This window comes from Pseudomonas sp. SK (genome assembly GCF_012975065.1).
GTDB lineage: Bacteria > Pseudomonadota > Gammaproteobacteria > Pseudomonadales > Pseudomonadaceae > Aquipseudomonas > Aquipseudomonas anuradhapurensis.
This window is the reverse complement of sequence record NZ_CP051857.1, coordinates 859,051-914,593: the sequence shown is the minus strand read 5'-3', so window position 1 is coordinate 914,593 and position 55,543 is coordinate 859,051. Positions and strand designations below refer to the sequence as shown.

The 55,543-nt window shown below is 63.6% G+C and carries 55 protein-coding genes, 1 tRNA gene and 1 riboswitch (2 of these 57 running past the window's edge); of the genes, 25 read left to right on the top strand and 31 right to left on the bottom strand.

Annotated features, from left to right (window positions below):
• The 5 genes from HG549_RS04180 to HG549_RS04160 all read right to left on the bottom strand — a co-directional run.
• Positions 1-1,203: the 5' portion of a response regulator gene (locus tag HG549_RS04180; RefSeq protein WP_170028285.1), read on the bottom strand. The gene continues 405 nt to the left of window position 1, outside the view; only the first 1,203 of its 1,608 coding nucleotides appear in the window; the start codon lies at positions 1,201-1,203; its stop codon lies beyond the left edge, outside the window.
• Between the two features lie 158 nt (positions 1,204-1,361).
• Entirely contained in the window at positions 1,362-4,073 is a 2,712-nt protein-coding gene (locus HG549_RS04175; RefSeq protein WP_170028284.1) for a LuxR C-terminal-related transcriptional regulator, read from the bottom strand.
• A gap of 319 nt (positions 4,074-4,392) precedes the next feature.
• Positions 4,393-5,757, bottom strand: coding sequence for a DUF1329 domain-containing protein (locus HG549_RS04170; RefSeq protein ID WP_170028283.1), 1,365 nt, complete (start codon positions 5,755-5,757; stop codon positions 4,393-4,395).
• 25 nt (positions 5,758-5,782) lie between these two features.
• A complete protein-coding gene (locus tag HG549_RS04165) occupies positions 5,783-7,654 on the bottom strand; it encodes a DUF1302 domain-containing protein (RefSeq protein ID WP_170028282.1) in 1,872 nt (623 codons plus the stop codon).
• 331 nt (positions 7,655-7,985) lie between these two features.
• Entirely contained in the window at positions 7,986-9,668 is a 1,683-nt protein-coding gene (locus tag HG549_RS04160) for a fatty acid--CoA ligase (RefSeq protein WP_170028281.1), read from the bottom strand.
• Positions 9,669-9,975: 307 nt separating this feature from the next.
• On the opposite strand from HG549_RS04160, the gene HG549_RS04155 reads away from it, so the two are divergent.
• The 3 genes from HG549_RS04155 (at position 9,976) to HG549_RS04145 (ending at position 12,843) form a co-directional block, all read left to right on the top strand.
• A complete protein-coding gene (locus tag HG549_RS04155) occupies positions 9,976-10,941 on the top strand; it encodes a 2-hydroxyacid dehydrogenase (protein WP_170028280.1) in 966 nt (321 codons plus the stop codon).
• 52 nt (positions 10,942-10,993) lie between these two features.
• Positions 10,994-11,992, top strand: a complete 999-nt coding sequence (locus tag HG549_RS04150) for a class I SAM-dependent methyltransferase (protein ID WP_170028279.1) — start codon at positions 10,994-10,996, stop codon at positions 11,990-11,992.
• 39 nt (positions 11,993-12,031) lie between these two features.
• Positions 12,032-12,170, top strand: a riboswitch (yybP-ykoY riboswitch).
• A gap of 91 nt (positions 12,171-12,261) precedes the next feature.
• Positions 12,262-12,843: a TMEM165/GDT1 family protein gene (locus HG549_RS04145; RefSeq protein ID WP_170034036.1), complete on the top strand. Its 582-nt coding sequence runs from the start codon at positions 12,262-12,264 to the stop codon at positions 12,841-12,843.
• A 124-nt stretch (positions 12,844-12,967) separates the two neighbouring features.
• Here the strand turns inward: HG549_RS04145 and HG549_RS04140 are convergent, their stop codons facing one another.
• From HG549_RS04140 to HG549_RS04125, 4 genes are all read right to left on the bottom strand, one after another.
• The gene (locus tag HG549_RS04140) at positions 12,968-13,783 is read right to left on the bottom strand and encodes a M48 family metallopeptidase (protein ID WP_170028278.1); all 816 of its coding nucleotides are present in this window, start codon (positions 13,781-13,783) and stop codon (positions 12,968-12,970) included.
• A gap of 115 nt (positions 13,784-13,898) precedes the next feature.
• The gene (locus HG549_RS04135) at positions 13,899-14,519 is read right to left on the bottom strand and encodes an SOS response-associated peptidase (protein ID WP_170028277.1); all 621 of its coding nucleotides are present in this window, start codon (positions 14,517-14,519) and stop codon (positions 13,899-13,901) included.
• A 15-nt stretch (positions 14,520-14,534) separates the two neighbouring features.
• Complete coding sequence (locus HG549_RS04130; protein WP_170028276.1) at positions 14,535-14,795, bottom strand: putative signal transducing protein; 261 nt, start codon at positions 14,793-14,795, stop codon at positions 14,535-14,537.
• The gene (locus HG549_RS04125) at positions 14,795-14,980 is read right to left on the bottom strand and encodes a CPXCG motif-containing cysteine-rich protein (RefSeq protein WP_170028275.1); all 186 of its coding nucleotides are present in this window, start codon (positions 14,978-14,980) and stop codon (positions 14,795-14,797) included. Before HG549_RS04125 ends, HG549_RS04130 begins: the two co-directional genes overlap by 1 nt.
• 122 nt (positions 14,981-15,102) lie before the next feature.
• Between HG549_RS04125 and HG549_RS04120 the strand changes: the two genes are divergently transcribed.
• Positions 15,103-16,272, top strand: coding sequence for a 1-acyl-sn-glycerol-3-phosphate acyltransferase (locus HG549_RS04120; protein WP_170028274.1), 1,170 nt, complete (start codon positions 15,103-15,105; stop codon positions 16,270-16,272).
• Positions 16,273-16,365: 93 nt separating this feature from the next.
• On the opposite strand, the gene HG549_RS04115 is transcribed toward HG549_RS04120, so the two are convergent.
• Positions 16,366-16,626 (bottom strand): hypothetical protein, encoded by a 261-nt coding sequence (locus HG549_RS04115; RefSeq protein WP_170028273.1) that lies wholly within the window; start codon positions 16,624-16,626, stop codon positions 16,366-16,368.
• A gap of 160 nt (positions 16,627-16,786) precedes the next feature.
• On the opposite strand from HG549_RS04115, the gene HG549_RS04110 reads away from it, so the two are divergent.
• Positions 16,787-16,993 carry a hypothetical protein gene (locus HG549_RS04110; RefSeq protein ID WP_170028272.1) on the top strand — a complete coding sequence of 69 codons (207 nt, stop codon included), beginning with the start codon at positions 16,787-16,789 and terminating at the stop codon, positions 16,991-16,993.
• Positions 16,994-17,095: 102 nt separating this feature from the next.
• On the opposite strand, the gene HG549_RS04105 is transcribed toward HG549_RS04110, so the two are convergent.
• The gene (locus tag HG549_RS04105; RefSeq protein WP_170028271.1) at positions 17,096-17,680 is read right to left on the bottom strand and encodes a YajG family lipoprotein; all 585 of its coding nucleotides are present in this window, start codon (positions 17,678-17,680) and stop codon (positions 17,096-17,098) included.
• Between the two features lie 145 nt (positions 17,681-17,825).
• Between HG549_RS04105 and HG549_RS04100 the strand changes: the two genes are divergently transcribed.
• Positions 17,826-18,059 (top strand): hypothetical protein, encoded by a 234-nt coding sequence (locus HG549_RS04100; RefSeq protein WP_170028270.1) that lies wholly within the window; start codon positions 17,826-17,828, stop codon positions 18,057-18,059.
• A gap of 597 nt (positions 18,060-18,656) precedes the next feature.
• Complete coding sequence (gene mqo, locus HG549_RS04095; RefSeq protein ID WP_170028269.1) at positions 18,657-20,165, top strand: malate dehydrogenase (quinone); 1,509 nt, start codon at positions 18,657-18,659, stop codon at positions 20,163-20,165.
• 177 nt (positions 20,166-20,342) lie between these two features.
• On the opposite strand, the gene HG549_RS04090 is transcribed toward mqo, so the two are convergent.
• From HG549_RS04090 to HG549_RS04075, 4 genes are all read right to left on the bottom strand, one after another.
• On the bottom strand, positions 20,343-20,633 hold the full coding sequence (locus HG549_RS04090) for a PA4642 family protein (RefSeq protein ID WP_170028268.1): 291 nt from the start codon (positions 20,631-20,633) through the stop codon (positions 20,343-20,345).
• A gap of 68 nt (positions 20,634-20,701) precedes the next feature.
• Complete coding sequence (locus tag HG549_RS04085) at positions 20,702-21,172, bottom strand: hypothetical protein (RefSeq protein ID WP_170028267.1); 471 nt, start codon at positions 21,170-21,172, stop codon at positions 20,702-20,704.
• 187 nt (positions 21,173-21,359) lie between these two features.
• On the bottom strand, positions 21,360-21,833 hold the full coding sequence (locus HG549_RS04080) for a WbuC family cupin fold metalloprotein (protein ID WP_170028266.1): 474 nt from the start codon (positions 21,831-21,833) through the stop codon (positions 21,360-21,362).
• A 2-nt stretch (positions 21,834-21,835) separates the two neighbouring features.
• Positions 21,836-22,393 (bottom strand): hypoxanthine-guanine phosphoribosyltransferase, encoded by a 558-nt coding sequence (locus HG549_RS04075; protein ID WP_170028265.1) that lies wholly within the window; start codon positions 22,391-22,393, stop codon positions 21,836-21,838.
• A gap of 159 nt (positions 22,394-22,552) precedes the next feature.
• On the opposite strand from HG549_RS04075, the gene upp reads away from it, so the two are divergent.
• Together upp and HG549_RS04065 are read left to right on the top strand one after the other, a co-directional pair.
• Positions 22,553-23,191: a uracil phosphoribosyltransferase gene (upp, locus tag HG549_RS04070; RefSeq protein ID WP_011532223.1), complete on the top strand. Its 639-nt coding sequence runs from the start codon at positions 22,553-22,555 to the stop codon at positions 23,189-23,191.
• Between the two features lie 2 nt (positions 23,192-23,193).
• Entirely contained in the window at positions 23,194-24,468 is a 1,275-nt protein-coding gene (locus HG549_RS04065; protein WP_170028264.1) for a uracil-xanthine permease family protein, read from the top strand.
• 31 nt (positions 24,469-24,499) lie between these two features.
• On the opposite strand, the gene hemH is transcribed toward HG549_RS04065, so the two are convergent.
• A complete protein-coding gene (gene hemH, locus HG549_RS04060; protein WP_170028263.1) occupies positions 24,500-25,516 on the bottom strand; it encodes a ferrochelatase in 1,017 nt (338 codons plus the stop codon).
• Between the two features lie 13 nt (positions 25,517-25,529).
• A complete protein-coding gene (locus tag HG549_RS04055) occupies positions 25,530-26,435 on the bottom strand; it encodes a TIGR01777 family oxidoreductase (protein ID WP_170028262.1) in 906 nt (301 codons plus the stop codon).
• Between the two features lie 187 nt (positions 26,436-26,622).
• Here HG549_RS04055 and HG549_RS04050 point away from each other — a divergent pair, with 187 nt between their 5' ends.
• From HG549_RS04050 to HG549_RS04030, 5 genes are all read left to right on the top strand, one after another.
• Complete coding sequence (locus HG549_RS04050) at positions 26,623-27,609, top strand: NAD(P)/FAD-dependent oxidoreductase (protein ID WP_170028261.1); 987 nt, start codon at positions 26,623-26,625, stop codon at positions 27,607-27,609.
• A gap of 97 nt (positions 27,610-27,706) precedes the next feature.
• The gene (locus tag HG549_RS04045; protein ID WP_170028260.1) at positions 27,707-28,675 is read left to right on the top strand and encodes a DUF523 and DUF1722 domain-containing protein; all 969 of its coding nucleotides are present in this window, start codon (positions 27,707-27,709) and stop codon (positions 28,673-28,675) included.
• The gene (locus HG549_RS04040) at positions 28,665-29,564 is read left to right on the top strand and encodes a MerR family transcriptional regulator (RefSeq protein WP_170028259.1); all 900 of its coding nucleotides are present in this window, start codon (positions 28,665-28,667) and stop codon (positions 29,562-29,564) included. The genes HG549_RS04045 and HG549_RS04040 overlap by 11 nt, the downstream gene beginning before the upstream one ends.
• Positions 29,555-30,997, top strand: coding sequence for a deoxyribodipyrimidine photo-lyase (gene phrB, locus HG549_RS04035; protein WP_170028258.1), 1,443 nt, complete (start codon positions 29,555-29,557; stop codon positions 30,995-30,997). The genes HG549_RS04040 and phrB overlap by 10 nt, the downstream gene beginning before the upstream one ends.
• On the top strand, positions 30,994-31,689 hold the full coding sequence (locus HG549_RS04030; RefSeq protein WP_372241539.1) for an SDR family NAD(P)-dependent oxidoreductase: 696 nt from the start codon (positions 30,994-30,996) through the stop codon (positions 31,687-31,689). Before phrB ends, HG549_RS04030 begins: the two co-directional genes overlap by 4 nt.
• 38 nt (positions 31,690-31,727) lie before the next feature.
• Here the strand turns inward: HG549_RS04030 and HG549_RS04025 are convergent, their stop codons facing one another.
• From HG549_RS04025 to hemA, 6 genes are all read right to left on the bottom strand, one after another.
• Positions 31,728-32,246 (bottom strand): acyloxyacyl hydrolase, encoded by a 519-nt coding sequence (locus HG549_RS04025; RefSeq protein WP_170028257.1) that lies wholly within the window; start codon positions 32,244-32,246, stop codon positions 31,728-31,730.
• Between the two features lie 105 nt (positions 32,247-32,351).
• A complete protein-coding gene (gene murI, locus HG549_RS04020; RefSeq protein WP_170028256.1) occupies positions 32,352-33,149 on the bottom strand; it encodes a glutamate racemase in 798 nt (265 codons plus the stop codon).
• On the bottom strand, positions 33,142-33,897 hold the full coding sequence (locus tag HG549_RS04015; protein ID WP_170028255.1) for a molybdopterin-synthase adenylyltransferase MoeB: 756 nt from the start codon (positions 33,895-33,897) through the stop codon (positions 33,142-33,144). Before HG549_RS04015 ends, murI begins: the two co-directional genes overlap by 8 nt.
• Positions 33,891-34,721 (bottom strand): peptide chain release factor N(5)-glutamine methyltransferase, encoded by an 831-nt coding sequence (gene prmC / locus HG549_RS04010; RefSeq protein WP_170028254.1) that lies wholly within the window; start codon positions 34,719-34,721, stop codon positions 33,891-33,893. Before prmC ends, HG549_RS04015 begins: the two co-directional genes overlap by 7 nt.
• On the bottom strand, positions 34,721-35,803 hold the full coding sequence (gene prfA / locus HG549_RS04005; protein ID WP_170028253.1) for a peptide chain release factor 1: 1,083 nt from the start codon (positions 35,801-35,803) through the stop codon (positions 34,721-34,723). The genes prmC and prfA overlap by 1 nt, the downstream gene beginning before the upstream one ends.
• A complete protein-coding gene (gene hemA, locus HG549_RS04000; RefSeq protein ID WP_170028252.1) occupies positions 35,800-37,077 on the bottom strand; it encodes a glutamyl-tRNA reductase in 1,278 nt (425 codons plus the stop codon). Before hemA ends, prfA begins: the two co-directional genes overlap by 4 nt.
• 1,085 nt (positions 37,078-38,162) lie before the next feature.
• Here hemA and HG549_RS03995 point away from each other — a divergent pair.
• The 8 genes from HG549_RS03995 (at position 38,163) to ychF (ending at position 44,958) form a co-directional block, all read left to right on the top strand.
• The gene (locus tag HG549_RS03995) at positions 38,163-39,884 is read left to right on the top strand and encodes a tetratricopeptide repeat protein (RefSeq protein WP_170028251.1); all 1,722 of its coding nucleotides are present in this window, start codon (positions 38,163-38,165) and stop codon (positions 39,882-39,884) included.
• Between the two features lie 4 nt (positions 39,885-39,888).
• The gene (gene lolB / locus HG549_RS03990) at positions 39,889-40,506 is read left to right on the top strand and encodes a lipoprotein insertase outer membrane protein LolB (RefSeq protein ID WP_170028250.1); all 618 of its coding nucleotides are present in this window, start codon (positions 39,889-39,891) and stop codon (positions 40,504-40,506) included.
• Between the two features lie 3 nt (positions 40,507-40,509).
• Positions 40,510-41,370, top strand: a complete 861-nt coding sequence (ispE, locus tag HG549_RS03985; protein ID WP_170028249.1) for a 4-(cytidine 5'-diphospho)-2-C-methyl-D-erythritol kinase — start codon at positions 40,510-40,512, stop codon at positions 41,368-41,370.
• Positions 41,371-41,390: 20 nt separating this feature from the next.
• Positions 41,391-41,465 (top strand) — tRNA-Gln (locus HG549_RS03980).
• 47 nt (positions 41,466-41,512) lie between these two features.
• On the top strand, positions 41,513-42,454 hold the full coding sequence (locus HG549_RS03975) for a ribose-phosphate pyrophosphokinase (protein WP_016391678.1): 942 nt from the start codon (positions 41,513-41,515) through the stop codon (positions 42,452-42,454).
• A 121-nt stretch (positions 42,455-42,575) separates the two neighbouring features.
• Positions 42,576-43,169 (top strand): 50S ribosomal protein L25/general stress protein Ctc, encoded by a 594-nt coding sequence (locus HG549_RS03970; protein WP_170028248.1) that lies wholly within the window; start codon positions 42,576-42,578, stop codon positions 43,167-43,169.
• Positions 43,170-43,248: 79 nt separating this feature from the next.
• Complete coding sequence (gene pth / locus HG549_RS03965; protein WP_051095896.1) at positions 43,249-43,833, top strand: aminoacyl-tRNA hydrolase; 585 nt, start codon at positions 43,249-43,251, stop codon at positions 43,831-43,833.
• A 24-nt stretch (positions 43,834-43,857) separates the two neighbouring features.
• Complete coding sequence (gene ychF, locus HG549_RS03960) at positions 43,858-44,958, top strand: redox-regulated ATPase YchF (protein ID WP_170028247.1); 1,101 nt, start codon at positions 43,858-43,860, stop codon at positions 44,956-44,958.
• Between the two features lie 177 nt (positions 44,959-45,135).
• Here the strand turns inward: ychF and HG549_RS03955 are convergent, their stop codons facing one another.
• Positions 45,136-45,780: a hypothetical protein gene (locus tag HG549_RS03955; protein WP_170028246.1), complete on the bottom strand. Its 645-nt coding sequence runs from the start codon at positions 45,778-45,780 to the stop codon at positions 45,136-45,138.
• Between the two features lie 311 nt (positions 45,781-46,091).
• Here HG549_RS03955 and HG549_RS03950 point away from each other — a divergent pair, with 311 nt between their 5' ends.
• Positions 46,092-46,562, top strand: a complete 471-nt coding sequence (locus tag HG549_RS03950) for an OsmC family protein (protein WP_170028245.1) — start codon at positions 46,092-46,094, stop codon at positions 46,560-46,562.
• A gap of 59 nt (positions 46,563-46,621) precedes the next feature.
• On the opposite strand, the gene HG549_RS03945 is transcribed toward HG549_RS03950, so the two are convergent.
• Positions 46,622-47,092, bottom strand: a complete 471-nt coding sequence (locus HG549_RS03945; protein ID WP_256666055.1) for a DUF3429 domain-containing protein — start codon at positions 47,090-47,092, stop codon at positions 46,622-46,624.
• Complete coding sequence (gene folE, locus HG549_RS03940; protein ID WP_170028244.1) at positions 47,089-47,649, bottom strand: GTP cyclohydrolase I FolE; 561 nt, start codon at positions 47,647-47,649, stop codon at positions 47,089-47,091. Before folE ends, HG549_RS03945 begins: the two co-directional genes overlap by 4 nt.
• Before the next feature lie 215 nt (positions 47,650-47,864).
• On the opposite strand from folE, the gene HG549_RS03935 reads away from it, so the two are divergent.
• The gene (locus tag HG549_RS03935) at positions 47,865-48,080 is read left to right on the top strand and encodes a TIGR02450 family Trp-rich protein (protein WP_170028243.1); all 216 of its coding nucleotides are present in this window, start codon (positions 47,865-47,867) and stop codon (positions 48,078-48,080) included.
• Between the two features lie 146 nt (positions 48,081-48,226).
• Positions 48,227-49,939 carry a SulP family inorganic anion transporter gene (locus HG549_RS03930; protein WP_170028242.1) on the top strand — a complete coding sequence of 571 codons (1,713 nt, stop codon included), beginning with the start codon at positions 48,227-48,229 and terminating at the stop codon, positions 49,937-49,939.
• A gap of 89 nt (positions 49,940-50,028) precedes the next feature.
• Here the strand turns inward: HG549_RS03930 and HG549_RS03925 are convergent, their stop codons facing one another.
• The 5 genes in view from HG549_RS03925 to HG549_RS03905 are tightly spaced (at most 38 nt apart) and all read right to left on the bottom strand, a layout consistent with a single transcriptional unit that may run on beyond the window.
• Entirely contained in the window at positions 50,029-51,051 is a 1,023-nt protein-coding gene (locus HG549_RS03925) for a DUF2955 domain-containing protein (protein ID WP_170028241.1), read from the bottom strand.
• The gene (locus tag HG549_RS03920) at positions 51,041-52,138 is read right to left on the bottom strand and encodes an HlyD family secretion protein (RefSeq protein WP_170028240.1); all 1,098 of its coding nucleotides are present in this window, start codon (positions 52,136-52,138) and stop codon (positions 51,041-51,043) included. Before HG549_RS03920 ends, HG549_RS03925 begins: the two co-directional genes overlap by 11 nt.
• Positions 52,135-53,655: an efflux transporter outer membrane subunit gene (locus HG549_RS03915; protein WP_170028239.1), complete on the bottom strand. Its 1,521-nt coding sequence runs from the start codon at positions 53,653-53,655 to the stop codon at positions 52,135-52,137. Before HG549_RS03915 ends, HG549_RS03920 begins: the two co-directional genes overlap by 4 nt.
• A 13-nt stretch (positions 53,656-53,668) precedes the next feature.
• The gene (locus tag HG549_RS03910; RefSeq protein ID WP_170028238.1) at positions 53,669-54,766 is read right to left on the bottom strand and encodes an AI-2E family transporter; all 1,098 of its coding nucleotides are present in this window, start codon (positions 54,764-54,766) and stop codon (positions 53,669-53,671) included.
• A 38-nt stretch (positions 54,767-54,804) separates the two neighbouring features.
• Positions 54,805-55,543, bottom strand: the 3' portion of a protein-coding gene (locus HG549_RS03905; RefSeq protein WP_170028237.1) for a monovalent cation:proton antiporter-2 (CPA2) family protein. It continues 458 nt past the right edge of the window; 739 of the gene's 1,197 nt are visible here — the last part of the coding sequence; its start codon lies off the right edge, out of view; it ends in the stop codon at positions 54,805-54,807.

Genomic DNA, 55,543 nt, shown 5'->3' with positions numbered 1-55,543 from the left:
GGCCTGCAACTGTGCGGCGACGGTCAGGGCCGAATCGACCGAGAAGAACTGGTTCATCTTGTCCAGGCGCTGGATAGCCTGCTCGGTCAGTTTGGCTGCGGTTTCCGGGTCGCCGGCCTGCTGCAGGCTGGCGGCCTTCATCATGCGCGCGCGCACCTGCAACCCCTGGTCCTCGGGGTTGTCCTTGGCCACCTCGCTGAGCGTGGCGTTGATCTCGACCCGGGTGCGTGCATCCAGGCCAAAACCGGAATTCTTGTTCATCAGCGACTGCACCAGGCCAAGGTTGTTCTCGGGGTCCTTGTAGCGCGAGCTCTGGCCCTGGTTCACCGCATGGCGAAACGCCTTCGAGGCGCTCTCGAAGTCGTCGTTTTCCAATGCCAGCTTGCCCAGCGTCGACTGCCGGCGCACCGACAACGGTGACAGCCGCACGGCTTCTTCGAGCATGCTCTGCGCACGCCTGGTTTCGCCCTGGGCCACCAGCACCTCGGCCATGCCATCGTACAGGCTTGGCATGATCGGGAAGGCCTTGAGCGCCTGCTCGTACACCCCCTGGGCCTGGGCATTCTGGCCACGCTTGTGCATCAGGCTGCCCAGGGCCGCGTACACCCACGGCTGCGGGCGGCTGGCGAGAATGGCCTTGAGGAATTTCTCCAGTTCCTCGAAGCGATTGAGATTGCGCAGGGCATCGGCCCGATAGCGCAGGCACAGCGGCGCCAGGCGCGGGTCGCGCTTGCACAGCTCGGCGCAGGCAGCCAGCACTTCGGCCGGGCGATCGCGGTCCAGGGCCTGCAGGATCGGCTTCAGCAGGTTCTTGCGCTGGTACAGCTTCTCGACGCGCTGGGCCAGGCCAACCCGGTTGAACGGCTTGGTCAGGTAGGCATCGGGCTCGTGCTCGATGGCGCTGAGGACAATGGCCTGGCTGCTCTCGGCCGTGACCATGATGAATATGCACTCATGGCTGATGTGCTTGTCGAGGATCAGGTCTTCGAGCACCTGCTGGCCATTCTTCTTGCCGTCGCCCAGGTGGAAGTCCTGCAGGATCACGTCATAACGCTTCTGCGCGCACATGCGCAGCGCCTGCTCGCCGCTGTCGGCGGTGTCCACGTCACGCACACCCAGCTCGCGCAGCATGGACCGGGTCGACGTGCGAAAGTCGGTAAAGTCGTCGACGATCAGAAAGCTCTTTTGCCCGTACTGCAGCATCAACACGGCCTGCCTTGGAATAATTGAAAAATCGCGCGAAGCGATGCCACCGCTAGCTGTATCGGCAGCGGGTCGGGAAAGATGAGGGTAGCTCGTTGGCGGCCAGCAGCCCTGGCCTCGGTCATGACGCTAGCGGGCAATGCCCTGCGCAGCCAGCTTCAGGCCAGCAGCCCCAGGGTTTTGGCCTTGGCCACCGCCTGGGTACGCCGCTCTACCCCCAGCTTGCTGTTGATATGGCTGGCGTGGGTTTTTACCGTGTGCAGGGAAATGAACAGCCGCTCGCTAATCTGCTGGTTGGAACAGCCTTGGGCAATCAGCTCCAGCACCGCCAGCTCACGGCCGCTCAGCGCTTCGCCGCTGCCGCTGCAGGGCATCTGCGGCAGGCGCTTGAGCAGCTCGGCCTGCACCGGGCAAGCGGCGCTTGCCTGCAAGTGCTCGTGAAGCCACTGCGGGTGCTGCTCCAGCAACGGCTGAAACGGTTGCAGCACGCCGCCACGGGCAGCTTCCAGCAGCCTGGGCAGCAACTGGGCGGCCTGCCCTTCCCGGCCTTCGCCCAACAACAAGGCAAGCCACTGGCACAGGGCGTTGACGGCCAGCAGCATGCCGCCACTGGCCTGGCCGCGCTCGACCAGGCCGGCCAGGCGTTGCTCCGCAGCGTCGCCACGCGACTGGGTGCGTTCCAGCAGCGCCTGTTGCAAGGCGATGTGCAGCGGCAGCAACGGGTGGAATTCCGGCGCCGCCGCCGGGTGTTCGCCGCCATAGGTCTGGCCCAGGCGCAGCAGCCAGGATTCGGCCAGGTCCATGCGCCCCTGGGCCAGCCACAACTCGCATTTGACCAGGGTGATCATGGCCAGGTAGTAGACCGGCGGGACGTCCCAGATGTGCATCAGCCGCTCGGCCTCGGCCAGTTCGGCAAAGGCCTCGGCAAAATGCCCTTCGCGGCCATCCAGGGTGGCAATCACGCAGTGGCCGATGAGCACGCTGATGTCACGGCACGCCCGTGCCTCGCCCAGCCCCGCACGCAAGCGGGCACGGCCCTGGGCCGGTTGCAGGCGCGAGACCAGCAGGTAGCCTTCGTACAAGGTCAGGCGCGCGCGCACGGCATACAGGCGCTGCGCCGAGAGCCCTTGCAGGCGTTGCAGCCCCTGGCGCACTTCGTCCAGTGCCCGCAGCACCTCGCCACGCGCGTGCAAAACGCGTGCGCGGTCGTAATGGGCCAGGGCCTCGAACAACGGGTTGCCGACCCGCTGCGCCAGCTCCAGGGCCTCGCGGTTCCAGCCCCGCGCGCGCCAGAAGTCGCCATCGGCAATCGCCAGGTTGGACAATGTCGACAGGCACACCAGGCGCTGGCCATAACGCTTGTTCGGTAGGCTTTGCAGCGCTTCACTGCAATAGGCCAGGGTGCGTTCGCGGTCGCCACGGCCACGGGCGATCACACCGCTGAGCGCCAGCCACTGCGCCAGCATGGACTTTTGCGCGGTCGCCGAAGGCGCCGGCAGGAAGCGGCTGAGGTAGCCTGCCAGCTCCTCGGCCGCGTCCAGTTGGCAGGCCAGGCCCAACGCCCAGCTGTACAGCACGATCAGCCGCGGCGTGCTGATCAGCAGGCTGTCGGGCAGGTCCATCTTCCAGCGCAGCAACATGCCGACGTTCTGTTCGGCCAGCAATTGTTCCTCGGACAAGCTCTGCACCAGGTTGGCGGCGACATCCAGGTGGCCGGCACGCAGGGCTTGTTCCACCGCCTCGTCCAGCAGGCCCTGGCTTTCGAACCAGCGGCAGGCGCGCAACTGCAGCGCTGCCAGCGGCTGGCTGGCCTGGCGGCTGCGCAACAGGTCGGAGAACAGGTGGTGGTAGCGAAACCAGTGGCCATGCTCGTCCAGCGGTACCAGGAACACCTGGTGCGCCTGCAGGAAGCGCAGGATCGCGGCACTGTCGTGGCGACCACGCACGGCATCGCACAACGGGGCGCAGAAGCGTTCCTGGCAGGCGGTGTCGTAGAGGAAGGCCTGCACGTCGGCCGGTAGCCTGTCGATGACTTCTTCCAGCAGGTAATCGCGGATCAAGCCTTCGCCGCCATGCAAAGCCTGGGGCAAGGCCTGCTCGTCAGCGGACTCGCTGGCCGCCAGCTGCCAGAAGCGCAACCCGGCCACCCAGCCGTCGCTGCGCTGGATCAGGTTGTCCAGCGCCTGGCCACGCAGGCCGGTGGGTTGGCGGCCGATCACCGCCAGTGACTCTTCGGCGGTCAGCCGCAGGTCCTGCTCATTGAGTTCGACCAGCTGACGCGACAGGCGCAGGCGCGCCAGGTGCCAGTCCGGGCGCTGGCGGCTGGTGACCAGCAGCACCAGGCCGGGCGGCAGGTGATTGAGAAAGAACTGCAGGCAACGGTCGAGCACCGGCCCTTGGGCCAGGTGATAGTCATCCAGCACCAGCAACAGCGGCGTATCGGTTTGCAGGTACTGCGCCAGCTCGTCGAGCAGGCCATCGAGCCATTCCTCGAAGGCGAACGGCTGGTGGCGCTGGCGCATTTTCAGCAGGCCCATGGCCTGGCCGCCCAGCGCCGGGCAATACTGCTGCAGGCCTTCGAGCAGGCGCTCGAGGAAGCGGCCAGGGTCGGCATCGCGCTGGCTCAGGCCCAGCCACAGGCTGCGCCAGTGTTCGGGTAGCGCTTCGCAAAATTCGATGGCCAGCGAGCTTTTGCCGAACCCCGCGGGGGCGTTGACCAGCAGCAGCCGCCCGCCGAGGCCGGCCTGCAGCCGCTGGCACAGGCGCAGGCGCGGGACATGGCCGTCCGGCAAGGGCGGCCGGAAGAAACGCCCGTCCAGCAGGCCCAGGGCCTGGCTGGTGAATCCATGCGTACGGGACAGATCTGTCATGGCCGGCTCGTTCTGGTTGGAAGACTACGGCGATATGGATGCCTGCGAGACTAGCGGGTAACGCTGCGTATTTGAAGATGATGGGCGCCACCGGGCCGGAAAAGACTACGACAAAAAGCAACAAGGCTGATGGACAGGAGCTGGAGCGGGGGTTTGGAGAGATATTCAGCAGGTTTATCGGCTGTTCCGGGCGCTTCGCGGGTAAACCCGCTGCCACCTGAACTGCGCTATCCCGGTAGCAGCGGGCTTACCCGCGAAGCGCCCGGAACAGGCAAATGGAAACGCCCCGGCAAGCCGGGGCGTTCTGGGGCTGCACAACCTAGCGAATGCCCGACTGGCGCAGTGCCGCAGGCTGGAAATCCGCCTTGCTGGCGCTGAAGCCGAAGTCGTAGGCGCGCTTCTCTTCGTTCTTCATGCCCAGGGCCAGGTAACGGCCCGACTGCAGGTCGTAGATCGCCTCCAGGGTGTACCACGGCACTTCCACGTTGTAGTACGGCTGGGCATGTGCCTCGGACACCCGCCACAGCTGGCCACGGCCGTCATACTGGTCGATCACCGCTGCCTGCCAGGTGTCTTCGTCGATGTAGAAATCACGCTTGGCGTAGATGTGCCGCTGGCCCGGCTTCAAGGTGGCGACCACGTGCCACACACGGCGCAACTCGTAACGGGTCAGGTCCTGGTTGATGTGGCCGGCCTTGATGATGTCGGTGTACTTGAGCTTGGGGTCGTCGAGCTTGAAGGCGTTGGAAGCGATGTACAGCTCCTTCTTGCCTTCGAGCTTCCAGTCATAGCGGTCCGGGGCGCCGTTGAACATGTCCAGGTTGTCCGAGGTGCGCAGGCCGTCGGCGGCGGTACCCGGGCCGTCATACGACACTTGCGGGGCCTGGCGCACGCGGCGCTGGCCAGCGTTGTAGATCCACGCCTTGCGCGGTTCCTTCACCTGGTCGAGGGTTTCGTGTACCAGCAGCACGGTACCGGCCAGGCGCGCAGGCGCGGTCACTTCCTGCTTGAAGTAGAACAGGATGTTGCCCGGGTTGTTCGGGTCGTAGTCCTTCATCTTGTCGCGGAAGACGAACTGGTCGGAAAAGTACACAGGGTTGAAAGACCCGTTCTGCTGCGGCGTGGCCTGGGTCACCAGGCGGCTGACGCTGCCGCCGCGGTAGCGGGTGATATGGTTCCAGATCACTTCCAGGCCGCTTTTCGGGACCGGGAACGGCACGGCGGTGCGGAAGTTGCTCAGGCCGTTGCCGCCTTCGACCAGGGTGGTCTTGGTGGCGTTTTCCTTGATGGCGGCGAACACGTCGGCCGGTACCGTGGCACCGCGATGGGTCTTGTATACCGGAAGCTTGAAGGTGTCCGGGTAGCGCTTGAGCATGGCCAGCTGGCCCGGCGACAGCTTGTCCTTGTACTGCTCGGCATTCTGCGCGGTGATGGTGAACAGCGGTTTTTCACTGCCGTACGGGTCGGACAGGAAGCCCTTGCCGTCGGCGCTGCCGGCGCTCTTCGCCAGCGGCTCCCATGGGCCGATCGAGCCATCGGCGTTACCGGCCTTTTCGGCCCCCATCGGGGTCAGGGTACTGCCCAGCTTGGCTGCCTCGTCGGCGGATACCGCAGCCATGACGCTGGTGGCCAGCAGGGACAGGCCCAGTACACCGGCCTGCAGCAGACTTCTGGTCTTGTTCATGTCGTGTCGTCCTGGATCTGTGTGCTTAGAAGTTCACACCGAAGCTGAGCGCGACGAAGTCACGGTCATCCACGGTGGTGTACTCGCCATCGAAGAAGTTGGTGTACGACAGGCTTGCCGTGTAGGTGTTCTGGTACTCGGCGTCGAGGCCCAGGCTGACCGCCTTGCGGCCTTCCTCGAAGTTGGCGCCCGGGCCCGGCGAGTAGCCATCGACGTCGTGCGACCAGGCTACGCTCGGCTTGAGGTTCACCCCAGCGAATACATCGTTGTAGTCCCAGATGGCTCGGGCCCGGTATCCCCAGGAGGTGCTGGTGGTGAAACCATCACTGTTGCAGTTGCGCGACAGATTGGCAGTGGAACTCCCCAGGCCGGAACCGCCGATGGTAGTACCATTGAGCGCTGTACACATGCCGCCAGGCAGTTCCCCAGGCCCATATACCGGGTCGCGGCCATAACGTGCCTTGCTGGTGCTCTCCAGCCCCCCGACATGGGTTACGCCGACTTCGCCTACCAACGTCAGACGGCTCGCGCCCATGACCTGGTCGAAGAAGTGGGTGAAGGTTGTCTGGAATTGGGTAACTTCCTTGCGACGATAGCCGTGCAGGTCCTGCCCTGCTGTACCTTGCAAAACGGAGGCATCTCCGTAACCGGGCAGCGGCGTCACACCAGCAAACAGGATGTCGGTGGTGTTGAGTTGCACAGGTGCGTTGGGGCGGTAGCTGAGTTCGCCGCTCCACGCAGTACCGGTCGGTAGCGTGGTGGAGAAGCTCAAGCCATAGAGGCGAATGTCTTCTGGATATTCGACGAAATACTGCGAATTACCCGCCACGATAAGGGGACGCAATGCGGCTGGCAGCGCAGCGACGCGATCGAACACAGCCTTTGAAGCGCCGGTGGCACTGAAGATCGGTGCGCGGCTGTGATAGTTCATGAAGTAGGCACCGAACTCGGTGTCCAGCGGCTCGAACATATAGCGGAACGCGAAGCCGAACTGGCCACTGTCGCGCGCATCACGGTCTGCGCCACGGCGCACCAGCACGCCCTCATCGTTGTAATCGACACCACTGGACGCGAGCAAGCCCTGGACGAGAGGTGGCTGCTGGCCTAGGACACGGCCGCTGGCCAGCACGCGCAGGTTGTCGGTACAGCCGTCGGCAATGATGTCCGGCTGGGAGAAGAAGGTGCCGCAGTTGTCGACGACCGTCTGGTCCCACTCGATCTGGTAGAAGGCCTCGGCCGACAGGTTGTCGGTCAGGCTCTGCGAAACGTAGAACATGTTGACCGGAATCAGGCCTTCCTTGATCTCGGCCCCCGGGCGGCGGAACGCCGACACGTCGATCGGGTTGATCGAGTTGATGCCGCCACCGATGAAGGTACTTTCACCCCAGCTCACCACCTGCTTGCCCAGGCGTACCGAGCCTGGCTGATCGCCGATGGAATAGTTGTGGTAGACGAAGGCATCGAGCAGCTCGGCGCCGGACGACTTGGCCCCCTCCTTGCGGTTGGAGTCGCTGATGTCCTTGAATTCGCGGCCTTCGTCTTTCAGTTCGAAGTCGTACCAGTACTTGCCCCGCACGAATACGCCAGTGTCGCCGTACTTGAGCTCCAGGTCATGGATGCCCTTGAAGATCTTGGAGAAGGTTTCGCCCTTCTTGAAGTTCAGGTGGCCATCGTCCGATGTCTGCGACAGGCCCTTGCCGCCGTTGTTCACCCCGATCAGGTTCTTGTTGGGGTTGGCCGTCGACCAGCTGGCGCCGATGGAGAGCGACGAGTCGAACTGGCCTTCGATTTCACCAATGTTGAAACTGACAGCGAAAGCAGGACTTGCGAGCGTGGAAGCAAGGCTGACGGCCAAGGGCAACTTGGCCCGGCGCCAGAACGGGTTTGCAGATTTCATCGACGCTACTCCATGTACTTTTTTTGTTATGGCAGTGAGTCCTTTCAAGAACGGCCCGAGCGACCGGTTTGCAGGCTTGCGCCCGCGACGACATGGCTTGCGCATGTCGCCACCCCCATTCCTGAAAATCCCCTGGCCCCGACTATAGCCAGCAAGGCACAGGCGCTTGATCCCTCTAAAGTGTGATTTGCGCTCCGTGCTGCCAACGCGCTGCCGTGTGCTGTCGGTGGCGCGCTGACAGTGCTAAAGGATGGCGTATTTTTGCCGTTTGGCAAGGTTGGAGCGCTCTAGAATGCGGGTCGCATGCTGTGCAAGGCGACCCGCAGGGCGGTTACAGGGTGGAAAGGAAGGCGCTGTTGCTGGCCTGCCACTGGACGATGTCCTGGCGGATGCGTTTCTTGTCGAGCTTGCCGACGCTGGTCTTGGGAATTTCAGTAACAATGGCGATCTGGCTTGGAATCGCCCATTTGTTGATATGCCCTTGCTCGACAAAGGGCTTGAGGTGCTCCTTGAGTGCCTTGGCGTCGATGGCCTGGCCTTCGCGCACCACCAGCAGGGCAAACGGGCGCTCGCCCCATTGCGGGTCGGCCACCCCCACCACGGCCACTTCGCGCACCGCCGGGTGGCGGCTGACCAGGTCCTCCAGATCAAGCGAGGAAATCCACTCGCCACCGGTCTTGATCACATCCTTGATGCGGTCGCGGATATCGATGTAGCCCATGCCGTCCAGGGTGGCGACATCACCGGTGTGCAGCCAGCCCCCCTGCCACAGCTCCTCGCTCTTCTCCGGCTCCTTGAAATAGCCCAGGGTCAGCCAAGGTGCACGCAACACCAGCTCGCCCTGGGTTTCGCCGTCGGCAGGCAGGAAGTTGCCGTCACCATCGACGATCGCCGCTTCCACCAACGGTACCGGCACGCCGGCCTTGATGCGGTAGGTGACGCGCTCATCGTCGCTGCCGGCCTGCAGCTCGTCGTTCAGGTGGGCGGCGGAAATCAGCGGGCAGGTTTCCGACATGCCATACGCCGCAGTCAGCTGGATGCCGCGCGCCAGGGCGGCCTGGTACAGCGAACGGTTGAGCGCGCTGCCGCCGATGATGATCTTCCAGCCGCCAAAACTCTGCCCTTGGGCGGTCGGGCAGTTGAGCAGCATCTGCAGGATGGTCGGCACGCAATGGGAGAACGTGACCTTTTCCTCGCGCCACAGCTTGACCAGCATCTCCGGCTCGTAGCGCCCCGGGTACACCTGCTTCATGCCGAGCATGGTGGCAACGTAGGGGATGCCCCAGGCGTGCACGTGGAACATCGGGGTGATCGGCATGTACACGTCGTCGCTGCCCATCAACCGCACGCTGTCGATGCTGCCGGTCACCGAAGCTTCGGCCAGGGTATGCAGCACCAGTTGCCGGTGAGTGAAGTACACACCCTTGGGGTTACCGGTGGTGCCGGTGGTGTAGAAGGTGGTGGCCACCGAATCTTCGTCGAAATCGGGGAAGGCGTAGTGCGGGCTGGCGGCGGCCAGCAGTTGCTCGTATTCGCCGACCAGCCCGGGCAGCTCGGCGGTCTTGTCCGGGCCATCGGTCAGCAGCAGGGTTTTGTCGACAGTGGTCAATTGCCCGGCAATGGCCTGGTACAGGCCGACGAAGTCGCTGTTGACCAGCACCACGCGGTCTTCGGCGTGGTTCATGGTGTAGAGGATCTGCTCGGGCGACAGGCGCACGTTGATGGTGTGCACCACCGCACCGATCATCGGGATGGCGAACATGCATTCCAGGTAGCGGTGGCTGTCCCAGTCCATCACGGCCACGGTGTCACCCGCCTTCACGCCCGCCTCGGTCAGCACGTTGGCCAGGCGCGCAATGCGCTCGTTGAGCTGTGGATAGGTCAGCCGCAACTGGTCGCGGTAGACGATTTCACGGGTCTTTTCATAGCGGCTGCCAGACATCAGCAGGCGTTTGATCAGCAGCGGGTAGGCGTAGGCGCCCTCGGCGGGCTTGATGATGCGGGTCTGCAACATGGGTATCCCTTTCTGGAAAAGGCGGGCCGGACAACTCTGGCAACTACTGTAGTCCGCCAATGTGACGGCCAAATCAGCCGAAGGAATGATTTGCGTGCCAAAGGTATGAGTGGAGACGTTGACGACTGACAAGGTTGAGCTAGACACTGCGGCGGCAGCTTCAGGCCGTGTGGTGAAGCTGAGGGCCTCTTCGCGGGCAAGCCCGCTCCCACAACAACACCACTGGTTTCCAGCATGGTGCACACCAGTGGCAGCGGGCTTGCCCGCGAATGGCCACACCGAATCCCGCCTTGCCCCGGAGAATCTCATGCCCAGCCCGCGTCGCGCCGTGTTTCTCGATCACCAGTCCCTGGACCTGGGCGACCTCGACCTCTCGCCCCTGAAGCAGCAGTTCGACGAATTCGAGCTCTACGCCGCAACCCGCCCGGACCAGGTCGCCGAACGCCTGCAGGGCGCGGTGGCGGTAATCAGCAACAAGGTCGTGCTCGACGCCGCGACGCTAGTCGCCAATCCGCAGCTGAAGCTGATCCTGATTGCCGCCACCGGCACCAACAATGTCGACCTGGCGGCGGCCCGTGCCCAGGGCATCACCGTCTGCAACTGCCAGGGCTACGGCACCCCCTCTGTGGCCCAGCACACCCTCGCCCTGCTGCTGGCCCTGGCCACCCGCCTGTGCGACTACAACCAGGCAGTAGCCGCCGGCCGCTGGGCCGAGGCCAGCCAGTTTTGCCTGCTGGACTTCCCTATCGTCGAACTGGAAGGCAAGACCCTCGGCCTGCTCGGCCACGGCGAGCTGGGCGGCGCGGTGGCGCGGCTGGCCGAAGCCTTTGGCATGCGCGTACTGAGCGGGCAGATCCCCGGCCGCCCGGAACGCCCCGACCGGCTGCCGCTGGACGAGCTGCTGCCACAGGTCGACGCCCTGAGCCTGCACTGCCCGCTGAACGAGCACACCCGGCACATGCTCGGGGCCCGCGAACTGGCGATGCTCAAGCCCAATGCACTGGTGGTCAACACCGCTCGCGGTGGCCTGATCGACGAGCAGGCGCTGGCCGACGCCCTGCGCAGCGGCCACCTCGGCGGCGTCGCCACCGACGTGCTGAGCGTGGAGCCGCCGGTCAACGGCAATCCGTTGCTTGAACCCGGCATTCCGCGCCTGATCATCACCCCGCACAGCGCCTGGGGCGCAGTGGAGTCGCGCCAGCGCATCGTCGGCCAGCTGAGCGAGAACGCCCAGGCCTTCTTCGCCGGGCAGCCGCGCCGCGTGGTCAGCTGAGCGCGGCGCCCGGCTCTGCTACACTGCGCCACTTTTTCAGGAGGCGTCGTCCATGGACCCGCGCAGTGAAGTGTTGCTCCGCCAGGCAGAGCTGTTCCAGGGGCCGCTGCTGCTCGCCGGTGCCCCCGCCGACGGCCTGCTCGGCCAGTTGCCCCAGGCCCAGGCCTGGACCTGGCATGCCGGCGATCAGGGCATCCTCGAAAGCCGTTACGCCGGCCGCAGCCACTACGGGGTCGAGCCGCCACAGGTGGCGTTCGACAGTGCCGTGCTGTTCCTGCCCAAGTCCCGCGAGCTGGCAGCCTACCTGCTCAATGCCCTGGCCGCGCGCCTGGGCGGCCGCGAGCTGTACCTGGTCGGCGAGAAACGTGGCGGCATCGAAGGCGCAGCCAGGCAGCTGCAGGCGTTCGGCAAACCACGCAAACTCGACAGCGCCCGCCATTGCCAGCTGTGGCAAGTGAGCATCGACCAGGCACCAGAAGCCAAACCCCTGGAAAGCCTGGCCGAACGCTTCGAACTCGCCCTGGAAGACGGCCCGTTGCACGTGGTCAGCCTGCCCGGGGTGTTCAGCCATGGTCGCCTCGATCGCGGTACAGCCCTGCTGCTCAAGCACCTCGATGGCCTGCCAAGCGGGCATGTGCTGGACTTCGGCTGCGGCGCCGGGGTGCTCGGCGCCACGGTGAAACGCCGTTATCCGCAAAGCCGCGTGACCCTGCTCGACGTGGATGCCTTCGCCGTGGCCGCCAGCCGCCTGACCTTGGCGGCCAACGGCCTGGAAGGCGAAGTGATCAGCGGCGACGGCATCGACGCGGCCCCTACCGAACTGAGCCTGATCCTGAGCAACCCGCCATTCCACACCGGGGTCCACACCAACTACCAGGCATCGGAAAACTTGCTGAAAAAATCGGCAATTCATCTGCGAAAAGGTGGCGAAATGCGCCTGGTGGCCAACAGCTTCCTGCGCTACCAGCCGCTCATCGAAGGCGCGCTGGGCAACTGCCGGGTGCGCGACGAAGCCGATGGCTTCCGCATCTACCAGGCAACACACGGATAAAAACAGCGCTTGCCGAAAGCGTTTTGCCTAGGCAGAATCCGCACCGTCCTAGGGGAGTAGTCTCCCGCGAGCGCCCAGCTCGCCCGGTACGCGTCAACATACTTGGCCCACAGGCCATGGCGCGTGCGACCCACCATGCAGGCTGCATGGCGAGATCCGCATAGACGGATCCAGGGTTTGACAAGACCTATGACACGCACACCTTACCCGGGGCGGGGAGGCTGTACGTGTCATAGCCGTGTCGACCCGCCCCCGTAGGAATCCTGATGCTGGAATCTCTGTTGGTCCCCACCGCAATCGTTGCGCTCGCCGAAATTGGCGACAAGACGCAACTGCTCGCGCTCATTCTCGCGGCCCGCTTCCGCAAGCCATGGCCGATCATCGCTGGCATCATCGCGGCAACCCTGGCCAACCATGCTGCGGCCGGTGCCGTGGGGGCATGGGTCGGCAGTTTCTTCAGCGCTGCGGCGTTGCACTGGGTGCTGGCCGCGAGCTTTACCGCCACGGCGCTGTGGACCCTGGTGCCGGACAAGATGGATGACGACGAGAGCCCGGCACGCCGCTTCGGGCCGTTCCTGACCACGCTGATCGCGTTCTTCCTGGCGGAAATCGGGGACAAGACCCAGGTCGCCACGGTGATGCTGGCGGCTCAGTATCCGCACCTGATCATGGTCATCATCGGCACCACCCTGGGCATGCTGATTGCCAACGTACCGGTGGTCCTGGCAGGCAACTTCGCAGCAGACAAACTGCCGCTGACGCTGATTCGTCGCCTGGCAGCGACAGCGTTCTTCGTGCTGGCGATCGTGGCCGTCTACTCGGCGATGAAGGCCAGTGGCTGGGTCGGGTAACCCGCAAGGCGGGGCTGCTGCGCAGCCCATCGCGACACAAGGCCACGCCTACAAGCAGTACGCGCCTGCTGTACGAGCGGCCTTGTGTCGCGACAGGGCCGCGAAGCGGCCCCATGACCAGCAATTACTTCTTGGCCGCCTGATACAGCGGCATCACCTTCGGAATCGCCGCCTGCAACGAAGCGATACGGCTCGACGACGCCGGGTGGGTGCTCATGAACTCGGGCGGTGCACCTTCGGAAGCCTTGGTCATCTTGTTCCACAGGGTGATCGCGGCATTCGGGTCGTAACCGGCACGTGCCGAGAGTTCCAGGCCAATCAGGTCGGCCTCGTTCTCGTTGGCCCGGCTGTTGGGCAGGGTCATGGCATAGTTCACCACCGTGTCGGCCAGGGCCATGCTGCTCTGGCCCAGGCCGAAGATGGCACCGGCACCCTGGCGGGCCATTTCCACGCCATACGCCTTGGACATCGCCTCGCGGCTGTGCTCACGCAAGGCGTGGGCGATCTCGTGGCCGACCACCGCGGCGATTTCCGCATCGGTGAGCTTGAGCTGGTCGATCAGCCCGGTATAGACGATGATCTTGCCACCCGGGCCGCAGTTGGCGTTGAGCTCGTCGCTCTTGATCACGTTGACCTGCCAGTCCCACTGCGCGGCATCCGGGCGGAACTTGGGGGCCTGGGCGATCAGGCGGTCGGCGATGGCCTGCACGCGCTTGGCATCGCTGCTGGACTTGTCGAGCACGCCTTTGCTGGACGCCTCGCCGAGGGTCTGCTGGTACGACTGGGCGTACATCTGGTTGACCTCGTCGGCCGATAGCATGCTGAACATGTATTGCTGGCGTTCGACGCCGACAGCACCGCCGCTGGTGGTATTCACCGCCTGGCAGCCAGCTAGCAGGATGCCAGCACTCAACAGGCTGACGACAAAAGACTTACGCATGAAAACACTCCCTTTACTACATGCGCCGTATCCTAGGCTGACTGGCCCGTGGGCCGCCATAGCCGTAGATAAGATTTCACACTGAAGCCAGACAACCTCGGGTGCACACCGGCCATCAGGCCGGGGTCAGGCACTCCGGGGCGTCCAGCTTCGGGTCATTGACAAAGTTGGCCAACGCCCGTTCACGCAACTGTGCCGACGGGCTGGCCAGCAGCTCGTGCAGGCGCGTCAGTGGCGTGTCCGGGTCAAGCCAGGCCGCCTGCCCTGCTTCGTCCAGGATCAGCGGCCGGCGCTGGTTCATCGCCGCCTGGGTTACCACCGCACAACTCAGCCACACCTGGTCCTGCACGGGGTAGGCCTCCCACACGGCGGCGAAGTATAGCGATGCGCCCTCCCCTGGGGTCAACCAATACGGGCGCTTGCGCACACTGCCACGCCATTCGTAGAAACCGTTGGCCGGCATCAGGCAACGCCGCTGGCGGAACGCATCACGAAACATCGGCTGTTCGGCCAGGGTCTCGGCGCGGGCATGGGCTGGGGTGCGGGACAGGTCGGTGAGCCAGGCCGGGGTCAGCCCCCAGCGCGCCTTGGCCAGTTGCAAATGGCCGTCCAACTGGCGCTGGATCAGCACCGAAGCCCCGGGCGAGATGTTCCATTGGGCCGGTTGCCCGGCAGGAAAGCCCGGTAGGCAGACCAGCGCCTGGGGCCAGCGAAACAGCGCGTAACGTCCACACATGGGCGAATTCAGAACCTAACAGATCAAGGTACCGGGGAAACTCTCCGGTTCGTCGCCAACCAGTGGCTGGGCGTCATTGTACGCATCGATCAGCTGTCGTGCGTATTCGGCCTGCTCATCAGCCACGGCCAGCCCCAGCAGGCCTTGCAGCGGCAGCTCGCCGGCAGCACCGACCAGGTCACGGCCAACCACGTGTACCACGACCCCTTCGCTGGCAAGCATACCCGCCAGCATTTCCGCCTCGAGCAGGCTTTCCGGTTCGTAGATGCGCTGCATCAGGTGTCATCCTCACGGCGGACTTCGAGCAGCCATTCGTCACCATGCACCTGCAGAATGCACACCACAGGCTGGCAACATACCTGGCAATCCTCGGTATAGACCTGGTCGCCAGCAGACAGATCGACGGTAGTTTCCACCCGTTCGCCACAATAAGGGCAATCGTAGAAGTCGGTTTCCAGCATCGCGGTCTCCGCAGTGACTTATGCGTATAATTGCCGGTCTGTTTACAGGGCCTGCGTGCGTCCGAGCCGTTTTTCGGAGCCCGTCCCTACCTTATTACCCTAGCCGTTTCCAACAAGAGAGCATGATGGGCGAATTCGATGCCATCCGACCGTACGACGACGCTGAGGTCCCTGCCGTTCTGGCACGCCTACTCAGCGACCCGGCATTCCTCGATATCCTCACCCACTTCCGCTTCCCGCGTGCCGCCGGCGCCCTGGGCTGGTTGCTCAAGCCGCTGATCGCCCGCCGCCTGCGCAAGGAATTCGCCGGCGTTACCTGTGTCTCGACCTTGCAGGACAAAGTCGAGTACTACGTCGACCAGACCATCGATCGCGCCACCGACGGCGTTACCTATTCTGGCGTCGAGCAGCTCAAGGCCGGCACGGCCTACCTGTTCCTGGCCAACCACCGTGACATCGTCATGGACCCGGCCTTCGTCAACTATGCGGTGTACCACGCCGGCCTGCCCACGCCGCGCATCGCCATCGGTGACAACCTGCTGCAAAAACCCTTTGTCAGCGACATGATGCGCCTGAACAAGAGCTTCATCGTGCACCGCTCGATCAGTGGGCGGCGCGAGAAGCTGGCCGCCTACCAGCTGCTTTCGGCGTACATCAACCACTCGATCCGCAACGACGTTACCTCGATCTGGATCGCCCAGGCCGAAGGCCGCGCCAAGGATGGTGACGATCGCACCGATTCGGCGATCCTCAAGATGTTCCACATGAGCCGCAAGGACGAAGCGTTCGGCGCGGTGATCCAGAGCCTGAACCTGACGCCGGTGTCGATCAGCTACGAATACGACCCATGCGACCAGGCCAAGGCCCGCGAGCTGTACATCCGCGCTACCACCGGCACCTACAAGAAGGCGCCGGGCGAGGACGACAACAGCATTGCCAAGGGCATTACCGGCTACAAGGGCCGGGTACATATCAACTTCGCCCCACCGGTGACCGAGTACTACGAGGACACCAAGCAACTGGCTGCCGAAATCGACCGTCAGATCCTCGGTGGCTACCGGCTGTTCCCGGTCCATTACCTGGCGTATGCGATGTGGGACGGCAAGGATGAGTCCTTGCAGGTGCCGAGTGCGGAAAAGGTATTCCCGGCTGATGAGCTGGCCCGGGCCAGGGAGGAATGGCAACGCCGCCTGGAGGCCTGCCCTGAGGAGCAGCGGCCGTATCTGGTGCTGCAATATGCAACGCCGGTGCGTAACCAGTATCAGGTCAGGCAGCAGGCATCGGTCGCCTGAAGGAACGCCGGGGCTGCTTTGCAGCCCATCGCAGGCAAGCCAGCTGCCACAGGGGCCGAGCTTGCCTGCGACGGGCGCAAGGCGGTGTCGAAATCAGACCCAGGTACTGAGCCAGGACAGCAGCAACGCCATCGCCAGGCACGAAAAACCCAGAATGTAGAAGTATCGCGGTACCCGCAGGTCGAACGCGTCGACCAGCACATCCTCCAGCGCCAGCATCTGGCGGGTTTCCGCCTCGCGGCGCCGTGCACTGTGCAGCAGCAACCCGCCCGGGCAGGTCAGCAACAGCGCCAGCAGATTGATCAGCTTGGTCGGATGGGCGGCCAGGAACCCCCAGAGCACTTGCAAGGACATCACGCAACCTCGGTGTGAGCGACGGCAAAGGCCCGCATTCTACCCAAGTCAAGCCCTGACGCCCGGCCCGGGCGACAAAGTGTCATTAAATTTCATCTGTCATGAGCTCGTCATCTGAACAGGCCACCCTGTCGGCCTTTCCATGACCCGGAGCTTGTTCATGCTGCATGCCGAAAACCAGGACCGCCTCTATCTGGTCGCCCAGAGCGATGACCAGCAGGCGCTGATCGATGGTTTTGCCATCAACGTGCAGGACCGCCAATGGCTGGTGTATTGCGCATTGGGCGGGCACGCGCATGAAAGCCTGCCGGATATCGATCCCCATACCGGCCTCAGCGTGCTGGATTTCCAGATAGAAGCTGCGTAACCCTGCGCCGGCCTGTTCGCGGGCGCGCCGGCAAAAAGTCCAGATAACAAAAAACCCGCTACCTGAAACCAGGCAGCGGGTTTTCTTCGTGCGGCTGAAGGCTTACTGCCCCAGCACCTGGCCGATGCTCGGGTCCTTGAACAGGCGGGTCAGGGCATCGCTCAGCACATCACCTACCAACTGGTTGTTGGTTTCCTGGTTCGGCGCCATGCCGAAACGCTGGTCCAGCGAGGCGCCGTAACGGCCACTGTAGGTACGGCCGCCGTTGGCGACGTCGGCACGGAAGGTAGCGCCGATGGTCGCCTCGGTGACGTACAGGTTGTCTTTCGGCGACTGGTACTTCAGTTCGGCCAGGGTCACGGTCAGCTGCGGCGCGTTATAGGCGTTGGGCGTCGGGGTGAAGCCGAGCAGACGCACGGCGGCTTCGGCCTGGGCCTGCAGCTTGGGCACGATGTCGTTACCGCTGACGCTGATGGTGCTGGTTTCGGGGTACATGCCACCACGAGTGCCCAGGGACTGCGACGCCCGGCCGTCAACCACCCGGACCACCACCGGCTGGCCATGGCCGACCGGGGCGAGCTGGGCCTTGAGCGTGGGTTGCGGGTTGAGTTGTTGCGGGCTGTGGGCACAACCAACCAGGCTGAGGCTGGCCACGGCGATCAAACCGAACAACAGACGTTGCAACATGCGCGTTACTCCAGAAAATGCGGCGAAGGCCCACAGTATACCCAGCGACACATCGACCAGTCATCGGCCTGGCCCGGTTGTCACAATGGTTTCATCGCCGCGCCCTTATCCTTGCGCCAAGCCCCAACGCACAGGACCTGCTGCCATGGCCTCGCTCTGGACCCTGCTCTTCCGACGCCCGCGCCACAACGCCTATGCCCGCCTCGACGCCGACGGCAAATGCCTGGCCTTCAAGCAATGCAGCCAGGCCCCCAGCGGCAGCGGCTGGGTCCGGGTCGGGGAAATCCAGCTCGCCTGGCTGGGCCGCGAGCTGCCCGCCAGCGCCCGGGTTTGCGCACGCGCAAGCCGCCGCTGGCACCAGCGCATCCTCACGGCCTGACAAACGCTGCAATAAAAACCACGAATGGCGACATTTCTGCGCGCGACATCGCTATAATCTCCCCCCGATTATAAGGACGTCTCCTGATCGGGCCCCGCATCGCCGCTTGACCCCGGCAACTTCACCGCTTCGCCCACAGAGAGCCTTCCACTCAGGTCTTGCATCGGCTGTCGTGCCTGCTTTCCGGCCCTTCACACTGCATGAACCTGCGGGTTGCCATCGCGCAGTCCCCTTTTGAGGTTCACGTCTCCAAAAGAGCGTGAAAAAACGGTTTTCACAACTTCACAAGAGTGTGGCGAGCAAATGAACAGTCTGGCATGTGCAAAAGCGGCAGATGTGTCCCGAACAGCCCTGAACAGGCGGCAAATGCGCTCATCGCGGATGAGTATCTGAGCCGTTCCATAACGCACGCACGACACCTTGACCATAAGTCGAATTGCCGCACCCGTGGCAAACGGCGTTCAATAGCGAACCCGAAGACTGATTGGCGGTGCCCGCGGAAGTTGCAAGAACTGCGATAAGTCGGACATGGCGATCCTGGCGACCCCAGGTCCTATGCTGTCAATTAGGTAGCTGTAGATTGTGGAGACGCGTTAAATGGCGCAGAACGAATCGGTTGATGTGGTACTGGTAGGCGCGGGCATCATGAGTGCCACCCTGGCCGTACTGCTCAAGGAGCTCGACCCGACCCTGAAACTCGAGGTCGTCGAGGCGATGGACTCCGGAGCCGCGGAAAGCTCCAACCCCTGGAACAACGCAGGTACCGGCCACGCCGGCCTGTGCGAGCTTAACTACACGCCGCAGGCCGCCGATGGCAGCATCGACATCAAGAAGGCCGTGCACATCAACACCCAGTTCGAGGTCTCGCGCCAGTTCTGGGCCTACCTGAGCAAGAAGGGCAACTTCGGCTCGGCGCGTGCCTTCATCAACCCTGTCCCACACCTGAGCTACGTCGAGGGTGACAAGGGTATTGCCTTCCTCAAGAAGCGCTTCGAGCTGCTCAAGCAGCACCACGCCTTCGCCGAGATGGAATACACCGAAGACAAGGCGCTGATGAAGGAGTGGATGCCGCTGATGATGCCAGGCCGCCCGGCCGACCAGCGCATCGCCGCCACCCGCGTACTCAAGGGCACCGACGTCAACTTCGGCGCACTGACCAACAAGCTGCTCAAGCTGCTGGGCGACGCCGAGCATGCACAGGTCAAGTACAGCAAGAAGGTCGTTGGCCTGCGCCGTAACGGCAGCGGCTGGACCGTGAGCATCAAGGACGTCAACAGCGGCGGCAGCCGCGAAGTGGACGCCCGCTTCGTCTTCCTCGGTGCCGGTGGCGCGGCCCTGCCGCTGCTGCAGCTGTCTGGCATTCCGGAAAGCAAAGGCTTCGGTGGCTTCCCGGTCAGCGGCCAGTGGCTGCGTTGCGACAACCCGGAAATCGTCAAGCAGCACCAGGCCAAGGTCTACAGCCAGGCTGCGGTCGGCGCCCCGCCGATGTCGGTACCGCACCTGGACACCCGCGTGGTCGACGGCAAGAAATCGCTGCTGTTCGGGCCATACGCCGGCTTCACCACCAAGTTCCTCAAGCACGGTTCGCTGATGGACCTGCCGCTGTCGGTGCGCATGGGCAACATCGGCCCGATGCTGGCCGTGGCCCGCGACAACATGGACCTGACCAAGTACCTGGTCAGTGAAGTGATGCAGTCGATGGAACAGCGCCTGGAAGCCCTGCGTCGCTTCTACCCGCAGGCCAAGGCCGAGGACTGGCGCCTGGAAGTGGCTGGCCAGCGCGTGCAGATCATCAAGAAAGACCCGAAGAAAGGCGGTGTGCTGCAGTTTGGTACCGAGCTGGTCTCGGCCCAGGACGGCAGCCTGGCCGCACTGCTCGGCGCATCGCCGGGTGCTTCGGTGACCGTGTCGATCATGCTGGAACTGATCGAGCGCTGCTTCCCCGAGCAGGCCAAGGGTGCCTGGGCTGCCAAGCTCAAGGAAATCTTCCCGGCTCGCGAGAAGACCCTGGCGACCGACGCTGCCCTGTACCACAAGATCAGTGCCGACAACGACGCGGCGCTGGACCTGGTGGAAAGCAGCCCGGCGGCCAAGCATTACGCCTGATCGGACCGGTAACGAAAAAACGCCCCTCGGGGCGTTTTTTTGTGCCTGGATACTCACCAACCTGTGCCGGCCTCTTCGCGGGCATGCCCGCTCCCACAGGTTCGGCGCCACCCTCAGGCTCTGTACTATCCCTGTGGCAGCGGGCGCGCCCGCGAAGAGACCGGTGCAGGCTAACGATCAACCACGGGCGTTGGCGATGATCTCGATGTACTCCGCCGCATTGCGCTGGTCGGCAATCAGCTCGACGAAGGTCTTGCCATGCTCGTCCTTGCCATCCAGGTCCAGGCCCGCTTCGACGAAGAAGCCGACAAAGCGTGCGAAGTCGTCGACGCGCAGGCCGCGGTAGGCCTTGACCAGCTTGTGCAGCGACGGCGAGGTCACCCCGTCGGCAGGCTCGAATTGCAGGAACGTCTTGATGTAGTCGTCGCTGATCTCGTCGCCGATTACCTGTTTCTTGTCTTTACGCATTGCCGACTCCAACTGGACCATCACGGGATTTCGAAGGCCGGCAGTGTACCCCCCGCAGGCCGCGCGCCTCAACGCGTACGTACAGTGCCGGTGTGCAGGTCGGCCCAGATATGGCCGTTACCGTAGGTGAGGAACTGTACATACAGCGTTTCGTTGCGCAGCAGGTCCATGATTACCCGGTAGTCGCTGACCGGGTAATTCAGGCTCAGGGTGCGAGTCTTCTCGTCATACACAGGCTTTTTCAGGCTCTTGGCCGCTTCCCCGTCGAAGGTCAGCAGCACCTGGGTAATGGTGGCGCCCTTGCTCAGTGGCTTGCCCTTGAGGCGCACCTGCAATGATGAAGTGATCGGGATCGGCTGCTGGTCGGACTGGCGCTGGGCCCCGACGACCACCGAATAATCGGTTACTTGCAGCAATTGCTGGCCGGTCGGCGCTTCCTGGCGCAAGGACTGGTCGTCAGGTGGCAGGAACTGGCTGTGCAGCGGTGCGGCGGCGAGTGGCAGGCTGACCGCCAGCAGGAGGGGAAGAATCGCACGCATGTGAGGCTCCTTGTATGAAGGGGCACTCTAGCACGGCGTGCACAGCCTCTTGTAGGAGCGGCCTTGTGTCGCGATCGGGCTGCGCCGCAGCTCCTCGATTGAAGCTTCGCCACCAACAGGGTCGGGGCCGCTTTGCGGCCCATCGCGACACAAGGCCGCTCCTACAGCTGAGTACGCCGGCCTGGCATCAATCGAACTGCGCAAGCATCCAGGCCTGGTACTCGGCAACGCCCTCGTCACCTTCGCGCGGCGCCCAGTGCGCGTGCTCGCCCTCGCCCACCGGCCGGTACGGCCCGGCCTTGCACTCGAACAGGATGCTGTCCGGCTCCAGTACCACCAACCCGTGGTAGGTGCCAGGCGCCAGGTCCACGCCCAGGCAGTCGCCGCCAGCCTGCAATATCCGCTTGCCGGTCACCGCACCCTGCTCATCGAACAACAGCAGGCCGAAGCGCCCCTTGAGGGCAAGCAGCGTTTCCGCCTTGTCGGCGCTGAGGTGGCGGTGCGGCGGGATGTAGGTACCCGGTTGCAGGCCGACTGCCATGCGGTGGCAGGGTTCTTCCATCTCGTGGAAATTATGGTGCTGGCGCCCGCGCGGGTTGGCGGCAGCCTGCGCGGCCAGCCCGGCGAACAACGCTTGGTCGATGAACGCAGGCTGGCGCATGGTTACAGCCCCTTGACGGCGAAGATGCCGTTGGCGTTGCGCCAGTAGCCTTTGTAGTCCATGCCGTAGCCGAAGATGTAGCGGTCGACGCAGGGCAGGCCCACGTAGTCGGCCTTGAGGTCCGGGCTGGCCTTGCGGTCGTGGTCCTTGTCGATCAGCACTGCAGTGTGCACCGAGCGCGCGCCGGCATGCTTGCAGAACTCGATGATGGCGCTGAGGGTATGGCCTTCATCGAGAATGTCGTCGACGATCAGCACGTCACGGTCGATGAACGACACTTCCGGCTTGGCCTTCCAGAACAACTCGCCGCCGCTGGTCTGGTTGCGGTAGCGGGTGGCGTGCAGGTAGCTGGCCTCCAGCGGGAACTGCAGGTGGGTCAGCAATTTGCCGGAAAAGATCAGGCCGCCGTTCATTACGCAGAACACCACCGGATTCTTGTCGTGCAGGTCCTTGCAGATCTGCTCGCCGACTTTGGCGATGGCCGCTTCGACTTCGGCTTCGGTGTACAGGCAGTCAGCTTCACGCATGACTTGACGGATATGCTCGAGATCGGCGGACATGGCGCTCTCCGGGTGGCAATTTGGAAAAGCGGGCAAAGGTACGCATCCGCTCGTCACAGATCAAGCATTTATGGACTAACGTCCAAAATGACCAGACGACAGCACAGGCTGAATAGATTAATCTAGCCCGGTTTTTTTGCCCGCCTTTCGGAGCCCCCTATGCCCACTCGTGAGATCCGCCATCCGCTGATCCGCCACAAGCTCGGCCTGATGCGCCGTGCCGATATCAGCACCAAGAATTTTCGCGAACTCGCCCAGGAAGTCGGCGCGCTCCTGACCTACGAAGCGACCCAGGACCTGCCGCTGGAAACCTACGAGATCGACGGCTGGTGCGGCAAGGTGCAGGTTGAAAAGATCGCTGGCAAGAAGATTACCGTGGTGCCGATCCTGCGCGCCGGCATCGGCATGCTCGACGGGGTGCTCAGCCTGATCCCCGGGGCCAAGGTCAGCGCGGTCGGCGTTGCCCGCAACGAAGAAACGCTCGAAGCCCACACCTACCTGGAAAAGCTCGCACCGGACATCAACCAGCGCCTGGCCCTGATCATCGACCCGATGCTGGCCACCGGCGGCTCGATGGTCGCCACCATCGACCTGCTGAAGAAGGCGGGCTGCAAGGAAATCCGGGCCATGGTCCTGGTGGCCGCGCCGGAAGGCATCGAAGTGGTGGAAAAGGCCCACCCGGACGTGCAAATCTACACCGCGTCGATCGACCAGCGCCTGAACGAGCACGGCTATATCGTGCCTGGCCTGGGCGATGCCGGTGACAAGATCTTCGGCACCAAGCAAAAGGACGCCTGACCATGCAGGACGGCTTCAACGACCCGCTCTGGCGCCAGGTCGTTTCGGGCGCGCAGATGCTCTTCGTGGCATTCGGCGCGCTGGTGCTGATGCCACTGATCACCGGCCTCGACCCGAACGTCGCGCTGTTCACCGCCGGCATCGGTACCCTGCTGTTCCAGCTGGTCACCGGCCGCCAGGTACCGGTGTTCCTGGCCTCGAGCTTTGCCTTCATCACCCCGATCATCCTCGCCAAGGGCCAGTTCGGCCTGGCCGAGACCATGGGCGGGGTGATGGCCGCAGGCTTCGTCTACACCTTCATGGGCCTGATGGTAAAAATCAAAGGCACCGGTTTCATCGACCGCATGCTGCCACCGGTAGTGATCGGCCCGGTGATCATTTCCATCGGCCTGGCCATGGCACCGATCGCGGCGAACATGGCCATGGGCAAGGCCGGGGACGGCAGCGTGCTGCTGCCGTACAAGACGGCGATGATGATCTCCATGCCCGCCCTGCTGACCACACTGATCGTCGCCGTGTTCGGCAAAGGCATCTTCCGCCTGGTGCCGATCATTGCCGGCGTGCTGGTCGGCTTTGCCCTGTCGTTCGCCTTTGGCGTGGTCGACACGGCCAAAATCGCCGCCGCACCGTGGCTGGAACTGCCCAACTTCACCGCGCCGGCGTTCAACTGGCAGGCCATCCTGTTCATCGTCCCGGTTGCCCTGGCACCGGCGATCGAGCACATCGGTGGGGTAATCGCCGTCGGCAGCGTGACCGGCCGTGACTACCTGAAGAAACCCGGCCTGCACCGCACCCTGCTCGGCGACGGCCTGGCCACCACCGCAGCCGGCCTGTTCGGTGGCCCGCCCAACACCACCTACGCCGAAGTGACCGGCGCGGTGATGCTGACCAAGAACTACAACCCGAAGATCATGACCTGGGCGGCGATCTTTGCCATCACCCTGGCCTTCATCGGCAAGTTCGGCGCGCTGCTGCAGAGCATCCCGGTGCCGGTGATGGGCGGCATCCTGTGCCTGCTGTTCGGCTCGATCGCAGCGGTGGGCATGAACACCATGATCCGCCACAAGATCGACCTGGCCGAAGCGCGCAACCTGGTGATCGTTTCGGTCACCCTGGTGTTCGGTATCGGCGGCGTGCTCATCGGCAGCGGCGATGGCCCGGATGACTGGGGCCTGAAAGGCATTGCCCTGTGCGCCATCGTGGCGATCGCCCTGAACCTGATCCTACCGGGCAATGATGGTTGGAAGCACAAGAAACTGGATGACCAGATGCCTTGAAGTCCTGGGGCTGCCTTGCAGCCCCAGCTGTTCAAGCCTTTTCGCACATACCAGCCAGCACCCTCGCCCACTCCGGGTGGTCATTCAGGCACGGCACCAGCACCAGCTCCTGCCCACCCGCCTCGACAAACTGCTCGCTGCCACGCATGCCGATTTCTTCCAGCGTCTCGATGCAATCGGCGACGAATGCCGGGCACATCACCAGCAACTTCTTCACCCCAGCCTTGGCCAACTCATCCAGCCGCGTCTCGGTGTAGGGCTCGATCCACTTGTCCCGGCCCAGCCGCGACTGGAACGATACCGACCACTTACCCTCGGCGATGCCCATTTTCTGCGCAAACGCCTTGGCCGTGGCCAGGCACTGCCCACGGTAGCAAACCGCCCGTACCTCGGCGGACGCATCATGGCAACAATCGGCAGCCCGCAGGTCGTGCCGGGTGCCTTTGGGGAACAGCTTCTTCAGGTGCCGCTCCGGCAGGCCATGGAAGCTGAGCAGTACGTGGTCATACGGCTGTTCCAGGTAAGGACGGGCGCTGGCGGCCAGCGCCTCGATGTACGCCGGGTGTTGGTAGAACGGTTGCAGCACGCGCATCTGCAGCGCTAACTGCTGCTCTTCGATGGTCCGCCTGGCCTGCTCTACCACGGTGGTCACCGTGCTGTCGGCGAACTGTGGGTAAAGCGGCGCCAGGGTCACCTTGCGCACGCCTTGTCGGGCAAGCCGTTCCAGCACCTCAGGCAAGGCCGGCTGGCCGTAGCGCATGGCGATTTCCACCGGGCCGTGGGGCCAGTGTGCAACCATCGCCGCCTGCAGGCGCCGGGTCAGCACCACCAGCGGCGAGCCCTCGTCCCACCAGATCGAGCCATAGGCATGCGCCGACTGCTCCGGTCGCTTGATCAGAATCAGCGACACCAGCAGGCGCCGCAGCGGCCAGGGCAGGTCGACCACATACGGGTCCATGAGGAACTGGTCGAGGTAGCGGCGCACATCGGCCACCGAAGTGGAGGCAGGGGAACCCAGGTTGACCAGCAGCAGAGCGTGATCGGTCATGCAGCGTCCTATGTCAAAGTTGGCTGGACAGGTTGTCCAGGGCCGATTGCAGATCGTTGAAGCGGAAGGTAAAGCCTGCCGCCAGCAAGCGTGCCGGGCGCGCACGCTGGCCGCCGAGCAGGAGGATCGACAGTTCGCCCAGAAGGGCCTTGAGCAGCACTGCCGGCACCGGCAGCAGCGCCGGGCGATGCAAGGTGCGGCCCAGGCGCCTGGCGAACTCGCGGTTGCGCACTGGCTCTGGGGCGCAGGCATTATAGGGACCGCTGGCGTCCTTGTGCTGCAAGAGAAAATCAATCAGGGCGACCTGGTCGTCTATATGGATCCAGGGCATCCATTGCCGCCCGTGGCCCAGGGGCCCGCCCAGTCCCAGCTTGAAGGGCAGGCGCAGGCGCGACAAAAAGCCGCCATCGCTGGCCAGCACCAACCCGGTCCGCACCAGCACCACGCGGATGCCCTGGGCCTGCGAGCGCAGCGCGGTTTCTTCCCAGGCAATGCACAACTGGCTGGCGAAATCCTCTCGCACCGGGGGTGAAGCCTCGCTCAGCTCGCGTTCGCCGCCGTCCCCGTACCAGCCCACCGCCGAACCGGAAATCAGCACTTCCGGGCGCTGCTCACGGCTGCCCAGCCAGCTCAGCAATTGTTCGGTGAGGGCGATACGGCTGGCCCACAGCAGGTTGCGCCGAGTCGCCGTCCAGGGGCGGTCGGCGATCGGTGCACCGGCCAGGTTGACCACCGCATCGAGCTGATCGCCCGGCTCCAGTTGCTCCAGGCGGGCGATGCCACGCACGCCCGCCCCGCAGATCGTCGGCACCTGCTCAGGTCGGCGGCTCCACACCGTCAGCCGATGTCCCTGGCCAAGCCAGTAGCGGCACAGGTGCCGGCCAATCAACCCGGTGCCGCCTGTCAGTAATATATGCATGGCAGTGTCCTCGCAGATTGCGGCGGTGGTCTATTTTTAACAACAAGGCACTTTTTTGACCCGACGCTCTCGGATAAACATAGGCCAACCTGCCCGCCAAAGCGGTATAACCTTATACAAAAATTGTGCATTGTACAGGTTTGCCTGACAGCGTAGTCTGCTTACAGCAAGGTTTAAAGAGGCCATCATGACAGTACCAATCGCCATCATCGGGGCCGGTATCGCCGGCTTGTCTGCCGCCCAGGCTTTGCAGAAGGCCGGGCAATTCGTGCATTTGTTCGACAAAGGCCATGGCAGTGGCGGGCGCATGGCCAGCAAGCGCAGCGAGGCTGGCGCGCTGGATCTTGGTGCCCAGTACTTCACCGCCCGCGACCGGCGCTTCGTCGAGCAGGTGCAACAGTGGGTTGCCGCCGGCTGGGCCGAGCAATGGAAACCGCAGCTGTACAACTACCGCGATGGCGAACTCAGCCCCTCGCCCGACGAGCAGACGCGCTGGGTGGGGGTACCGCGCATGAGCGCCATCACCCGCGGCCTGCTCAAGGATGTGACCGTCAACTTCGGCTGCCGCATCGCCGAGGTGTTCCGTGGCAAGCAGTACTGGCACCTGCAGGATACCGAAGGCTGCAGCCACGGCCCGTACAGCCGCGTGGTGATCGCCGTGCCGGCGCCGCAGGCCACACCGCTGCTGGCCGCTACCCCGAAGCTGGCTGCCGTTGCTGCTGGCGTGCAGATGGAGCCTACCTGGGCCGTCGCCCTGGCCTTCCAGGCCCCGCTGGACACCCCGATGCAAGGCTGCTTCGTGCAGGACAACCCACTCGACTGGCTGGCGCGCAACCGCAGCAAACCGGGCCGTGACGAGCAGCTCGACACCTGGGTGTTGCACGCCACCTCAGCCTGGAGCCGGCAACACATCGACCTGGCCAAGGAAGAGGTGATCGAACAGCTGTGGGGCGAATTCGCCGAGCTGGTCGGCTGCGTGGTACCGGCACCGACCTTTGCCTTGGCCCACCGCTGGCTGTATGCCCGCCCGACCAGCAACCATGAATGGGGCGCGCTGGCCGATGCCGACCAAGGCTTGTACGCCTGCGGCGACTGGTGCCTGTCCGGGCGTGTCGAGGGCGCCTGGCTGAGTGGCCAGGAAGCAGCGCGGCGGTTGCTTGAACACCTCGAGTGACAGAGTTATACAAAAAAACTAGTTTGCATAATTTCTTGGCTGTGCTGGAATTGACCTGTACAAGTTTTTGACCATGTACAGGTTTATGGAGACAGCCATGCACGACCCCTCCACGCATCGCAAGCCGCGCATTGCCATCAGTGCCTGTCTGACCGGTCACAGCGTGCGTTATAACGGCGGCCACAAGGCCTCCGACCTGTGTCGAACGCAGCTCGAGGAACATTTCGACTGGTTGCCGGTATGCCCTGAGGTGGCGATCGGCCTGGGCGTACCGCGCGACCCGATTCGCCTGGTCGGCGACCCCGAGCAACCGGAGGTGGTCGGCACACGCAATCCCGACATCGACCTGACCGGCCCGCTGCGCAGTTATGGCCAGCAGATGGCCGCGGAACTCGATGACATCTGCGGCTACATCTTCATGCAGAAGTCGCCGTCCTGCGGGCTGGAGCGGGTCAAGGTCTACCAGGATAACGGCCGCCCGGCCTTCCACAGCGGGCGTGGTGTGTACGCCCAGGCGTTCTGCGCACAGCGCCCGGACCTGCCCGTGGAAGAAGAAGGCCGCCTGCACGATGCCGTGCTGCGCGAGAACTTCATCAGCCGGGTATACGCCTATGCCGACTGGCAGCGCCTGCTGGCCGAGGGCCTGAGCCGTGGGGCGCTGGTGCATTTCCATGCGCGCTACAAGTACCTGCTGATGGCCAACAACCCCCAGGCCTACCGCACCCTGGGGCGCATGCTCGGCAGCATGCGCCGTGATGACGACCCGCAAAGCATCGGCCCGCGCTACTTCAGCCAGCTGATGCAGGCGCTGCGCCGCTGCGCCAGCCGTGGCACCCATGGCAATGTGCTGCAGCACCTGAGCGGCTACTTCAAGGATGCCCTGACGCAGCAGGACAAGGCCGAGCTGCAGAGCATCATCAGCCAGTACCGGCAAGGCGTGGTGCCACTGGTGGTGCCGCTGACCTTGCTCAAGCACCACTTGCGCAAGCACCCCGACCCGTACCTGTTGCAACAGGCCTACCTGCAGCCGCATCCCGAGCGCCTGGGGTTGCGCAATGCTGTCTGAGATTTTGCTGCCCATCGGCGAGCTGGCCCGTCGCACCGGCGTCAACCCGGTTACCCTGCGGGCGTGGGAGCGGCGCTACGGCTTGCTCAAGCCTCAGCGCACAGCCAAGGGCCATCGCCTGTATCCGCTGGACCAAGTGGAGCGGGTACAGACGATCCTCGCCTGGCTGCAGCGCGGTGCATCGGTCAGCCAGGTAGGCGAGCTACTCGACAAGCCCACTGCCACGCTCCCCAAAGGCGACTGGCAGGCCAGGCAATTCCAGTTGATCGAAGCCATCGCCAATCTATCCCAACGTGCGCTCGACCAGCAGCTCAACCAGGCCATGGCGCTGTACCCGGCAGTGACCCTGTGCGAGCAATTGCTGCTGCCGCTGCTCGACATACTCGAGCTGCGCTGGCGCACCTACTTCAATGCGGGGCTGGAGCAGATCTTTTTCAGCACCTGGCTGCGCAGCAAGCTCGGTGCCCGGGTCTATCACGACAACCAGTTGCTGCAAGGCCCTGCGGTGCTATTGGCCGATGATCATGAGCGCGGTTTCAACCCTGAACTGTGGTTATGCGCCTGGCTGCTGACCAATAACGGTATCGCCGTGGAAGTGCTGGAACACCCCATCGCAGGTGCTCAACTCAGCCATGCCGCCACCACCCTGAAAGTGCGCGCCGTCATCCTGTACCTTGGCCCGCGCATCGATGCCAAGGCGCTGCAACGCATGCTGCGCAATCTGCCAACGCCCGCCCTGCTGGGCGGACCGACAATGGCCATGCACGAAGCGCAGCTCGGTAACCTCGACCACCCCGACCTCTCCTTGTTCGACACCCCCCAGGCCGCCCTGCGGTTGCTTCAGGGCAATGAGCGGCCGCCTGCAGGACTGGACTCATCATGCAATTGACCTGGCTGCGCAGCGACCTGCGCATCGATGACAACACCGCACTCAGTGCCGCCAGTGAACGCGGCCCGACCATCGCCTTGTGGCTGGTCAGCCCCGGGCAGTGGCTGGCACATGACGATGCAGCCTGCAAAGTCGATTTCTGGCTGCGTAACCTGCGCGACCTGAGCCAGTCACTGGCGCGCTTGAACATCCCCCTGCTGATTCGCACGGTCGACAGCTGGGAGCAGGCGCCACAGGCCGTGCTCGAGGTTTGCCGCCAGCATCGGGTGCAAGGTGTGCACTGGAACGAAGAGTACGGCCTCAACGAGCAGCGCCGTGACGACGCCACACGGGCCTTGCTGGAACGCTCGGCCATCCAGGTTCACAGCCATCTCGACCAGCTGTTGTTCCGCCCGGGCAGCATCCTCACCCGCAGTGGTGACTACTTCCAGGTGTTCAGCCAGTTCAAGAAGAGCTGCCTGGAGCACCTGCACCGCAGCCTGCCGGCCCTGGCCCGGCGGGTGCAGCGTCAGGCGCCGCTCCAGGTCGCCAGCGACCCCATACCTGAGCAAGTGAATGGCTTCGAACAGCCGGGGCGCTCCCTGCGCGAACATTGGCCTGCCGGTGAAACCGAGGCACAGGCGCGGCTGGCCCGCTTTGTCGACGAAACCATCGACGATTACCACCAGCTGCGCGACTTGCCGGCCAAGCCTGGCACCAGCCAGCTGTCCCCCTATCTGGCCGCCGGCGTGATCTCGCCGCGCCAGTGCCTGCACGCCGCCTTGGCCAGCAACCGAGGCGAGTTCGACAGCGGCAGCAGCGGCGTGCAGACCTGGATCAACGAACTGCTCTGGCGCGAATTCTACAAACACATCCTGACCGGTTATCCACAGGTCTCGCGCCACCGCGCCTTCCGCGCCCACACCGAAGCCTTGCCCTGGCGCGACGCACCGGCCGACCTCGCTGCCTGGGAACAGGGCCGCACCGGCTTTCCAATCATCGACGCGGCAATGCGCCAGCTGCTGCACACCGGCTGGATGCACAACCGCCTGCGCATGATCGTGGCCATGTTCCTCAGCAAGAACCTGCTGATCGACTGGCGCAAGGGCGAACGGCACTTCATGCGCCACCTGATCGATGGCGACCTCGCTGCCAACAACGGCGGCTGGCAGTGGAGCGCGTCCACCGGCACTGACGCCGTACCCTATTTCCGCCTGTTCAACCCGGTTTCGCAATCGCAGCGTTTCGACCCCCAGGGGCAGTTCATTCGCCACTGGTTGCCTGAATTGCAGGGGCTGAATGAAAAAACTATTCATTTGCCGGTGAAGACAGCCGATCTTTTTGCTACACATTGCTATCACAGTCCCATTGTCGATCTCGACAGTAGTCGCCAACGTGCGCTGGATGCTTTCAAGAACCTCCCGCGCCGGCAGAATCAGAGGGCAATATCGTGAATGTTCGTCGTATCTGGGTGACGGGCGCGGCCAATGGACTAGGCTTGGCGTTGGTGGAGGGGTTACTCGGGCAAGGGCACCGGGTAGCCGCGAGTGGCAAGGATGACGAGGCGCTGGACGCCTTGGCGGCGCGCTATGGCCGCCAGCTGCTGCGTTTGCCCTGGCAGTTGCATGAAGAACAGCAGGCGGCACAGGCCAGCCAGCAGATCTGCCATGCCTGGTGCTCGCTGGATGGCCTGATCCTCAATGCCGGGACCAGCGATTACCTGGCGGACAATGTGCCAGCCAGCGAACTGTTCGAGGCAATCGTCACCAGCAACCAGTTGGCCGGCGAATATTGCCTGGCCAATGCGCTGCCATTGCTGGCGCAAGGTGACTCGCCGCAGGTGATGGCGGTTTTCAACCGTTATTCGGCGTTGCAGTTGTACGCGCCGACGCAGCCGAGCGCAGACTGGAACAACATGCCGCAGTGGATGCGCAAGCAGCGCCAGGCATTGCAGGCTGAAGGGATCGAGCTGACCGTGGTGGGACCACAGTCGCTCAAGGCACCGGTGACCCCGGTGCAGGCGATACCGGAGGCCTGGACAGCGCAAAGCGCGGCAGAAGAGCTGCTGCGGCGGTGGCCGCAGCGCGAGCCGGAGCTGGTCCTGGAGACCCTGGACCCAAGCGGTTTGTGGCCTTTGCCACGCTAGCCGGCATGGCGCCTGCAGGGCCCGCCTGCCAGGCGGGTTCAGAGCGCCATGCGGTAATGCAGGCTGTAGCTTTCTACCCCATCGTTGGGCTGTTTCAGGCCAGCGTTGGAATAGTGGATCGCCCGTACCCCGATCTCATGCCCACCGGCAAAGCGCAGGCCAAAGCCGATGCGGTCTTCGAACTGGAATGACGAGCCCAGGTCGTTGTCTTCCAGCTCGGTACTGGAGAACGCTGCCACGCCAATACCCGCCTCGATGTACGGCTTCACCGAGTCGCCAGCAAATTCATAGACGAATACCGGTGCGAACGAGAGGCTGTGATTGCTCGCGGTCTCATCCCCGTCCCAATAGCTGTAGGCCCCATCCCAGTAACCGGTCAGGCGGCCGACACTGGTTTGCCACCAGCTCGCGTCCCAGTTCGATTGCAGCCCCAGCCGATAGACCATGGTCGAGTCGCCGGTCTGCCCCACCGAAAACGAAACGTCGGCAGCCTGCGCCGACAATGCTTGCCCCAGGGATACGACGGCAGCCGCCGCCAAGCACAGCAGTTTCTTCATGAGAAACATCCTTCTTCCTGATGCTGTTATTAGTGTCTGCCTCATGGCAGGCAAACGGTAGAAAGCGGCAGTAGTACGATAGTTCAGCTTGATTTCACGTTTTTTTCACAACGCAAAGCTTTGCACACTGTCGGATTTATGCCACAGCAAAGGCAGGATTTTTCTCAACGCTTGCGGATCGGCGCTGGTCCAGAAGCGGGTATCGCCGGCAGGCCCAGCGGCCAGCAGGTCATGTGTGGCCAGCAAGCGTTGCAGCTGGCGTGCCACCGCGGCGCCGGTGTCGATGATTGCCACGTCGGCAGGCACCATGTCGGCCAGCAACGGGCGCAGGAAGGGATAATGGGTGCAGCCGAGGATCAGGGTATCGCAGCCCGCAGCCAGCAGAGGCTGCACATAACCCGACAGCAACTGGTGCAGCGCCGGGCTGGCCAGGTCACCCGCCTCGATGCGCTCGACCAGGCCCGGGCAAGGCTGAGTGATGACCTGTACGTCGCTGGCGAAACGGTCGAGCAAGGCGGCGAACTTGGCGCTCTGCAGGGTACCAGTGGTCGCCAGCACACCCACCACGCCGGAACGCGTGGCGGCCGCAGCGGGCTTTACTGCCGGCTCCATGCCAACCAGCGGCCAGCTCGGGTACAACTCACGCAGGTCGGCCACCGCTGCCACCGTTGCGGTGTTGCAGGCCAGCACCATGGCCTTGGCGCCTTGTTCATGGAAGAACCCGGCAATGCGCCGGCAACGTTCACGGATATAGTCCGGGGTCTTCTCGCCATACGGCACGTGACCGCAATCGGCCACGTACAGCAGCGTCTCGTGGGGCAGCAAACGCTGGATCTCGGCGAGTACCGACAAGCCGCCTACCCCAGAATCCATCACGCCGATCGGCGCCGAGCGCTCAGCCATCGCGCTTACCGCAGACCGCACAGGCCGGGTCGCGTTTCACCCGCAATTCGCGCATGCGGGTGCCAAGGGCATCGATCAGCAGCAGGCGCCCGACCAGCGGTTCGCCAAACCCGGCCAGCAGCTTCATGGCCTCCAGCGCCTGCAGGCTGCCTACCAGGCCGACCAGAGGGCCAATCACCCCGGCTTCGCTGCAGGTCAGTTCGGCTTCGCTGCCATGGCCGTACAGGCAGTGGTAGCAAGGGCTGTAGTCGCGCCGTGGGTCGAATACCGACAGCTGCCCCTCCAGGCGGATCGCCGCACCGCTGACCAGCGGTTTGACCGCAGCGACACAGGCGGCATTGACCGCCTCGCGGGTGCTGAAGTTGTCGGAGCAGTCCAGCACCAGGTCGACCGCTGCCACTGCGGCGGCCAGCGAGTCTTCGTCCAGTGCCTGGCGATGAGCGACCAGGCTGATTTCCGGGTTGATCGCCTGCAAACGCTGCAAGGCCGAATCGACCTTGCTCATGCCGACGCTGGCACTGTCGTGAATGACCTGGCGTTGCAGGTTGGTCAGGTCGACGGTGTCGAAGTCGGCCAGGTGCAGCTCGCCCACGCCGGCGGCAGCCAGGTACAAGGCGACCGGTGAACCAAGGCCACCGAGCCCGACGATCAGCGCCTTGCTCCGCTTGAGGCGCAACTGGCCGTCAATGTCGATCTGGGCCAGCAATACCTGCCGGCTGTAACGCAGCAGTTCCTGATCACTCAGCATGGCAGGCGTCCCAGGGTAATGCGTTCATGGCCACCCAGGTCGGTGCGGCTGGCGACCTCGGTGAAGCCTTGTTCAGCCAGCAAGGCGCGTACTGCCGCTGCCTGATCGTAGCCGTGTTCCAGCAGCAGCCAGCCGCCCGCTACCAGGTGGGCGGGGGCCTGGGCGGCGATGACGCGCAGGTCGTCCAGGCCATCGGCGCCGGCCACCAGGGCGCTGCTGGGCTCGAAACGTACATCGCCGACGGCCAGGTGCGGGTCGGCGGCGGCGATATAGGGTGGGTTGCTGACAATCAGGTCGAAACGCTCGCCGGCCAGGCTGTCGAACCAGTGGCTGACCCGCACCTGGGCGTTGGCCAGGCCCAGGCGCTGGCGGTTGCGCTCGGCCAGGGCGGCAGCCTCCTCCACCCGGTCCACTGCGGTTACCTGCCAGGCCGGGCGATCGCTGGCCAGGGCCAGGGCAATCGCGCCGGTGCCGGTGCCCAGGTCAAGGACCTTGGCCGGCGTGGCGGGTTGCAGTTCAAGGGCGGTTTCCACCAGCAGCTCGGTATCCGGCCGCGGGATCAGGGTATGCGGGGCGACTTCCAGGTCGAGCGTCCAGAAGCCCTGCTGGCCGAGGATGTAGGCGACCGGCTCGCCGTCGCGGCGGCGCTGCAGGTAGCTGGCATAGGTCTCGGCATCTTCGCTGCTGACGATCCGCTCGGGCCAGGTGTGCAGGTAGCTGCGCGACTTGCCGATGGCCGCAGCCAGCAACAGCTCGGCATCCAGCCGCTCGGTGGGCGATTCTGGCAGCTGCGCGTTGCGCAGCAGGCTGGCGATGATGGTCATCAGTCCCCCAGCGCGGCCAGCTGATCGGCCTGGTATTCGGCCAACAGCGGTTCGATGACGGCCTCCACGCCACCGGCGAGGATGTCGTCCAGCGAGTACAGGGTCAGGTTGATACGGTGGTCGGTCACCCGCCCCTGTGGGTAGTTGTAGGTACGGATGCGCTCGGAGCGGTCGCCCGACCCCACCAGCAGCTTGCGCTCGCTGGCGATGGCGTTCTGCGCGGCGCTGGTCTGCATGTCGTTGAGCTTGGCCGACAGCCAGGACATGGCGCGGGCACGGTTCTTGTGCTGCGAACGCTCTTCCTGACACTCGACCACGATGCCGGTCGGCAAGTGGGTGATGCGGATCGCCGAGTCGGTCTTGTTGACGTGCTGGCCACCGGCACCGGATGCGCGGTAGGTGTCCACACGCAGGTCGGCCGGGTTGATCTCGATGGCGGCCTGTTCGTCCGGTTCGGGCAGTACCGCCACGGTGCACGCCGACGTGTGGATACGGCCCTGGGACTCGGTCTCGGGCACGCGCTGTACACGGTGCGCACCGGACTCGAACTTGAGCTTGCCGTACACGTTGTCACCCTCGACGCGGGCGATGATTTCCTTGTAGCCGCCGTGCTCGCCTTCATTCTCGGAGAGGATTTCCAGGCGCCAGCCGCGCTTTTCGGCGTAGCGCGAATACATGCGGAACAGGTCGCCGGAGAAAATCGCCGCCTCGTCGCCACCGGTACCGGCACGGATTTCGAGGAACACGTTGCGGCCGTCGTTGGGGTCTTTGGGCAGCAACATGCGTTGCAGCTGCGCCTCCAGCGTCAGCAGTTGTTCCTTGGCTTCACGCACTTCTTCCACGGCCATTTCGCGCAGGTCCGGGTCACTGTCCTTGAGCAGCGCCTGGGCGCCTTCGAGGTCGTCCTGGACTTTGCGCCACTCTTTATATGCAGCGTAGACCGGCTCGACTTCGGCGTATTCACGGGAATAGGCGCGGAAGCGCGTCTGGTCGGAAATGACCTCGGCATCACCGAGCAGCGCGGTGAGTTCTTCGAAGCGGTCCTGGAGGATTTCCAGTTTGTTCAGCAGCGACGCTTTCATTGCGGGGATTTGTCCGTCGAGCCCTCGTTGAGGGCAAAGAGTTCCTGGGCCATGGCCAGCGCATCGAGGCGGCCCTCGGCCGAGAGCCTTTTCAGTTGCACGCTGGGCGCATGCAGGAGTTTGTTGGTCAGCCCCCGGGCCAGTTGGGCCAGCACGTCTTCGGGGTTGCCGCCGTTGGCCAGCAGGCGCAGGGCTTTTTGCAGTTCTTCGTCGCGCAGGCGCTCGCTTTGCTGGCGATAGGCCTTGAGCACGTCCACTGCGGCCAGCTCGCGCAGGCGCAGCATGAAATCTTCCGCCCCGACTGCCACCAGCTCTTCGGCGGCCTGGGCTGCGCCCTGGCGGCTCTTGAGGTTTTCCGCCACTACATCGTGCAGGTCATCGACAGTGTACAGGTAGACATCGTCCAGCTCACCGACTTCGGTCTCGATGTCGCGTGGCACGGCGATGTCGACCATGAAGATGGGCTTGTGTCGGCGCTGCTTCAGTGCGCTTTCCACCGCGCCCTTGCCGAGGATCGGCAGTTGGCTGGCGGTGGAGCTGATGACGATGTCGCTGTTGGCCAGTTCCTGGGGGATATCGGCCAGCAGCACGGCATGTGCGCCGAACTGTTCGGCGAGGATGCTGGCCCGCTCCAGGGTCCGGTTGGCGACGACGATGCGGCGCACGCCCTGCTCGTGCAGGTGGCGGGCGACCAGGGTGATGGTTTCACCGGCGCCGATCAGCAGGGCCTGGCTGCGGCCCAGGTCGCTGAAGATCTGCTTGGCCAGGCTGACTGCGGCGAACGCCACCGACACCGGGTTTTCGCCGATGGCGGTGTCGGTGCGCACCTGCTTGGCGGCGCTGAAGGTGGCCTGGAACAGGCGCCCGAGCAGCGGGCCGACGGTCCCGGCTTCACGCGCCACGGCATAGGCGGATTTCATCTGGCCGAGGATCTGCGGCTCGCCGAGCACCAGCGAATCCAGGCCCGAGGCCACGCGCATCATGTGTTTCACCGCCTCGTGTTCTTCGTGCACGTAGGCGCTGGCGCGCAGCTCGTCCAGGCTGAGCCGGTGATAGTCGGCCAGCCATTGCAGCACGGCATCGGCGGACAGGTGATCCTGCTCTATATAGAGCTCGCTGCGGTTGCAGGTCGACAGGATCGCCGCTTCGCGGCTGGATGTCAGCCGGCAGAGCTGCTGCAGGGCGTCTACCAGCTGCTCTGGGGTAAACGCCACGCGCTCGCGTACGTCTACCGAGGCAGTCTTATGGTTGATACCAAGTGCAAGAAAGGCCATGCAAGGTCGCTGGTTGTGACGGGAAGCCGATAATTGTCCTCTTTCGCAGGTTTCAGGACAACCACCGTTCGCTATTGCGCTGGTAGCGCTGCGGCTATCGCCGCCTCCAGGCCTGCACAAGCAGCGATTTCAGGCATGCTCCGCTCTTGCTCTGCTCCGCTTTTGCTCTGCTTTTGCTCCGCTTTTAATCTTGCTTTTGATCTTGCTTTTGATCTTGCTTTTGATCTTCGCGACTTCAGGAGGCCGAACGCAGGCCTTGCGGAGGGAGGTGACGGGCATGGATGCCCGTCAAGCGCTGAGGCCCCATGGATGGGGCCTGCGGCGCGTCCTCCCGGGAGCAAGGCCGGAGTGAGGGAACCCCGGAGCGCAGCGTAGGGGCCGGATGATGGGAGCGCAGCGTTTTTTGGTTACTTTTTGCCGCGTTTGGCAAAAAGTGACTCGCCGTAAGGGCGAAAAGGTGAGTCAGCGTCGCCATCGCCGATGGACTTTGCGCGCGATAAAAAACCAGCGCTATTTCGCTTTTCGCTTTTCGCTTTTCGCTTTTCGCTTTTCGCTTTTCGCTTTCAAGCGTGGGCTTCAACAATGAGATCAACATTCATTTTCAAAGGCGGCGCTTAGTCACCTTTCCGCCCTTACGGCGGGTCACTTTTTGCCAAACGCGGCAAAAAGTAACCAAAAAACGCTGGCTCCCATCATCCGGCCCCTACGCTGCGCTCCGGGGTCCCCTCGCTACGGGCTTGCTCCCGGGAGGACGCGCTGCAGGCCCCATCCATGGGGCCTCAGCGCTTGACGGGCATCCATGCCCGTCACCTCCCTCCGCAAGCCCTTCGCTCGGCCTCCTGAAGTCGCATTCGGCGGCGCCTGAACTATCGCGCGCTTAGAAGCAAGAGCAAGAGCAAGAGCAAGAGCAAGAGCAAGAGCAAAAACAACAGTCCAGGTACCATCGTGACTGCTCTGGGACGAACCACCCGTGCATGGCGCGGTCTTCATGAGCGAAGCGATAGCTTCATACCTTCGCAGGTGGGTTTGCCCCCGCGCTTGTGTCATCATGCTCCGACCGCCGGTGAGTCTTTCTAAAGCCTTTTATGAACAAACCATACGCATTGCTGCTTGCCTTCGCCCTGCTCCAGGGCTGCCAGAGCCTGGCCCCACAAAAGGCCGAGCCTCCCACTGCCGAGGCCGCCAAGCGCGAGGCGGAAAAGCCCGTGGTGTATGGCTCGTTCAAGCAGGAAACGCTCTATAGCCTGCTGGTGGCGGAACTGGCCGGCCAGCGCAACCGCTTCGACATCGCCCTGGCCAACTACACCGACCAGGCCGCGAAAACCCAGGACCCCGCAGTTTCCGAGCGCGCCTACCGCATTGCCGAATACCTCGGCGCCGACGAACCGGCCCTGGACAATGCGCTGGTCTGGGCCCGCAACGACCCGCAGAACCTCGACGCCCAACGCGCCGCCGCCATCCAGCTGGCCCGCGCCGGCCGCTATGACGAGTCCATGACGTACATGGAAAAGGTCCTGCAAGGCCAGGGTGACACCCATTTCGACTTCCTTGCCCTGTCTGCGGCAGAAACCGACCAGAGCACCCGCGACGGCCTGCTGCACAGTTTCGAACGCTTGCTGGCCAAGTACCCGCAAAACAGCCAGCTGGTGTTCGGCAAGGCCCTGCTGCTGAACCAGGACGGCAAGGCCGAAGAAGCCCTCGAGCTGCTCGAGTCGCACCCGCCGCAAAACGGCGAAGTCGCCCCCATCCTGCTTCGCGCCCGCCTGCTGCAGGCCCTGGACCGCGGCCCGGAAGCCCTGCCACTGCTGCGCGGGGCGATCCGCGACAACCCGGATGACAAACGCCTGCGCCTGACCTACGCGCGCACCCTGGTCGAACAGGACCGCATCGCCGATGCCAAGGGCGAGTTCCTCAGCCTGGTCCAGCAATACCCCGACGACGACGAACTGCGCTATTCGCTGGCCCTGGTATGCCTGGAAAACAAAGACTGGGATGAAGCCGAGGGCTACCTGCAGGAGCTGATCGAGCGCGACAGCAATGTCGACGCCGCGCACCTGAACCTGGGCCGCATCCGCGAGGAACGCCACGACCCCGCCGGCGCCCTGCGTGAATACGCCCTGGTCGGCCCAGGCCCCGATTACCTGCCGGCGCAGTTGCGCCAGGCCGACATCCTGGTTGCCAACGGCCGCGGCAGCGAAGCCTCGCGCCTGCTCGCCGAGGCCCGCGAAGCCCAGCCGGACTACGCCATCCAGCTGTACCTGATCGAGTCGGAAAGCTACAGCAACAACAACAAGGACGCCCAGGCCAGCCAGGTCCTGCAGCAAGCCATCCAGCGCTACCCGGACGACCTCAACCTGCTGTACACCCGCGCCATGCTGGCGGAAAAGCGCGATGACCTGCCGCAGATGGAAAAAGACCTGCGCGCGATCATCGCCCGCGAGCCGGAAAACGCCATGGCCCTGAACGCCCTGGGTTATACCCTGGCCGACCGCACCACCCGCTACAGCGAAGCCAAGGCGCTGATCGACAAGGCCCACCAGCTGACCCCGGACGACCCGGCGATACTCGACAGCCTGGGCTGGGTCAATTACCGCCTGGGCAACCTCGACGAGGCTGAGTCGTACCTGCGCCGGGCCTTCGCCAGCTTCCCCGACCATGAAGTGGCCGCCCACCTGGGCGAAGTACTGTGGGCCAACGGCAAGCGCCGCGAAGCCCGCCAGGTCTGGGCCAAGGGCTTCGACGCCCAGGCCGACAGCCCCATCCTGCGCAAGACCCTCCTGCGCCTGACCGGATCCGAGACCCTTTAACGCCATGTTCCTGCGCCATTGCATCACCTTCACCCTGATCGCCCTGCTGGCCGGCTGTGCCGGTTTCGGTAGCCGCGAGGCCCTGGAGGGCCACGGCAACCCGCAGCAGTGGCGCGCCCATAAAGAGCAGTTGAGCAGCCTCGATGGCTGGCAGATCAACGGCAAGGTCGGTATCCGCGCCCCGCGTGATTCCGGCAGCGGTACGCTGTTCTGGCTGCAACGCCAGGACTACTACGACATCCGCCTGGCCGGCCCGCTGGGCCGTGGCGCCGCACGCCTGACCGGCCGCCCCGGTGGCGTGGTGCTGGAAGTGGCCAACCAGGGCCGCTATGAGGCCAGCAGCCCCGAGGCACTGCTGGAAGAGCAGCTGGGCTGGCAACTGCCGGTCTCCCATTTGGTCTGGTGGGTCCGCGGCCTGCCCGCCCCCGACAGCAAGAGCAAACTGACCCTGGACGGCGACAGCCGCCTGGCCAGCCTTGACCAGGATGGCTGGCAGGTACAGTACCTGAGCTACACCGAGCAGAACGGCTATTGGCTGCCCGAGCGCCTGAAGCTGCACGGCAAGGACCTCGACGTCACCCTGGTGGTCAAGGACTGGCAGCCGCGCCAGCTGGGGCACTGATACATGCGCACGCTCACCCTGCCCGCCCCGGCCAAGCTCAACCTGTGGCTGCATATCATCGGCCGCCGCGCCGACGGCTATCACGAGCTGGAAACCGTGTTCCAGTTCCTTGACCACGCCGACGAGCTGAGTTTCGCCGTGCGTGACGACGGCGTGATCCACCTGCACACCGAGATCGCGGCGGTACCGCACGACAGCAACCTGATCGTGCGTGCCGCGCGCATGCTGCAGGCACAATCCGGCACGACACTGGGCGCCGACATCTGGCTGACCAAGGTATTGCCCATGGGCGGCGGCATCGGCGGCGGCAGCTCGGATGCCGCCACCACCCTGCTGGCCCTCGCCCACCTGTGGCAACTGGGCTGGGACGAAGACCGCCTGGCTGCCCTGGGCCTGAGCCTGGGCGCCGATGTACCGGTGTTCGTCCGCGGCCATGCGGCCTTCGCCCAGGGCGTGGGCGAACAACTGACCCCGGTCGACCCGGTCGAGCCCTGGTATGTCGTGCTGGTGCCGCAAGTGTCTGTCAGCACAGCAGAAATTTTTTCACATCCGCAGTTGACACGTGATTCACTGCCCCTTAAGATGCGCCCCGTTCCCGAGGGAAACAGTCGAAATGACTGCCAACCGGTGGTAGAGCAGAGTTACCCGGAAGTTCGCAATGCGTTGAATTCTTTGGGCAAATTCACTGAAGCTCGGCTAACCGGAACTGGAAGTTGTGTGTTTGGGGCCTTCCCAAACAAAGCCGAAGCTGATAAAGTTCTGGCCCTTCTTTCAGCGACCCAAACAGGGTTTGTGGCGAAAGGAAGCAATATTTCGATGTTGCATCGCAAGCTGCAAAGTCTGATCAAGAAGTCGAGCGCATAAGCGTTCGCAGCAACAGATACAGGGGCGTCGCCAAGCGGTAAGGCAGCAGGTTTTGATCCTGCCATGCGTTGGTTCGAATCCAGCCGCCCCTGCCATTTTCCTTATACTCATCCAGGTTACCCTCAGCCTCCAGGTACTGCGCGTGTCCAAGATGATGGTCTTTACGGGGAATGCCAACCCCGATCTGGCTCGGCGTGTAGTACGTCAGCTGCATATCCCTCTCGGTGACGTCTCTGTCGGTAAATTCTCCGACGGCGAGATCAGTGCCGAGATCAATGAAAACGTTCGCGGTAAAGACGTCTTCATTATTCAGCCGACCTGTGCCCCGACCAACGATAACCTGATGGAACTGGTAGTGATGGCCGACGCCTTCCGCCGCTCCTCAGCATCCCGAATCACCGCCGTGATTCCTTACTTCGGATACGCCCGCCAGGACCGCCGTCCGCGTTCGGCACGTGTAGCCATCAGCGCCAAAGTCGTCGCTGACATGCTCACTGTCGTCGGTATCGACCGTGTACTCACCGTCGACCTGCACGCTGACCAGATCCAGGGTTTCTTCGATATCCCGGTCGACAACATCTACGGCTCGCCCGTACTGGTCGACGATATCGAGGACCAGCGTTTCGAGAACCTGATGATCGTCTCCCCGGACATCGGTGGTGTCGTGCGCGCACGTGCCGTCGCCAAGTCCCTGGGTGTCGACCTGGGTATCATCGACAAACGCCGCGAGAAGGCTAACCACTCCGAGGTGATGCACATCATCGGCGACGTCGAAGGGCGCACCTGCATCCTGGTAGACGACATGGTCGACACCGCCGGCACCCTGTGCCACGCGGCCAAAGCCCTGAAAGAACACGGCGCTGCCAAGGTTTACGCCTACTGCACGCACCCTGTCCTGTCGGGCCGCGCGATCGAGAACATCGAGAAGTCGGTACTGGACGAGCTGGTGGTGACCAACACCGTTCCGCTGTCCGCCGCTGCTCAAGCCTGTGACCGTATCCGCCAGCTGGATATCGCACCGGTTGTGGCTGAAGCGGTACGCCGCATCAGCAACGAAGAATCGATCAGCGCGATGTTCCGCTAAGCGGAACACACGCTGACGAAAAGCGCCCCGCCCCAACACTGGTTGTTGGGGCGGGGCTTTTTTGCCATCCCCGTTGGCGCTGGTCGCAAACGCCCTCGGGGGGCTATTTTGGAGAAACAAAATGACCGAATTCACCCTGAACGCCCAAGCGCGTACTGACCTGGGGAAAGGTGCGAGCCGCCGCCTGCGTCACTCCGCGCACATTCCAGCCGTTGTCTACGGTGGTAACCAGGACGCTCAGTCCCTGACCATCCTGGCCAAGGAAATCACCAAGCTGTTCGAAAACGAGGCTGCCTTCAGCCACGTTCTGGAACTGAACGTCGACGGCGCCAAGCAGAACGTCGTGGTCAAGGCCCTGCAGCGTCACCCGGCCAAAGGCTTCATCATGCACGCCGACTTCGTTCGCGTCGTTGCTGGCCAGAAACTGACCGCCAAGGTACCGGTTCACTTCATCAACGAAGAAGCCCCGGTCAAGAAAGGCGGCGAGATCTCCCACGTAGAAGCCGAGATCGAAGTTTCCTGCGAAGCCAAGGACCTGCCTGAGTTCATCGAAGTCGACCTGGCCAACGCTGAAATCGGCACCATCATCCACCTGTCGGACCTGAAAGCTCCGAAAGGCGTAGAGTTCGTTGCTCTGGCCCACGGTGATGACAAAGCTGTTGCCAACGTTCACGCTCCACGCGTTGCTCCAGAAGCAGAAGGCGCTGCCGAGTAATCCACTCGCACGCCGGCGTTGATCGGGTTACAGTGCCGCGCGCACTGTAACCCACCAACTCCAAGGAAGAGCCCCTGACGTGACCGCCATCCAGTTGATCGTCGGCCTGGGTAACCCCGGCCCCGAATACGAACAGACCCGGCATAACGCAGGGGCTCTTTTCGTTGAACGCATTGCCAGCGCCCAGCGCGTCTCGTTGACCGCTGACCGCAAGTATTTCGGCCTGACGGCTAAGTTCAGCCATCAGGGCAACGACGTTCGCTTGCTCATCCCCACCACCTACATGAACCGCAGCGGCCAGGCCGTGGCGGCCTTGGCCAATTTCTTCCGCATCAAGCCGGAAGCGATCCTGGTGGCGCATGACGAACTCGACCTGCCTCCGGGCGTCGCCAAGCTCAAGCGCGGCGGTGGCCATGGTGGGCACAACGGCCTGCGCGACATCATCGCGCAGCTCGGCAACCAGAACGACTTCCACCGCCTGCGGCTTGGCATCGGCCACCCGGGTGACGCCAAACTGGTCTCCAACTTCGTCCTGGGCCGCGCGCCGCGCGCCGAGCAGGAGAAGCTCGACGCCAGCATCGATTTTGCCCTCGGCGTGCTGCCGGACGTGCTTGCCGGCGACTTCGCCAAGGCGATGCGCGAGCTGCACAGCCAGAAGGCCTGATTTCCTTTAGAGAGGGGAATACCCATGGGTTTCAATTGCGGCATCGTCGGCCTGCCCAACGTCGGCAAGTCCACCCTGTTCAACGCCCTGACCAAGTCTGGCATCGCGGCGGAGAACTTCCCTTTCTGCACCATCGAGCCAAACAGCGGCATCGTGCCGATGCCCGATGCGCGCCTGAATGCGCTGGCTGAAATCGTCAAGCCCAACCGCATCCTGCCAACCACCATGGAATTCGTCGACATCGCCGGCCTGGTGGCCGGTGCGTCGAAGGGCGAAGGCCTGGGCAACAAGTTCCTCGCCAACATCCGCGAGACCGACGCCATTGCCCACGTGGTGCGCTGCTTCGAAGACGAGAACGTGATCCACGTTTCCAACAGCGTCGACCCCAAGCGTGACATCGAGATCATCGACCTCGAGCTGATCTTCGCCGACCTCGACAGCTGCGAGAAGCAGCTGCAGAAGGTTGCCCGCAACGCCAAGGGCGGCGACAAGGATGCCCTGGCGCAGAAGGCGATTCTCGAGCAACTGATCCCGCACTTCACCGAAGGCAAGCCAGCGCGCAGCCTGATGAAGAACATGAGCGCCGAAGACAAGGCGGTCATTCGCGGCTTCCACCTGCTGACCAGCAAGCCGGTGATGTACATCGCCAACGTGGCCGAAGACGGCTTCGAGAACAACCCGCACCTGGACGTGGTCAAGGCCATCGCCGAGGAAGAAGGCGCGGTCGTGGTGCCGGTGTGCAACAAGATCGAAGCGGAAATCGCCGAGCTGGAAGACGGTGAAGAGAAGGACATGTTCCTCGAGGCCCTGGGCCTGGAAGAGCCTGGCCTGAACCGTGTGATCCGCGCCGGTTACGAACTGCTGAACCTGCAGACCTACTTCACTGCCGGCGTGCAGGAAGTACGCGCCTGGACCGTGCGCGTCGGTGCCACCGCACCGCAGGCGGCCGGGGTTATCCACACCGACTTCGAAAAAGGCTTCATCCGCGCTGAAGTGGTGGCCTATGACGACTTCATCCAGTTCAAGGGTGAAAGCGGTGCCAAGGAAGCCGGTAAATGGCGCCTGGAAGGCAAGGACTACATCGTCAAGGATGGCGACGTGATGCACTTCCGCTTCAACGTCTAAGCGGCAGTTTGCAGTACTGACAAACCCCTTGAGGCCCATGGCTTCAAGGGGTTTTGTTTTGTTCGTGCGCTTCAACGTGTGCGTCAGCCAACGCCTTCCATTCCGTATAATTAGCCACCCCAAACAGCTCGATACGAAAAAGCCGCGCAATAGCGCGGCTCTTTCGTTTCTATTAGCTCACTTGATGTTCTTGATCCAGAAACGTCGATCATCAACGCTGAAGTTGGGATCGTAGCCAACCAGTGTCAGCATCGAGCCCACATAGTAAAGGCCAAACTGGTTCATCACCCAACTGTCCATGACCGCATCACTGGGCAACTTGCTGTACGGAGGCGTTGGTCCATCCGTACGGGCTTGGCCTGTCGTCTTTCCTGATACGGAAAAGCTCTTCCAGGTCAACACAAAGTTGTTGGACTGCTTGGGCAGGTCCGGCGCGCACAGGGAAAGGTTCTCGAAATGTTCGGAGCGTCTGGCATCGTGCCAAAGCACTGCGTCGAAATGAACGCAGTCGTTTGCCTTGAGAGTTAGACTGCGGGACAGGCTACGTTGATCGGCCGGAATGTCGAGGTTCGTGATAACGACCTTTGGCCACTCAGGTGCGCGCCCGTCCGTAGAGATATTCTGCCGCAAAGCGTTGTAAAGCGGTGTACGCAGCAAGCTGTTCTTGCTGGTTGTGCCAGCCGATGCGGGGGATACCTGCTTCAGATTGGCACTGATCGATTGCCCTACACCATTGAGCGAGTTCAACGCTCCCTGCATTTCTGTTGACGAACAACCCGTCACAAAAAAAGGCAGAAGCGCTAAAGCTCGATACATTTTCATTGCAGTCCCTCGCTAGGATCATCGTTTGAATATGGCGCCAATAAAGGCGCACGAAATGTGCGCCGCCTACAGTTCAAGGAAACCTGAGCGGCACCCAGAATCGACAATTTTTTAGAAACGTCCTTGGTTTCGCCTATCGATATATTCTATGGTTTCAAGGTTGTCGTTGTCACTTTGACAAAATGCGCGCCCAGGACCTGTTCCTTGCATGGCAGCGAAGCCCACAGTGCTGAGCAACTCCATGCAACAACCGTTAAAAAGCGCTCTGGTCAGCGCTGTCCGTTGTTGAAAGATCGATTCAAGGAAGAACCATGAAAGAACACCAGTACGAGGTCCAGGTGACCTGGACCGGCAACAATGGCAATGGCACATCCAGCTACACCGCTTACGCCCGCGACTTCAGTGTCGAAGCCCCGGGCAAGGCGACTCTGGAAGGTTCGGCCGACCCGGCTTTTCGCGGTAACCCCCTACGCTGGAACCCGGAAGACCTGCTGGTGGCCTCACTGTCAGCGTGCCACAAGCTCTGGTACCTGCACTTGTGCGCGGTAAATGGCGTGAATGTGCTGGCCTATGTCGACCAGCCCCTGGGACGCATGGTGGAAGGTGACGCTCAGGGCAAAGGCCGCTTCACCCATGTGCTGCTGCGCCCGCAGGTGACCATCAGCGCCGGCTCGAACCGTGAGCTTGCCTTGCGTTTGCACGAGGAGGCCCACCATGAGTGCTTCATTGCCAATTCAGTCAATTTCCCGGTCGAGTGCGAGGCGCTGGTGACGCTGGCTTAGAGGCCCGGGGCTAACGCTCCGTTTGCAGGCATGGCTTGGTGTCGCGATGGCACGTAGATTCAAAAATCGCTGGTCAGAGCCATCGCGCCAAGCAGCAGGCAAATGCTCGCCACGGTGGTCAGCTGCAATCGCATCGGCAGGTACCAGCCTGGCACAACCTGCAGCAACTTCCGATCTTGCCAATAATGAAGGGCAAAGCCGCCAAGCAACATCAGGCAACCCAGGGAAACAGGCAGCAAAGTGCTGACCCAACCGAGCAACGCCGGCACGACGCTCCACATCAGCCGTTTGCGACGCTGCTCGGCGGGTAGCGCCGGCAGGGCCATCGCGAAGCCCCAGTGCAAGGCGCCGACGAAACTCAAGATGACGGCGCCATAGTTCACCAGCATCATCGCCCACAATGCTCGGTACTCGGGAACGAAGACGACCAGCAGCATCAAGCCAACAAACGGCAGCAAGCCGCCATAACCGAGGATGGCAAAGCGCCTTGGCAATAACGTGCTAGACCCGCTCATCTGAATGCCTGTCATTTGTTTCGACCAATCAGTTGAAGAAACTCCTGGCGCGTCGTCGCCGAGTCGCGAAACACACCCAGCATCACGGATGACACCATCACCGAGTTCTGCTTTTCGACACCTCTCATCATCATGCACATATGCTTTGCTTCGATGACCACAGCCACCCCTGCCGCATCGGTGATGTCTTGTATGGCACAGGCAATTTGCCGGGTGAGGTTTTCCTGAATCTGCAGACGGCGGGCAAAGACATCGACCACGCGCGCGACCTTGGACAACCCCAGCACCCTGCCAGTGGGCAGGTAGGCAACATGCGCCTTGCCAATAAAGGGCAGCATGTGGTGCTCGCACAATGAATACAGCTCGATATCGCGCACCACGATCATCTCGTCGTTCTGGGACTCGAACAGCGCTCCATTGATGACCTCTTCGATATTCAGCCTGTAGCCGTTGCACAAGTACTGCATGGCCTTGGCCGCGCGCTGGGGAGTGTCCAACAGCCCTTCTCGCTGCGGGTCTTCGCCTACTTCGAGCAGAATTTCGCGATAATTTTCAGCTAACGAATGGGACATGTGGACTCCTCACCGCTACGGCGACGACCGACAAAATATGTACAATATTGAATTCTTGTATAGGTTTTGTACAATTTAGCCGAAAGCCAGCAATAAGCAATACCCGCTCCGGCTTCGAGCACGAAATGTCGCCAGCAGCGTTTGCCGGCCCGGACCCGGCCGAGCGCAGAGCGTCACGAACCTCAACGTGAAGGTGATCAGTGGATCCACACCAGATGAACAGATTCAATCCGCGCAAGCTGGGGGCATCCAAGTGGACGGCGTGCCAGCCTGTAAACCGGGAAAAGCACTTCATGGTGACCGAGCTGATTTGCGACGAAGACGGTACGCCTGTGCAGATTGAACTGGAGGCCGTCCACAGCCAACGCAAGCAAGTGCTCGACTGGCGAGAACTCAGGGATAGCCAACGCTGGAAATTCGGCTGGTGTTGAACACCCAGGGCGCCCTCCGAGCTAGCAGCGAATGACGATAGGCAAGAAGCAGCTTCGTGCTGCCTTCTCGACATGGCAGCGTTTGCCAGCGGGCAGAAAAAACAGCATCTAAGCTGTGACTCAGCACTGTTCCCTCGGAGCGCACCATGGCGGAAAAGAACCGCTTCGACTGGCAACGCTGGTTACCCGGCCTGGTCACCCTGCTCCATTACCAACCCGCCTGGCTGCCCAAGGACATTGCTGCCGGCCTGGTGCTCACCACCATGCTGGTACCGGTAGGCATCGCCTACGCCGAGGCCTCCGGGGTGCCAGGCATCTATGGCCTGTACGCCACCATCATCCCGCTGCTGGCCTATGCCCTGTTCGGCCCCAGCCGCATCCTGGTGCTGGGCCCGGACTCGGCGCTGGCCGCACCGATCCTGGCGGTGGTGGTGCAATACGCCGCCAGCGACCCGCAACGAGCGATCGCCATCGCCAGCCTGATGGCCCTGGTCGCCGGGGCCTTCTGCATGATCGCCGGGCTGCTGCGCCTGGGCTTCATCACCGAACTGCTGTCCAAGCCGATCCGCTATGGCTACATGAACGGCATTGCCCTCACCGTATTGATCAGCCAGTTGCCCAAGCTGTTCGGCATCAAGGTCGATAGCCAGGGGCCGCTGCGCGACCTTTGGCAACTGGGCGAAGCACTGCTCGCCGGCCAAGGGCACTGGCCCAGCTTCATCGTCGGTGGCGGTAGCCTGCTGCTGATCCTGCTGCTCAAACCCTTCAAGCGCCTGCCAGGGATCCTGATCGCCGTGGTCCTGGCTACACTCGCAGTGAGCCTGCTCGACCTCGAGCAGCTGGGTGTCAAGGTACTCGGTCAACTGCCCCAGGGCCTGCCCAGTTTCGTGTTCCCCTGGGTCTCCGACATCGACCTGGTCGAAGTGGTACTGGGCGGCATTGCCGTGGCGCTGGTGTCGTTCGCCGATACCAGCGTGCTGTCGCGCTCCTATGCCGCGCGCATGAAGATGCCGGTCAACCCGAACCAGGAAATGTTCGGCCTGGGCGTGGCCAACCTGGCCGCCGGGCTGTTCCAGGGCATCCCCATCAGCAGCAGTTCGTCACGTACCCCCGTGGCCGAAGCGGCCGGCTCGCAGACCCAACTCACCGGCATCATCGGTGCACTGGCGGTGACCCTGTTGCTGCTGGTGGCGCCCAACCTGCTGCAGTACCTGCCCAACAGCGCCCTGGCAGCGGTGGTGATAGCAGCCGCACTGGGGCTGTTCGAGTTCGCCGACCTCAAGCGCATCTTCCGCATGCAGCAGTGGGAGTTCTGGTTGTCCATCACCTGCTTTGTCGGGGTGGCGGTGTTCGGTGCGATCCCCGGTATCGGCATTGCCGTGGTGATTTCGGTGATCGAGTTCCTGTGGGACGGCTGGCGGCCGCATCATGCGGTGCTGGGCCGGGTGGATGGCACCCGCGGTTACCATGACATGCAGCGTTATCCACAGGCCCGGCGCATTCCGGGGCTGGTGCTGCTGCGTTGGGATGCGCCGTTGTTCTTTGCCAATGCCGAGCAGTTCCAGAGCACGGTGATGGCGGCGGTGGACGCATCGCCTACCCCGGTGCAACGGCTGGTGATTGCGGCAGAACCGGTGACCAGTATCGATGTCACCTCGGCAGACATGCTCGCCGAGCTGGACCGGGCGCTGGAGGCGCGCGGGGTGGAGTTGCAGTTTGCCGAGATGAAAGACCCGGTGAAGGACAAGATGCGGCAGTTCGAGTTGTTCGAGCACATGGGGGAGACCGCGTTTCATCCCACGGTGGGTGCGGCGGTGGATGCCTACCTGGAACAGAGTGGGGTTGAATGGAAGCCTTAAGTTTTCCTGGGCTGGCCTCTTCGCGGGTAAACCCGCTCCCACAAGGATTGCGTGATCCCATGGGCAACGCCATACCTGTGGGAGCGGGTTTACCCGCGAAGCAGGCCACGCCGTAGCCGAAGCCGGTCGATCCAGATGAGCATGGCACTGGCATATACCGACACCGCCAGGAACAGCGCCATGCGCACGGCAAAGGCGCGGTAGACATCCTGCCCACCGGCACTGTCCTGCACCGACTGCCCGAGCAAGATGAGCATGGTCGTCAGGCAGCTGAGCCAATAGGCCGGGCCCTGCCGGTTCGGCACGGCCTGATACATCCGCCGCCCCTGCCAAAGTGCGAACAGCAGCACCCACAGGAAAAACATCCACAGGTGCACGAACAGGCTCAGCGCCCCCCACATCAGGATCGCCAGCAAGCCGGCCAGCAAGGTCGAGCCGATCAGCTCCCGGCTGGCATGCCGTGCACGGGTCTCGCCAGCCTGTTGCCCAAGGCTTACCGCCTTCATGATCAGTGGCATGTACTGGTCCGGGGCGATCAATGCCAGCAGGAACGCTGGCATCACGATCAACGTGGCACGCAGCGCCACCCAGCTGACCTGCTCACTGCCCAGCAACGGCGGCGCAGGTTGCGCCGGCGCATCGGCAGGTTCGGGAAACAGCACATGGGCCAAGGCCGTGCCCAGTACCGCCAGCAGCATACCCTTGGCCAACGCTTCGACCACCGAGAGAGCCAGGGTGAAGTCGCTGGTACCGGCGGCAGCGATCATGGTCAGGCCGATCACCAGCAGGTTCGCCAGCAAGCCGTTGCCGCCCTTCAGGGCGTAGCGCAAGGTCAGGAAAACCCCCACGCCCACCAGCAACACCCCGCTCACCGGCGCATGGCGCAGCAGCGGAATCAGCAACAGCCCGCTGCCGCAACTGAGCAGCACCAGCAACGCCAAAACCGGTGCCGCACGCAGCGGCAAGGGCTGGCTGCGCATGGCCAGCAACAGTACCGCGAACACCGGCGCCAGGATCGGCACCGGCAGGCCGACGCCGAAACTCACCGCCAGGCACAGTGCCACGCCCCAGGCCAGGCGCAGGGCGCGCAGGCGGCGCAATTCAATAGGCATACGACAACCAGCTCATCAGCCACATGAACAGCCGGCCCAGCAGGTTCAACGGGTTACCTTCGCTGGGCAGGGCCATGACCTCGGCCTGCCCGCCAACCCGCAGCCCGCTCTTGTCCTGCAACTGGTCACGCTCAAGTTCGACGATGACCGGGAAGCGTTGCGCCGAACGCAGCCACTCGCGGCTGTTCTGCACGCTCGGCAGCGTACCCGGCGGGGTACTCTGGCCCACGCTCACACCGTAGCCGATGCTGCGAATGCGCCCCTTCAACACCGTGCCGGGCAGTGCGTCGAGCACCACCAGCACCGGGGTGTCGGGGCGCAGGCGGCCGAGGTTGTTCTCGGTCATGTCGGCACTTATCCACACGTCATGGATGGCGATCAGGGTCATCATCGGGCTGCCGGCGCCGACATAGTGGCCGACGTCGGTACGCAAGTCAGTGATCAAGCCGTTCGCATCGGCACGCACCACGGTGCGTGCCAGGTCCAGGCGGGCCTTTTCCACATTCGCCGCGGCACTGCGCAACTGGGCGTTGTCATCCTGCGCCCCACCCTGCTGCTCGCGCGCCCGCTCCACTTCGGCACGGGCTGCCGCCACTTGGCTGACAGCTTGGTCGCGAGTGGCCTGGGCGCCTTCCAGGCGGCGCACCGACACCGTCCCCGGGTCTTCGTCGATCAGGCGCTTGAGCCGTTCGGCGTCCTGCCGCGCCTTGCGCTCGTTGGCCTGCGCCGCGAGCAACGCCGCCTGTGCCGAATCGATGCCCGCCGTGTGCGCGCCGATCTGCCGGCGCACCGCGTCCAGGTCGGCCTCGGCACGCGCCAGGGCGATGCGGTACTGCTCCTGGTCCAGCTCGAACAGCACATCACCCCGGCGCACTTCCTGGTTGTTGCCCACCGCCACACGCTTCACCTGGCCGGCCACCTCGGCACTGACCGGTATCACATAGGCCTGCAAGCGGGCCTGCTGGGTGTAGGGCATGAAGCGGTCGGCCAGCAGGTACCAGAGCAGGCTCACGGCAATCAGCAGCAATACCCAGCGCATGCCGCGATCGGGGGCGGCTGGGGGCGGCGTCGGGGCTGCGTCACTCATTTCGTTTCACCTTGTGCATGTGCGCTGGGGGCTGGCTCGTCGAGCAGCTCGCCCCAGTCGGTTCGTTGCTGCATCTGCTGGCGCGTAGCCGGGTCGATCAGCGCGCGGCTGGCGTCCCAACCGCCACCCAGGGCCTTGTACAAGGTCACCAGGCTGCTCACGGCATTGCCGCGGCTGACCAGGTAACCGTCCTGTTGCTGCAACAGCAGTTGCTGGGCGTCGAGCACCCGCTGGAAGTCGGCGAAACCTTCGCGGTACCGCGAGCTGGCCAGGCTCAACGAGCGTTGCGCGGCCTGCGAGGCCTGCTCGCGAATGCGCGCGCTCTGCAGCGAGCGCACCAGCCCGCTGGCGGCATCGTCCGCCTCGCGCGCGGCTTCGCGCACACCCTGGTGGTACAGCTCGATCAGTTGCTGCAAGCGGGCATCCTCCACGCGCACGGCGTTCTTGCGCCGGCCATAGTCGAAAGGGTTCCAGATCAGGCTGGGCCCGGCGGCAAGATCAAACGTGTCGGGCAGGTGACTGGCCGTGACGAAGCTCCAGCCAATGCTGCCCAGCAGGCTCAGCTGGGGATAGAGATCGGCCTCGGCCACCCCGACCAGCGCCGATTGCGCGGCCACTGCCTGCTCGGCGGCGCGGATGTCCGGGCGGCGCTGCAGCAGGTTGGCGGGTACGTCCTGCAGTACGGCACGGTCCGGCAACGGCAGCTGGCCGTGGCCTGCGTCCAGCTGCGGCAACGGCCCGGGTGGCCGGCCGAGCAGCGCACACAACACGTTGCGCAGGGCATTGAGCTGGTTGTGGAACTCGGGGATGGTGGCTTGGGTGGCCAGGTATTGGCTACGCGCCTGTTGCCAGTCGAGTTCGTCGTTTTCACCATGGCGGAACAGCCGTTCGGTAATGTCCAGGCTGCGCGCCTGGCGTCTGGCGTTTTCTTCGGCGATATCCAGCCGCGCCTCGGCAGTGCGCAGGGCAAAGTAGGTGTCAGCCACTTGCGCCCGCAACAGCAGCATGGCATCGGCGTAATTGGCCTGGGAGGCGAAGTAGGCAGCATCGGCACTTTCGATGGCGCGGCTGAAGCGCCCCCAGAAGTCGATTTCCCAGCCGATGTCGAAGCCTGCGCTGGATTGCCAGAACACCGAGTCGCGGGCGTTGGCGCTGCCGGACTGGTCCTGCTTCAGGTACAGGCTCTGGGCACGTAGTTGCTGCAGCTGTGGATAACGCCCGGTCTGCACGATAGCCAGCTGGGCACGGGCTTCAGCGATGCGCAAGCCAGCCACGCGCAGGTTGGTGTTGTTGGCATCCGCCTCGGCAATCAGGGCGTCCAGCGCCGGGTCGGCGAACACCGTCCACCACTGGCGCAGGTCGGGCGCGCTGGCGTGCTGCCCGGCCTGCTTCAGCAAAGGAGTATCCCAGGTGTGCAGCCAGGGGTCCTGCAGCGGCTGGAAATCCGGGCCGACCTGGGTGCAGCCGGCCAACACGGCAACCAGGCTCAGTGCACAACCGTAGACGCGTCCGGGCATGGCAATCCTTGGCTCAGGCGGTCGGCTCTGCGGGGTTTTCCGGCACCTGCAGCGCCACCCACTGCCAGAACAGCACATAGGTGACGCCGAGGATCACCGGGCCAATGAACAGGCCAATGATGCCTTTGACCACCATGCCACCGAGCGCGCCGATCAGTACCACTGGCATCGGCACATCCACCCCGCGCCCCAGCAGCAACGGTTTGAGCACGTTGTCGGCAAGCCCGGCAACGAAGGTGTAGATGGCGAATACGATGGTGGCCACGGTGAAGCCTTCGGCATTGAAGACATAGATGATCACCGGCACGGTGACCAGCGTGGCGGGTGCCTGGGCAATCCCCAGCATGAGGATGACGATGGCCAGCATCCCGGCACCTGGCACGCCCTTGACGACAAAGCCGACACCGATCAGCAACATCTGGATGAAGGCAATGCCGATCACCCCCTGGGCCACGGCCCGAATGGTGGCGGTGCACAGTTTGGCCAGCGGCTTGCCGCGCTCTTCGCCCGATACCCGCATGGCAATGCGCTGCGCGGCAATTTCGCCACGCTCACCGAAGGCCATGATGATGCCAGAGATGACGATCGCCGCGATGAACAGCAGGAACGCGCCCCCTGCGCTGGCAGCAGCCCCCAGCACCGTGCGCCCGGCGCCCTTGAGTTGCGGCATCCACTGGTTCAGCACACCGGCCATGTTTTCCGAGGCCGCCAGCCACAGGGCATGGACTTTCGGCCCGATCAGCGGCCAGGTGGCCACCGACTCAGGGGGTGGCGGCACGCTCCAGGCGCCGCTCTTGAGCAAGGTCACCAGGCTGTCCACCGATTCGCCGATGGACATCACCACCAGGTAGATCGGCACCAGCAGCACGACCAGTACCAGCACCACGACCAGGGTCGCCGAGAGCCCGTCCTTGAGCCCGGTGCGGCGCTGGATACGGCAATACAGCGGATACAGGGTCACTGCCAGGATCACCGACCACAGCATCAGTTCCAGGAACGGCTGGAACGTCTGGAAGGCAAACATCACCAGGGCAGCTATCAGGCCAGCCTTGATGAGCACATCGAGCAAGCCCCGCGACAGGCGGCTGTCCAGCTTGACACCCGGTTGCATGCTTCACCTCCGAACTTCAGCTGCGCCGTGTGGCGCGATCAGTGGCCCGTTTCAGGGCTTGCCTGGGCGGGGCTGTGGTCACGCAGTTGCCGCGCCAGGGCCATCATTACCAGGGGCACCACTGCCATCGACAAGGTGATGGCCAGCACCAACAGGTCGTGCACCTGCTGCGCCAGCACCTGGTGCTCCAGCGCCAGCTTGAACACCACGAAGGCAAACTCGCCGCCAGAGGCCAGCACCACGCCCAGGCACAGCGCCTGCGCCTGGTTGAGGCCCCCGGCCGTACGCCCCAGGCCGTACAGCAGCGGCAGCTTTATGGCCACCAGCAACAGCGTCAGCCCCAACACCAGCAACGGCAGATCGAACAGCAGGCGCAGGTCGGCGCTCATGCCGACGCCGACGAAGAACAACCCCAGCAGCAAGCCTTTGAGCGGTTCGATCTGGGTCTCCAGCTCATGTCGAAAAGGCGACTCGGCCATCAGCACGCCGGCGAGAAAGGCACCCAGGGCCATCGACACGCCCACATGCTCCATCACCCAGGCCGTGCCCAGCACCACCAGCAAAGCGGTAGCGGTCGACAGCTCGGGCAAACCCGAACCGACCGTCCACTTGAACACCGGGCTCAACAGATAGCGGCCAAACACGATCAACGTGCCAAGGCCGAGCGCCACCGCCAACAGCGGCCAGGTGCCTTCGTCGGCGGTGCTGACCTTGCCACCGAGCAGGGGCACCACGGCGATCAAGGGAATGGCCGCGATGTCCTGGAACAACAGGATG

Bases quoted from the DNA above. Each gene is read 5' to 3' on its own strand.
- HG549_RS04175 (WP_170028284.1), bottom strand. From the start codon at position 4,073: ATGACAGATCTGTCCCGTACGCATGGATTCACCAGCCAGGCCCTGGGC.
- HG549_RS04170 (WP_170028283.1), bottom strand. From the start codon at position 5,757: ATGAACAAGACCAGAAGTCTGCTGCAGGCCGGTGTACTGGGCCTGTCC.
- HG549_RS04165 (WP_170028282.1), bottom strand. From the start codon at position 7,654: ATGAAATCTGCAAACCCGTTCTGGCGCCGGGCCAAGTTGCCCTTGGCC.
- HG549_RS04160 (WP_170028281.1), bottom strand. From the start codon at position 9,668: ATGTTGCAGACCCGCATCATCAAGCCCGCCGAGGGCGCCTACGCCTAC.
- HG549_RS04155 (WP_170028280.1), top strand. From the start codon at position 9,976: ATGCCCAGCCCGCGTCGCGCCGTGTTTCTCGATCACCAGTCCCTGGAC.
- HG549_RS04150 (WP_170028279.1), top strand. From the start codon at position 10,994: ATGGACCCGCGCAGTGAAGTGTTGCTCCGCCAGGCAGAGCTGTTCCAG.
- HG549_RS04140 (WP_170028278.1), bottom strand. From the start codon at position 13,783: ATGCGTAAGTCTTTTGTCGTCAGCCTGTTGAGTGCTGGCATCCTGCTA.
- HG549_RS04135 (WP_170028277.1), bottom strand. From the start codon at position 14,519: ATGTGTGGACGTTACGCGCTGTTTCGCTGGCCCCAGGCGCTGGTCTGC.
- HG549_RS04130 (WP_170028276.1), bottom strand. From the start codon at position 14,795: ATGCAGCGCATCTACGAACCGGAAAGCCTGCTCGAGGCGGAAATGCTG.
- HG549_RS04125 (WP_170028275.1), bottom strand. From the start codon at position 14,980: ATGCTGGAAACCGACTTCTACGATTGCCCTTATTGTGGCGAACGGGTG.
- HG549_RS04120 (WP_170028274.1), top strand. From the start codon at position 15,103: ATGATGGGCGAATTCGATGCCATCCGACCGTACGACGACGCTGAGGTC.
- HG549_RS04115 (WP_170028273.1), bottom strand. From the start codon at position 16,626: ATGTCCTTGCAAGTGCTCTGGGGGTTCCTGGCCGCCCATCCGACCAAG.
- HG549_RS04110 (WP_170028272.1), top strand. From the start codon at position 16,787: ATGCTGCATGCCGAAAACCAGGACCGCCTCTATCTGGTCGCCCAGAGC.
- HG549_RS04105 (WP_170028271.1), bottom strand. From the start codon at position 17,680: ATGTTGCAACGTCTGTTGTTCGGTTTGATCGCCGTGGCCAGCCTCAGC.
- HG549_RS04100 (WP_170028270.1), top strand. From the start codon at position 17,826: ATGGCCTCGCTCTGGACCCTGCTCTTCCGACGCCCGCGCCACAACGCC.
- mqo (WP_170028269.1), top strand. From the start codon at position 18,657: ATGGCGCAGAACGAATCGGTTGATGTGGTACTGGTAGGCGCGGGCATC.
- HG549_RS04090 (WP_170028268.1), bottom strand. From the start codon at position 20,633: ATGCGTAAAGACAAGAAACAGGTAATCGGCGACGAGATCAGCGACGAC.
- HG549_RS04085 (WP_170028267.1), bottom strand. From the start codon at position 21,172: ATGCGTGCGATTCTTCCCCTCCTGCTGGCGGTCAGCCTGCCACTCGCC.
- HG549_RS04080 (WP_170028266.1), bottom strand. From the start codon at position 21,833: ATGCGCCAGCCTGCGTTCATCGACCAAGCGTTGTTCGCCGGGCTGGCC.
- HG549_RS04075 (WP_170028265.1), bottom strand. From the start codon at position 22,393: ATGTCCGCCGATCTCGAGCATATCCGTCAAGTCATGCGTGAAGCTGAC.
- upp (WP_011532223.1), top strand. From the start codon at position 22,553: ATGCCCACTCGTGAGATCCGCCATCCGCTGATCCGCCACAAGCTCGGC.
- HG549_RS04065 (WP_170028264.1), top strand. From the start codon at position 23,194: ATGCAGGACGGCTTCAACGACCCGCTCTGGCGCCAGGTCGTTTCGGGC.
- hemH (WP_170028263.1), bottom strand. From the start codon at position 25,516: ATGACCGATCACGCTCTGCTGCTGGTCAACCTGGGTTCCCCTGCCTCC.
- HG549_RS04055 (WP_170028262.1), bottom strand. From the start codon at position 26,435: ATGCATATATTACTGACAGGCGGCACCGGGTTGATTGGCCGGCACCTG.
- HG549_RS04050 (WP_170028261.1), top strand. From the start codon at position 26,623: ATGACAGTACCAATCGCCATCATCGGGGCCGGTATCGCCGGCTTGTCT.
- HG549_RS04045 (WP_170028260.1), top strand. From the start codon at position 27,707: ATGCACGACCCCTCCACGCATCGCAAGCCGCGCATTGCCATCAGTGCC.
- HG549_RS04040 (WP_170028259.1), top strand. From the start codon at position 28,665: ATGCTGTCTGAGATTTTGCTGCCCATCGGCGAGCTGGCCCGTCGCACC.
- phrB (WP_170028258.1), top strand. From the start codon at position 29,555: ATGCAATTGACCTGGCTGCGCAGCGACCTGCGCATCGATGACAACACC.
- HG549_RS04025 (WP_170028257.1), bottom strand. From the start codon at position 32,246: ATGAAGAAACTGCTGTGCTTGGCGGCGGCTGCCGTCGTATCCCTGGGG.
- murI (WP_170028256.1), bottom strand. From the start codon at position 33,149: ATGGCTGAGCGCTCGGCGCCGATCGGCGTGATGGATTCTGGGGTAGGC.
- HG549_RS04015 (WP_170028255.1), bottom strand. From the start codon at position 33,897: ATGCTGAGTGATCAGGAACTGCTGCGTTACAGCCGGCAGGTATTGCTG.
- prmC (WP_170028254.1), bottom strand. From the start codon at position 34,721: ATGACCATCATCGCCAGCCTGCTGCGCAACGCGCAGCTGCCAGAATCG.
- prfA (WP_170028253.1), bottom strand. From the start codon at position 35,803: ATGAAAGCGTCGCTGCTGAACAAACTGGAAATCCTCCAGGACCGCTTC.
- hemA (WP_170028252.1), bottom strand. From the start codon at position 37,077: ATGGCCTTTCTTGCACTTGGTATCAACCATAAGACTGCCTCGGTAGAC.
- HG549_RS03995 (WP_170028251.1), top strand. From the start codon at position 38,163: ATGAACAAACCATACGCATTGCTGCTTGCCTTCGCCCTGCTCCAGGGC.
- lolB (WP_170028250.1), top strand. From the start codon at position 39,889: ATGTTCCTGCGCCATTGCATCACCTTCACCCTGATCGCCCTGCTGGCC.
- ispE (WP_170028249.1), top strand. From the start codon at position 40,510: ATGCGCACGCTCACCCTGCCCGCCCCGGCCAAGCTCAACCTGTGGCTG.
- HG549_RS03970 (WP_170028248.1), top strand. From the start codon at position 42,576: ATGACCGAATTCACCCTGAACGCCCAAGCGCGTACTGACCTGGGGAAA.
- ychF (WP_170028247.1), top strand. From the start codon at position 43,858: ATGGGTTTCAATTGCGGCATCGTCGGCCTGCCCAACGTCGGCAAGTCC.
- HG549_RS03955 (WP_170028246.1), bottom strand. From the start codon at position 45,780: ATGAAAATGTATCGAGCTTTAGCGCTTCTGCCTTTTTTTGTGACGGGT.
- HG549_RS03950 (WP_170028245.1), top strand. From the start codon at position 46,092: ATGAAAGAACACCAGTACGAGGTCCAGGTGACCTGGACCGGCAACAAT.
- HG549_RS03945 (WP_256666055.1), bottom strand. From the start codon at position 47,092: ATGACAGGCATTCAGATGAGCGGGTCTAGCACGTTATTGCCAAGGCGC.
- folE (WP_170028244.1), bottom strand. From the start codon at position 47,649: ATGTCCCATTCGTTAGCTGAAAATTATCGCGAAATTCTGCTCGAAGTA.
- HG549_RS03935 (WP_170028243.1), top strand. From the start codon at position 47,865: ATGAACAGATTCAATCCGCGCAAGCTGGGGGCATCCAAGTGGACGGCG.
- HG549_RS03930 (WP_170028242.1), top strand. From the start codon at position 48,227: ATGGCGGAAAAGAACCGCTTCGACTGGCAACGCTGGTTACCCGGCCTG.
- HG549_RS03925 (WP_170028241.1), bottom strand. From the start codon at position 51,051: ATGCCTATTGAATTGCGCCGCCTGCGCGCCCTGCGCCTGGCCTGGGGC.
- HG549_RS03920 (WP_170028240.1), bottom strand. From the start codon at position 52,138: ATGAGTGACGCAGCCCCGACGCCGCCCCCAGCCGCCCCCGATCGCGGC.
- HG549_RS03915 (WP_170028239.1), bottom strand. From the start codon at position 53,655: ATGCCCGGACGCGTCTACGGTTGTGCACTGAGCCTGGTTGCCGTGTTG.
- HG549_RS03910 (WP_170028238.1), bottom strand. From the start codon at position 54,766: ATGCAACCGGGTGTCAAGCTGGACAGCCGCCTGTCGCGGGGCTTGCTC.